This window comes from Pseudoxanthomonas sp. SE1 (assembly GCF_029542205.1).
Taxonomy (GTDB): domain Bacteria; phylum Pseudomonadota; class Gammaproteobacteria; order Xanthomonadales; family Xanthomonadaceae; genus Pseudoxanthomonas_A.
The window spans coordinates 771029-828699 of the sequence record NZ_CP113783.1 but is presented as its reverse complement, the minus strand read 5'-3'; the positions used below and the strand labels follow the sequence as shown (position 1 = coordinate 828699).

47 protein-coding genes and 1 pseudogene (2 of these 48 running past the window's edge) are annotated in these 57671 nt (G+C 66.5%); 20 read left to right on the top strand and 28 right to left on the bottom strand.

Annotated features, from left to right (window positions below; all coding sequences use genetic code 11):
• The 9 genes from gspM to OY559_RS03695 all read right to left on the bottom strand — a co-directional run.
• A protein-coding gene (gspM, locus tag OY559_RS03735) for a type II secretion system protein GspM (RefSeq protein WP_277728770.1) crosses the window boundary here: on the bottom strand, nucleotides 1-506 show its 5' portion. The gene continues 103 nt to the left of window position 1, outside the view; the window shows 506 of its 609 coding nt (coding positions 1-506); its start codon is at nucleotides 504-506; its stop codon lies off the left edge, out of view.
• Nucleotides 499-1641: a PilN domain-containing protein gene (locus OY559_RS03730; protein WP_277728769.1), complete on the bottom strand. Its 1143-nt coding sequence runs from the start codon at nucleotides 1639-1641 to the stop codon at nucleotides 499-501. Before OY559_RS03730 ends, gspM begins: the two co-directional genes overlap by 8 nt.
• A complete protein-coding gene (locus OY559_RS03725; protein WP_277728768.1) occupies nucleotides 1638-2489 on the bottom strand; it encodes a type II secretion system minor pseudopilin in 852 nt (283 codons plus the stop codon). The genes OY559_RS03730 and OY559_RS03725 overlap by 4 nt, the downstream gene beginning before the upstream one ends.
• The gene (locus OY559_RS03720) at nucleotides 2486-3157 is read right to left on the bottom strand and encodes a prepilin-type N-terminal cleavage/methylation domain-containing protein (RefSeq protein WP_277728767.1); all 672 of its coding nucleotides are present in this window, start codon (nucleotides 3155-3157) and stop codon (nucleotides 2486-2488) included. Before OY559_RS03720 ends, OY559_RS03725 begins: the two co-directional genes overlap by 4 nt.
• The gene (locus OY559_RS03715) at nucleotides 3154-3585 is read right to left on the bottom strand and encodes a type II secretion system protein XpsI (RefSeq protein WP_277728766.1); all 432 of its coding nucleotides are present in this window, start codon (nucleotides 3583-3585) and stop codon (nucleotides 3154-3156) included. Before OY559_RS03715 ends, OY559_RS03720 begins: the two co-directional genes overlap by 4 nt.
• On the bottom strand, nucleotides 3582-4028 hold the full coding sequence (locus OY559_RS03710; protein WP_277729908.1) for a type II secretion system protein XpsH: 447 nt from the start codon (nucleotides 4026-4028) through the stop codon (nucleotides 3582-3584). Before OY559_RS03710 ends, OY559_RS03715 begins: the two co-directional genes overlap by 4 nt.
• Before the next feature lie 78 nt (nucleotides 4029-4106).
• On the bottom strand, nucleotides 4107-4532 hold the full coding sequence (gspG, locus tag OY559_RS03705; protein WP_277729907.1) for a type II secretion system major pseudopilin GspG: 426 nt from the start codon (nucleotides 4530-4532) through the stop codon (nucleotides 4107-4109).
• 31 nt (nucleotides 4533-4563) lie between these two features.
• Nucleotides 4564-5778, bottom strand: a complete 1215-nt coding sequence (locus tag OY559_RS03700) for a type II secretion system protein XpsF (protein WP_277728765.1) — start codon at nucleotides 5776-5778, stop codon at nucleotides 4564-4566.
• A gap of 128 nt (nucleotides 5779-5906) precedes the next feature.
• On the bottom strand, nucleotides 5907-7706 hold the full coding sequence (locus tag OY559_RS03695) for a S8 family peptidase (RefSeq protein ID WP_277728764.1): 1800 nt from the start codon (nucleotides 7704-7706) through the stop codon (nucleotides 5907-5909).
• Nucleotides 7707-8305: 599 nt separating this feature from the next.
• On the opposite strand from OY559_RS03695, the gene OY559_RS03690 reads away from it, so the two are divergent.
• A complete protein-coding gene (locus OY559_RS03690; protein WP_277728763.1) occupies nucleotides 8306-15094 on the top strand; it encodes an ESPR-type extended signal peptide-containing protein in 6789 nt (2262 codons plus the stop codon).
• Between the two features lie 67 nt (nucleotides 15095-15161).
• Here the strand turns inward: OY559_RS03690 and OY559_RS03685 are convergent, their stop codons facing one another.
• From OY559_RS03685 to xerD, 5 genes are all read right to left on the bottom strand, one after another.
• A complete protein-coding gene (locus OY559_RS03685) occupies nucleotides 15162-15611 on the bottom strand; it encodes a hypothetical protein (RefSeq protein ID WP_277728762.1) in 450 nt (149 codons plus the stop codon).
• A gap of 4 nt (nucleotides 15612-15615) precedes the next feature.
• On the bottom strand, nucleotides 15616-17328 hold the full coding sequence (gene gspE, locus OY559_RS03680) for a type II secretion system ATPase GspE (RefSeq protein ID WP_277728761.1): 1713 nt from the start codon (nucleotides 17326-17328) through the stop codon (nucleotides 15616-15618).
• 81 nt (nucleotides 17329-17409) lie between these two features.
• Nucleotides 17410-21474 (bottom strand): phosphoribosylformylglycinamidine synthase, encoded by a 4065-nt coding sequence (gene purL, locus OY559_RS03675; protein ID WP_277728760.1) that lies wholly within the window; start codon nucleotides 21472-21474, stop codon nucleotides 17410-17412.
• Between the two features lie 79 nt (nucleotides 21475-21553).
• On the bottom strand, nucleotides 21554-22399 hold the full coding sequence (locus tag OY559_RS03670) for a DsbC family protein (protein ID WP_277728759.1): 846 nt from the start codon (nucleotides 22397-22399) through the stop codon (nucleotides 21554-21556).
• 108 nt (nucleotides 22400-22507) lie between these two features.
• Nucleotides 22508-23461 (bottom strand): site-specific tyrosine recombinase XerD, encoded by a 954-nt coding sequence (gene xerD / locus OY559_RS03665; RefSeq protein ID WP_277728758.1) that lies wholly within the window; start codon nucleotides 23459-23461, stop codon nucleotides 22508-22510.
• Nucleotides 23462-23744: 283 nt separating this feature from the next.
• Between xerD and OY559_RS03660 the strand changes: the two genes are divergently transcribed.
• Complete coding sequence (locus OY559_RS03660) at nucleotides 23745-24215, top strand: RDD family protein (RefSeq protein WP_277728757.1); 471 nt, start codon at nucleotides 23745-23747, stop codon at nucleotides 24213-24215.
• A 7-nt stretch (nucleotides 24216-24222) separates the two neighbouring features.
• Here OY559_RS03660 and lptG read toward each other — a convergent pair whose 3' ends face one another.
• Nucleotides 24223-25326, bottom strand: a complete 1104-nt coding sequence (gene lptG / locus OY559_RS03655) for an LPS export ABC transporter permease LptG (protein ID WP_277728756.1) — start codon at nucleotides 25324-25326, stop codon at nucleotides 24223-24225.
• On the bottom strand, nucleotides 25323-26402 hold the full coding sequence (lptF, locus tag OY559_RS03650) for an LPS export ABC transporter permease LptF (protein WP_277728755.1): 1080 nt from the start codon (nucleotides 26400-26402) through the stop codon (nucleotides 25323-25325). Before lptF ends, lptG begins: the two co-directional genes overlap by 4 nt.
• A gap of 129 nt (nucleotides 26403-26531) precedes the next feature.
• On the opposite strand from lptF, the gene OY559_RS03645 reads away from it, so the two are divergent.
• The 3 genes from OY559_RS03645 to OY559_RS03635 all read left to right on the top strand — a co-directional run bounded on the left by OY559_RS03645 (nucleotide 26532) and on the right by OY559_RS03635 (nucleotide 31478).
• A complete protein-coding gene (locus tag OY559_RS03645) occupies nucleotides 26532-28010 on the top strand; it encodes a leucyl aminopeptidase (protein ID WP_277728754.1) in 1479 nt (492 codons plus the stop codon).
• A gap of 84 nt (nucleotides 28011-28094) precedes the next feature.
• Nucleotides 28095-28517, top strand: coding sequence for a DNA polymerase III subunit chi (locus tag OY559_RS03640; RefSeq protein WP_277728753.1), 423 nt, complete (start codon nucleotides 28095-28097; stop codon nucleotides 28515-28517).
• A gap of 132 nt (nucleotides 28518-28649) precedes the next feature.
• Nucleotides 28650-31478: a valine--tRNA ligase gene (locus OY559_RS03635; protein WP_277728752.1), complete on the top strand. Its 2829-nt coding sequence runs from the start codon at nucleotides 28650-28652 to the stop codon at nucleotides 31476-31478.
• Nucleotides 31479-31633: 155 nt separating this feature from the next.
• Here OY559_RS03635 and rimI read toward each other — a convergent pair whose 3' ends face one another.
• From rimI to pssA, 3 genes are read right to left on the bottom strand one after another with little or no spacing between them, the layout of a single operon-like run.
• Complete coding sequence (gene rimI, locus OY559_RS03630; protein WP_277729906.1) at nucleotides 31634-32089, bottom strand: ribosomal protein S18-alanine N-acetyltransferase; 456 nt, start codon at nucleotides 32087-32089, stop codon at nucleotides 31634-31636.
• A gap of 50 nt (nucleotides 32090-32139) precedes the next feature.
• Nucleotides 32140-32568 (bottom strand): alanine acetyltransferase, encoded by a 429-nt coding sequence (locus tag OY559_RS03625; RefSeq protein WP_277728751.1) that lies wholly within the window; start codon nucleotides 32566-32568, stop codon nucleotides 32140-32142.
• Entirely contained in the window at nucleotides 32565-33344 is a 780-nt protein-coding gene (gene pssA, locus OY559_RS03620) for a CDP-diacylglycerol--serine O-phosphatidyltransferase (protein WP_277728750.1), read from the bottom strand. The genes OY559_RS03625 and pssA overlap by 4 nt, the downstream gene beginning before the upstream one ends.
• A gap of 91 nt (nucleotides 33345-33435) precedes the next feature.
• Here pssA and OY559_RS03615 point away from each other — a divergent pair, with 91 nt between their 5' ends.
• From OY559_RS03615 to OY559_RS03600, 4 genes and pseudogenes are all read left to right on the top strand, one after another.
• On the top strand, nucleotides 33436-33831 hold the full coding sequence (locus OY559_RS03615) for a DUF4124 domain-containing protein (protein ID WP_142123448.1): 396 nt from the start codon (nucleotides 33436-33438) through the stop codon (nucleotides 33829-33831).
• 8 nt (nucleotides 33832-33839) lie between these two features.
• Nucleotides 33840-34127, top strand: a complete 288-nt coding sequence (locus OY559_RS03610; RefSeq protein WP_277728749.1) for a DUF4124 domain-containing protein — start codon at nucleotides 33840-33842, stop codon at nucleotides 34125-34127.
• Between the two features lie 70 nt (nucleotides 34128-34197).
• Nucleotides 34198-35892 carry a proline--tRNA ligase gene (locus tag OY559_RS03605; RefSeq protein ID WP_277729905.1) on the top strand — a complete coding sequence of 565 codons (1695 nt, stop codon included), beginning with the start codon at nucleotides 34198-34200 and terminating at the stop codon, nucleotides 35890-35892.
• Between the two features lie 131 nt (nucleotides 35893-36023).
• Nucleotides 36024-36386, top strand: a pseudogene (locus tag OY559_RS03600) (H-NS histone family protein); the annotation flags it as partial.
• A 66-nt stretch (nucleotides 36387-36452) separates the two neighbouring features.
• Here the strand turns inward: OY559_RS03600 and OY559_RS03595 are convergent.
• On the bottom strand, nucleotides 36453-37700 hold the full coding sequence (locus tag OY559_RS03595) for a threonine/serine exporter family protein (protein WP_277728747.1): 1248 nt from the start codon (nucleotides 37698-37700) through the stop codon (nucleotides 36453-36455).
• Between the two features lie 66 nt (nucleotides 37701-37766).
• Between OY559_RS03595 and OY559_RS03590 the strand changes: the two genes are divergently transcribed.
• Genes OY559_RS03590 through OY559_RS03570 form a run of 5 tightly spaced genes read left to right on the top strand, consistent with a single transcriptional unit; the run spans nucleotide 37767 to nucleotide 42159 of the window.
• On the top strand, nucleotides 37767-38675 hold the full coding sequence (locus OY559_RS03590; protein ID WP_277728746.1) for a DMT family transporter: 909 nt from the start codon (nucleotides 37767-37769) through the stop codon (nucleotides 38673-38675).
• Nucleotides 38672-39787: an ABC transporter permease gene (locus OY559_RS03585; RefSeq protein ID WP_277728745.1), complete on the top strand. Its 1116-nt coding sequence runs from the start codon at nucleotides 38672-38674 to the stop codon at nucleotides 39785-39787. The genes OY559_RS03590 and OY559_RS03585 overlap by 4 nt, the downstream gene beginning before the upstream one ends.
• 6 nt (nucleotides 39788-39793) lie before the next feature.
• On the top strand, nucleotides 39794-40603 hold the full coding sequence (locus OY559_RS03580) for an ABC transporter ATP-binding protein (RefSeq protein WP_277728744.1): 810 nt from the start codon (nucleotides 39794-39796) through the stop codon (nucleotides 40601-40603).
• A gap of 3 nt (nucleotides 40604-40606) precedes the next feature.
• Complete coding sequence (locus OY559_RS03575) at nucleotides 40607-41533, top strand: MlaD family protein (RefSeq protein WP_277728743.1); 927 nt, start codon at nucleotides 40607-40609, stop codon at nucleotides 41531-41533.
• Entirely contained in the window at nucleotides 41530-42159 is a 630-nt protein-coding gene (locus OY559_RS03570; protein WP_277728742.1) for an ABC-type transport auxiliary lipoprotein family protein, read from the top strand. The genes OY559_RS03575 and OY559_RS03570 overlap by 4 nt, the downstream gene beginning before the upstream one ends.
• Nucleotides 42160-42171: 12 nt before the next feature.
• On the opposite strand, the gene OY559_RS03565 is transcribed toward OY559_RS03570, so the two are convergent.
• On the bottom strand, nucleotides 42172-42795 hold the full coding sequence (locus tag OY559_RS03565) for an alpha-ketoglutarate-dependent dioxygenase AlkB family protein (protein ID WP_277728741.1): 624 nt from the start codon (nucleotides 42793-42795) through the stop codon (nucleotides 42172-42174).
• A gap of 65 nt (nucleotides 42796-42860) precedes the next feature.
• Here OY559_RS03565 and OY559_RS03560 point away from each other — a divergent pair, with 65 nt between their 5' ends.
• Nucleotides 42861-44489 (top strand): electron transfer flavoprotein-ubiquinone oxidoreductase, encoded by a 1629-nt coding sequence (locus OY559_RS03560; protein WP_277728740.1) that lies wholly within the window; start codon nucleotides 42861-42863, stop codon nucleotides 44487-44489.
• Between the two features lie 19 nt (nucleotides 44490-44508).
• A complete protein-coding gene (locus OY559_RS03555; protein WP_343228758.1) occupies nucleotides 44509-46569 on the top strand; it encodes a glycoside hydrolase family 99-like domain-containing protein in 2061 nt (686 codons plus the stop codon).
• 64 nt (nucleotides 46570-46633) lie between these two features.
• Here the strand turns inward: OY559_RS03555 and OY559_RS03550 are convergent, their stop codons facing one another.
• From OY559_RS03550 to OY559_RS03540, 3 genes are all read right to left on the bottom strand, one after another.
• Nucleotides 46634-49897, bottom strand: a complete 3264-nt coding sequence (locus OY559_RS03550; protein WP_277728738.1) for an FG-GAP-like repeat-containing protein — start codon at nucleotides 49895-49897, stop codon at nucleotides 46634-46636.
• A gap of 179 nt (nucleotides 49898-50076) precedes the next feature.
• Nucleotides 50077-50712, bottom strand: a complete 636-nt coding sequence (locus OY559_RS03545; RefSeq protein WP_142123436.1) for a CoA transferase subunit B — start codon at nucleotides 50710-50712, stop codon at nucleotides 50077-50079.
• Nucleotides 50712-51443 (bottom strand): CoA transferase subunit A, encoded by a 732-nt coding sequence (locus OY559_RS03540; RefSeq protein ID WP_277728737.1) that lies wholly within the window; start codon nucleotides 51441-51443, stop codon nucleotides 50712-50714. The genes OY559_RS03545 and OY559_RS03540 overlap by 1 nt, the downstream gene beginning before the upstream one ends.
• A 113-nt stretch (nucleotides 51444-51556) precedes the next feature.
• On the opposite strand from OY559_RS03540, the gene OY559_RS03535 reads away from it, so the two are divergent.
• The 4 genes from OY559_RS03535 to OY559_RS03520 all read left to right on the top strand — a co-directional run bounded on the left by OY559_RS03535 (nucleotide 51557) and on the right by OY559_RS03520 (nucleotide 54867).
• On the top strand, nucleotides 51557-52489 hold the full coding sequence (locus OY559_RS03535) for a D-cycloserine synthetase (protein WP_277728736.1): 933 nt from the start codon (nucleotides 51557-51559) through the stop codon (nucleotides 52487-52489).
• A 76-nt stretch (nucleotides 52490-52565) separates the two neighbouring features.
• Complete coding sequence (locus OY559_RS03530; protein WP_277728735.1) at nucleotides 52566-53312, top strand: electron transfer flavoprotein subunit beta/FixA family protein; 747 nt, start codon at nucleotides 52566-52568, stop codon at nucleotides 53310-53312.
• A complete protein-coding gene (locus OY559_RS03525) occupies nucleotides 53312-54250 on the top strand; it encodes an electron transfer flavoprotein subunit alpha/FixB family protein (RefSeq protein ID WP_277728734.1) in 939 nt (312 codons plus the stop codon). The genes OY559_RS03530 and OY559_RS03525 overlap by 1 nt, the downstream gene beginning before the upstream one ends.
• A gap of 62 nt (nucleotides 54251-54312) precedes the next feature.
• Nucleotides 54313-54867 carry a hypothetical protein gene (locus OY559_RS03520; protein WP_277728733.1) on the top strand — a complete coding sequence of 185 codons (555 nt, stop codon included), beginning with the start codon at nucleotides 54313-54315 and terminating at the stop codon, nucleotides 54865-54867.
• Nucleotides 54868-54925: 58 nt separating this feature from the next.
• Here OY559_RS03520 and OY559_RS03515 read toward each other — a convergent pair whose 3' ends face one another.
• The 4 genes in view from OY559_RS03515 to OY559_RS03500 are tightly spaced (each overlapping or abutting the next) and all read right to left on the bottom strand, a layout consistent with a single transcriptional unit that may run on beyond the window.
• Nucleotides 54926-55786: a class I SAM-dependent methyltransferase gene (locus OY559_RS03515; protein ID WP_277728732.1), complete on the bottom strand. Its 861-nt coding sequence runs from the start codon at nucleotides 55784-55786 to the stop codon at nucleotides 54926-54928.
• Nucleotides 55783-56151, bottom strand: coding sequence for an EamA family transporter (locus OY559_RS03510; RefSeq protein WP_277728731.1), 369 nt, complete (start codon nucleotides 56149-56151; stop codon nucleotides 55783-55785). Before OY559_RS03510 ends, OY559_RS03515 begins: the two co-directional genes overlap by 4 nt.
• Nucleotides 56144-57181: a glycosyltransferase family 2 protein gene (locus OY559_RS03505; RefSeq protein WP_277728730.1), complete on the bottom strand. Its 1038-nt coding sequence runs from the start codon at nucleotides 57179-57181 to the stop codon at nucleotides 56144-56146. The genes OY559_RS03510 and OY559_RS03505 overlap by 8 nt, the downstream gene beginning before the upstream one ends.
• On the bottom strand, nucleotides 57178-57671 hold the end of the coding sequence (locus OY559_RS03500; RefSeq protein ID WP_277728729.1) for a hypothetical protein. 931 nt of this gene lie beyond the right edge of the window; 494 of the gene's 1425 nt are visible here — the last part of the coding sequence; the start codon falls outside the window, past its right edge; it ends in the stop codon at nucleotides 57178-57180. Before OY559_RS03500 ends, OY559_RS03505 begins: the two co-directional genes overlap by 4 nt.

Here is a 57671-nt window from a genome sequence, read left to right as displayed (position 1 = left end):
TGGAATGCATACCGCTGCGCGAGGATGTTGAGATTCTCGACGAACAACCGCGGGCTGCCGGACTCGATCTGGTGCAGCACCGACGCCAGTTCCGGCGCACCACAGCGCAGGCGTACCTGCACCACCACGCGCGGATAGACCTCGCGGCCGGCGATCGCCAGCGGCGACTGGTTGGCGATGGCGCAACTGCGGTTGCCCGGACTGGCCTGCCTGACGACGGTTTCCAGCCGCTGCACCAGCCCGGCGGTAGCAAGTTCAACCGTCGCTTCGGGCAGGAAGCCCGGGCGCTGCGCCTGTTGCGCCAGCGCCGCGGCCAGTTCGCGCTGCACCTGCGGTGCCTGCTGGAGCTGGGTGCGGATGCGCAGTTCGCGGTCGCGCAGTTCTGCCACGCGAGCGTTCACGTCCTGCATCGGCACCGTCCACCAGGGATGGACCAGCACCAGATAGCCGAGCAGCAGCGCCACCAGCAGCAGCGCCAGGGCCAGCCAGCGGTCACGCTCAGTCACGGCCAGCGGCATCGGCGCCTCCCTGCGTGCCCGCGCTGGCGGGATCCTGCTTGCCCAGCAATTCGGCGGTGAGGGTGAAGCGGTCCATGCGCGTGCGCGGGTCGGGCTGCAGCGCGCCGCTCAAGGCGGGATTGCGCCACAGCGGCGATTCCTGCAGGCGCGCGACCAACCCGGATGCCTCCGGGCTGAAGCCGATCAGCGTCAGCCGATCACCCTCGATCGCCAGCTTCTCCAGATAGGTGTTGTCAGGCAGGCGCCGGGTCACATCGTCCATCACTTCCAGCGCGGTGGGGCGTTGTGCGCTGGTCCGGTTCAACGTGGCCGTACCGGCGACGAGATCGACGAGTTGCTGCCGTCGCGACGCCACCTGGCGCGCTTCGTCGGCACGGCTTTCCACCTGTGCGGCGAAGACGTCTGCGGCCGCGCGCCGATTGTCGAGCACCGCCCAGGCACCGAACACCAGTGCGATCACCGCGACCGCTGCCAGCGTCAGGTGCAACCCGCGCTGCGGTGCCTGGCGGGCCACGCGCGCCTCCTCGGGCAGCAAGTTCACGCCCAGCGGCGCGCCGCCGGCATCTTCAACGTCGGCCCCCGCCAGTCCGTCCGCCAACGCACCCAGTCGGCCCAGGCCCATGGCGAATGCGGCTTTTGGCACCGCCGCCAGTTCGACATCGAGTTGGCCATCCTCGCGGACGCCCAGCACGCGCGCATCGAAGCAGGCCTCGTTCGCGGTGAAAGGCGTCTGCCGGTCGAGTTCGAACCGCAGCACATCGCGCAGGCGATCCGCTGCCGCCGCCGGCAGCAGCAGGCGTCGCCGCAGCACCATGCCCGGCGGCGCCAACCACCAGCGCGGCAGGTTCGCAAGCCGGCTGCCGAGCAGCGCGCGCAGGTCGTCGGGCGTGGTCGTGGCAGGCAGGCGCGCCAACACATGGCGTTGCGTGCCCTCCCCCCATGTCATCTCGAGTTCGTCACCCTGGTGCTGGAAGAACAGCCGGTCGCGGGTCAGGCCGAGCAGCACGCGCCAGCGCGCCGGCAACCAGGTCGCCAGCGCCTGTCCCCACCACGCCAGGAAACTGCGGGGCCCGGGACCCAGTCGCGCCCGGAACTGCTGCAAGGTGTCGCGTACGCCGCTCATTGTGGTGCCGCTCCCTCCTCCCAGCGCAACAAGGTATAAGCCGAACCCGGTACCGGGCTGGCTCCCGCGCGCACCACTGTCCATAACGACGCCTCGCGGCCATCGGCCAGCCGCGCACGGCTCTCGATACTATACGTGCCGCTGCCGGCACCGACGAGTTGGTTGCTTCCCGTGACACCGGTCGCGTTGCGCTGCGCCAGCCATGCCGTCGCATCCACCCCCATCGCGACCAGCACCGGCCCCTGCGCGTAGGTCGCATCGGGCTGGCCGCGCCCCGAATACAGGGTGAGGAACGGCGCCAACTGTGCGTACAACTCGGGTGTCATGCCCAGGACCTGTTCGACTTCCGCGAGGGTTTCGAACGGCGCGTCCTTGGCGCCGTAGTCGCGCCCCGCCGCTGCATAGTCGCCGTCCTCCGCGCCACCGACGGGCTGGCTGAGGTTGTCGGCATCACGCCAGTCCACGATCGCCGCGGCGATCACGTCGCTCGCATCGGCCGGTTGCCCGAGCGCCTGCATCAGGCGCGACAGCAGCGACATGTCGGCCTGGTTGAGGTCCACCTTGCCCGTCTCATCGATGATGCGCACCTGCACATCATGGCCATCGAACCTCCAGCCATACGCGCGGCCATTGGGTTGCCAGTGCGTCTCCGGGTTGCGGTCCGCCACGCGCACCAGCGCGTATTCCATGCCGGAGCGCGCGATCTCCTGCGCCACCGTGCCGCGACTGCCCACCTTTCCCTGCAACGCTTCCATCCGTGCCGTCAGTGCGAACGCCCCCACCAGCGCGGTGAGCAACGCCACCAGCCACAACACGATCAACAACGCGGCGCCGTGCTGGTATCTCATGGCAGTACCGGACTTCCGCCACCGGGAAGCAGCCCGCCACCCGCGCCGCCCTCGCTGCGCACCAGCGTGACCACCAGGTCGGGCCAGCGCCCGCCGCGCACGGCGTCCATTTCGATTTTCACCTGCAGGGGCAGCATTTCCGAGGTTTCCCAGCGGTCCTGCCATGGGCCCAGCCGGTTGTCGGCATCCAGTCCGCGATAACGGAAACGCACCGCGCGCAGACCGTCAGCCAGGCGCTCGGCGCGCAGTCCGCGTACCCGCAGATCGACATCCTCCAGCGAGGCATCCGGTTGCGCGACGGCGAACAGGACCTGCAAACGCCCGGCGTCATCGACCGACACGTCATGCAGATAGGGGCCGCCGTAACCCAGGTAGTCCGGCAGGTCGGCCACGAAACGCATGCGTTGCGGCGTGCCGATGAAGCGTGCTTCGCGAAGGGTGCCGCGATCGGTCGCGAACACGATGGGTTGCGCCGACGCCAGGCGTGCGCGCAGGTAACCGTGCACGGCGCGCATGCGCTCGCTTGCCTGCGCCATGTCCTCGCCGCGCGTGACGACCGCGGTGGACGACCGCAGGGTGGCGAAGGCCAGCGCCAGCCCGGCGGCCAGCAACACCAGCGCTACCAGCACTTCGATCAGGGTGAAGCCGCGCTGATGCGCCGATCTCATGGCGGCGTGACCTGGTTGATGTCGCGCGGCGCCAGCCGCAACGTCCGCCACTGCAAGGACTGGTCGCGCGCATCGCCCCAGCGCACCAGCAGGCGCACATCCAGCAATTGCGGTGCCCCCGCGTCGCGCTGCGCACGCGCCGCCAGGGGGTCGGCGAATGGCGACACTTCGAGTTGCCAGCGGTAGCGGTCGCCGTCGAAGCTGCCGTCCTGGCGACCGGGCTGCAGGACTTCGCCGGTGCCCAGCTGGGCGAGCAACGACTGCGCATGCAGCGTGGCGCGGCTGCTGTCGGCCGACATACGCACCTGTCGGCTCGCGCCCGAGAGCGCGCCCAGCAGCAACGTCAACGCCAGCGCCAGCAGCGCGAACGCCACGATGACTTCGAGCAGGGTGAAGCCGCGTTGCTGCCGTCGCGCGGGAATGCTCATCGCGCAGCGACCGCATCGCGCACCAGGCGCACTTCACCGGTCAGCCATGCCACGTCGGCACTCCACGCCGCCTGTCCAGCCACAAGGGTGACGCGTCCCCCGGTCGAGCCGCCGTCCGGAAAGAACAGGATCGCGCCTTCGCCCGCGCGCGCCTGCGCCTGCCGTGCGCCGGTGAAGCGCACCGACAACGAAGCATCGATGTCGCCATGGCGATCACCGGCGGCCTCCCATCGGTGCGCGCGCGGATCCACCAGAAAACGCTGCGGTTGTCCCGTGGCGATCGCGCGTGCACGCGTGTAGCGCAGCTGCGCCGCGATCTCCTTGGATTCCGAGCGCAGGCGCATGCCCTCCATGCCGCCGGTGAACATCATCGCCGCCAGCAGGGTGGCGGCCGCCATCAAGGTCATGACGAGCAATGTTTCCAGCAGGGTGAAGCCATCCATGCGCCGGGAGCCCGCGGGCCTGGTGGCGGTCACCGGTGAAGTGGCGCGGCGGAATGCCACAGTCGCGGGCGCAGGTGCTTATTCGTTCTTGATGTCCGCATTGACACTGTCACCGCCCGCCTTGCCATCGGCGCCGAGACTGATCAGGTCGAAGCGCTGTGTTTCGCCGGGGATGCGATATTCAATGGGATTCTTCCACGGATCCTGCAGTTCGCTTTCCTTCGCGTACGGGCCGAGCCAGCCGGCCGCGTTGCCCGGCTGTGTCACCAGGTCCGACAGCTGCGTGGGGTAATGGCCGGTATCCAGTTGGAAGGTCTCGACCTTGCCGGACAGCGTCTGCAGCTGCGACTGCGCCAGCTTCACCTTGCCGCTGTCGGCGCCGCCCATCACGCGGCTGCCCACCAGCACCAGGATGCCGCCGATCAGCACCAGCACGATGATGATTTCCAGCAGGCTGAAGCCCTGCTGCGACCTGGGGGAATGGAACGCGTTCATGGGGCGCATGCGGGACATGGTGGCGGACTCTCCAGTGTTCTCAATTGATGGCGCCGGTCAGATCGTACAGCGGGACCAGCACGGCGACGATGACGATGCCCACGACACCGGCCAGGACCAGCGTGATGGCAGGCACCAGGGCGGCCAGCATACGGTCCAGCACCTGAGCGGTTTCCTGCTCGAAGGTTTCGGCCGTCTTCAGCAGCATGCTGTCCAGGGCACCGGACTCCTCGCCCACCTGGATCATCTGCAGGGCCAGCCGCGGAAAGCGCTTGCCCTTGGCCAGCGACGCGGACAGGCCGTGACCGTTCTTCACATCCTCGGCGGCGGCATCGACATCGGCCGCCAGCGCCCGGTTGCCCAGCACGTTGCGGGCGATGCCCAGCGCCGTCAGCAGTGGCACCCCGTTCTTCAGCAACGTGCCCAGCGTGCGTGCCAGGCGCGCGGTTTCCAGCCGGGCCAGCAACGGCCCCGCCAGCGGCCGGTCCAGCAGCCACGCGTCCAGCCGGCCACGGAATACGGGATCGCGGCGGCGACGGTCGAACCAGAGCACCGCCAGCAATGGCAACGCGACCAGCACGAACCAGAAATCACGCACGAAGCTGCCCAACCACAGCACGCCGCGCGTGAACCACGGCAGCGCGACATCCAGGCTCTCGTACATCACCGCGAACTGCGGGACCACGTAACCCAGCAGGAACAACAGCGCCAGGCCGACCACCACCAGCAGGATGGCCGGATACACCAGCGCGTTGACCACGCGCCCCTTCAGCGCGCGGCTGCGCTCGAGGTAATCGCCCAGCCGCTGCAGCGTATCGTGCAGGCTGCCACCTGCTTCGCCCGCGCGCACCATGTTGATGTACAGGCGGGAAAAGAGGCCATGCTGACGGTCCAGTGCCGTGGACAGCGGCGCACCGCCCCGCACGGCATCGCGAACATCACTGATGACCCGCCGTGCCTTGTCGTCCTCGGGCAGGTCCAGCAGGATGCCCAGCGCACGATCCAGCGGCTGGCCTGCGCCCAGCAACGTCGCCAGTTGCTGGGTGAACTGCACCAGCCGACCGCCCGCAAACGCGTTCGGCCGCCACAACTGGCCCCAGCTGCGTCCACCTCCGGCAACGGCCAGCGCGGCCTCGACCGGCAGATGGCCCTGTTCCTGCAGGCGCGCCACCACCTCGGCGTCGCTGGCAGCCTCCATCTGGCCTTCCAGCATCTCGCCGTGTGCATCAAGTGCCTTGTAGCGGAAAAGCGGCATGCGGGACGCTGGTCGGGGAATGCGCAAAGTTACCGCATTCCGCCGGGCAACGTCATGCAGGGATGCGCGACTGCGACATGAAACGGCCCCGGCATGCCGGGGCCGTCGCATCGCATCCGCGCGTGCCGTCACGGCGCGGTGAAGCTGCCCCTCAGGCTGACGTTGGCGAACTTCGTCTTGCCCACCAGCGACACGTAATACGTGCCCGCCTGCGGCGCGGCGATGTTGATCACCTCATTGTTGCCGGGGCGTGCCGACCGCAGATCGTAGTTGGTCGCCGTGGCCGCGCTGCCGAACTTCACGTAGACATCGGCATTGCCACTGCCCCCATAGCTGATGAACGACAGACTGGTGGCACCGGCAGGCACGACGAGGGCGTACTGGATGACGGCGTCCTTCGCGCCCGTGTTGCCGCCGACGGCCACGTTGTTGGTCAGCAAGGTCGCCGTAGGAGGCTCGCCGCCATTGATGACGGCCTGTACCGCAGCCGCCGCATTGACGATGCCCGCACCGATCGGCCGATTGGCAGGTGGCGCGACCGGGAACGGACGCGCCGTCGACTTCAGCGTGGCCAGTACCTGCGCAGGCGTCAGCGGCGTATCGGCGACGCTCTGCATCAGCGCGACGACCGCCGCCACGTGCGGCGCGGACATGGACGTGCCGCCCAGGCCGAAGTAGGTCTCGGTGGTGGGCACCGTCGCACCAGCGTTGCCGGTGGACCAGACGTAGCCGCCCGGATTGCCGTCCACGCCACCGCCGCCGCCCGGTGCCGAGATGTCGATGCGCGTACCGTAGTTGGAATACGAAGCGATGCCGCCGGTAATGCGCGTCGCGGCCACGGTGATGACGCCGGCGCAGTTGCCTGGCGAGTACCCGCTCACGTTGCCGGCATCGTTGCCGGCCGCCACGACGACCGTGCTGCCGTTCGCGATGGCCAGGTTGAACGCATTCTGTTCGACGGTGCTGCAGGCACCCGATCCGCCCAGGCTCAGGTTGATCACTTCCGCGGGATTGGCGTTGGCCGGCACCCCGGCGACGGTGCCGCCGGACGCCCAGATCACCGCATCGGAAATGTCCGAGGTGTAGCCGCCGCAGCGGCCCAGCACGCGCGCCGGCACCACCTTCGCATCGAACGCGCCGCCCGCCATGCCCTTGGCGTTGTTGGTCACTTCCGCGACCGTTCCCGCCACATGGGTACCGTGCCAGCTGCTGTCCTGCACCGGCGAGCCGGCATAGCATTCGCCCGCCACCGGATTCCAGTCTCCTTCGTCGAGCGGATTCGCATCGCGGAGATCGCCATCGCGCGACACGAAGGTGTCACTGATGAAGTCGTAGCCCGGCAGGATGTTCGCATCGAGGTCGCTGTGCGCGGTGATGCCGGTGTCCAGCACCGCGACCACGACGCCCGCACCGGTCGCGTTGTCCCAGGCAGCCGGCAGGTTGATGCCGCCGACCGGATCCTTGAAGTGCCACTGATACTGGTTGTAGTAGGTGTCATTGGGAACGAGGCGCGCATAGCGGCGCGCATCCACTTCGACGAACTCGACGTCCGGGTCGGTCGCCAGTTGGCGCAGCAGGCTCTCGGCTTCGACGCGGTCCAGCCTGCGCGAGGTCTGCACCAGTTCCGCACCGATGCCCAGGCGGCGCAACTTCGCGGCGCTTACCGCCTTGCCGTTCGCAGGACCCAGCGCGGCACGCGATACCGCACCCACCAGTGAGCGCTGCAGCGTCGCACTGCTGGTACGTGCGCTGCTGCCATCGCGGTACTTCACGATGAACCGGTCGTAGGTTTCGCCGTCGCGGAGACCGGCGGTACTGACATCGCCCGCGGATGCCGCGCCGGCGAAGGCTCCGAATGTGACGATTGCGGCGAGCGCAGCGACGAGAGGACGACGACGCGAACGGTTGAATGAGGAATATGAATTCACTTGACCTGCTCCATGTCTGCAAGGAAGAACGAACTGGGTAACCCGTTTACTACGTGCTTACTCAACGACTTGCGGTTTCCATTTCAAGCGGATCGTGCAGGTACCCCTGTTTACCTGCCACGACACTCTTCACGCGACGGGAACACGTTGTGCACATCGCCTACACATGGCGTTAACGCCTTGTTTTCAGCGGTTTCGTCGCGTTCCGCCGAACGTAGCAAATCTCTCGCAAATTGCACAACGCGGATGTAGTGTTCGATCGCACGGAGTTGTTTTGCATCATCTCGGGATGAGGGGATGGGGAATGCGGGAATCCTGTTTCGACGCGACATCTTGCTTCGCAGATCCGCTTGCACGTCTTTTCCGCGACGTACCCGCGTCGTGTTCCTTGCGCCAACGTCGGTACACCCCGGTGCTGACGTCGGATGTCCGCGCCTCTCTCCTCCCCGCTTCCGCTGCTCCGTGCGACCCGGCCATGCGTCTCCCCTGTCGCATGCCGCGCTGTCTGTTTCCCTGACGTTGTCCGCCTCGAAACCCCGTGCCGCGAGGCCCGGGTGCTGTCGTATTCCCCCGAAAACACAGAATGAAGGACGTGATCCATGAACAGGATTTACAGCAAGGTGTGGAACCCTTCCCTTGGCATGCTGGTGGTGGCCTCGGAGTTCGCGCGGCGCGCACATGGCGTGATGTCGTCAGGTGCGCGCGTGCGTGCGCGCCTTGGCGTGACGCTGCTGGTCTCGGCCCTGCTTGCAGGTGCACCGTTCGGCGCGGCATTGGCGCATGACAAACAGAAAGGCCAGCCCCAGAACGACAAGCCCCAGATCGGAACGGGACCTGCCTACTGCGTGGATGCACGCGGCAATCCGATCAAGGACGGGCGCCCCGGCGAGAACGCGGTCTCGTGCGGCGACGGCGTGGATGCGTCCGGTCGCCATGCGGTCGCGGTCGGCTACAAGAGCATTGCCAACAAGGCGGGAGCGACCGCCGTCGGCGGCTACGCCGAAGCCACGGGCGTGAATGCCACCGCCGTCGGCTACGACAGCAGCGCGACCGCGCAGGGCGCGACGGCGCTGGGTAGCCAGAGCAACGCCGCCGGCGCCAATGCGACCGCCGTCGGCACGCAGGCGAATGCAACGGGTGCAGGCGCCAGCGCGGTCGGCACGGGCAGCAATGCGACGGGCGCGTATGCCGGTGCCTTCGGCAGTGCTTCCACCGCGTCGGGCACGCAGGCGCTGGCGGCCGGCCACACCAGCACCGCCACCGGCATTGCGACCGTCGCGATCGGCGGCTTCGCCAACGCGTCGGGCGATTTCGACACGGCGGTCGGCTACGGCGCCGATGCCAGTGGCGGCGACAGCACGGCACTGGGCTCGGGCTCCATCGCGACGGGCTACAACAGCGTGGCGGTCGGCGGTTCGCTGCTGGGTTTCCTGCCAACCGAGGCGTCGGGCGATTTCTCCACTGCGGTCGGTGGCGGTGCGTGGGCTCCGGGCACCAATGCCACTGCCATCGGCAACCTCGCGTCAGCGACCGCCAACAACAGCGTGGCGCTGGGTGGCGATTCGGTTGCCGATCGCGAAGACACGGTGTCCGTTGGCAGCACAGGTAGCGAGCGGCAGATCGCCAACGTTGCTGCAGGCACCGAGGGCACCGATGCGGTGAATCTGGATCAGTTGAACGAAGTTGCCGACGCCTCCGAAAACGCCACGCGCTACTTCAAGGCGAACGGTGCCAACGACGGTACGGACGACGGCACGGACGACGCCACAGCCAGCGGCGACTACGCCACGGCGTCCGGCTCGGCGGCACTGGCCGAAGGCGTCGGTGCGACCGCGACGGGCTCAGGCGCGTTCGCACTGGCGAACGGGGCGACAGCGACCGGCTTCAACGCGACCGCGACCGGTGAGAACAGCGTCGCCAGCGGTGCGGGGGCACAAGCATCGGGATCCGGCGCGGTCGCGCTCGGTGGACAGCGTCAGCTGTTCGACGAGAACGGCGATCCGCTGCTCGATGAGGACGGCAATCCGGTCTACGCCAGCACCGAGGCGACGGCGGACGATGCGACGGCCCTGGGTGCCGGCGCCGTGGCCAGCGAGGTTGGCGCCAGCGCCGTCGGCGCAGGCGCCAATGCATCCGGTGCGTATGCCTCGGCGCTCGGTACTGAGGCCACTGCATCGGGCATCCAGGCAACGGCCGTCGGCTTCCGCAGCGGTGCATCCGACGATGCCGCCACCGCCATCGGCGGCTACAGCAACGCCTCCAACTTCGGCGCCTCGGCCTTCGGCTACGGGGCCGAGGCCAGCGGCAACAGCGCAACCGCGCTGGGCTTCGGTGCCGTGGCCAGCAACTTCGATTCCACTGCGCTGGGTTCCAACGCGATCGCCAGTGGCGACAACAGCGTGGCCGTCGGTGGTGCGTTCTTCGGCTTCATCCCGACCGAAGCCTCGGGCGACTACTCCGTCGCGGTCGGTGGTGGTGCCTACACGCCCGGCTTCAATTCGGTGGCGCTGGGCAACCTTGCGACGGCCGAAGCCGACAACAGCGTCGCCATCGGTGGCGATTCCGTGGCGGACCGCGAAGACACGGTCTCGGTCGGCAGTGCAGGCAGCGAGCGCCAGATCACCAACGTGGCGGCAGGCACCGAAGGCACCGATGCGGTGAATCTGGACCAGTTGAACGAAGTCGCCGAAGCCTCGGAGAACGCGACGCGCTACTTCAAGGCGAATGGTGCCAACGACGGCACGGACGACGCCACCGCCAACGGTGACTACGCCACGGCCTCCGGCTCGGCGGCTTTCGCCGACGGCATCGGCGCAACGGCAACGGGCTCCGGTGCGTTTGCGCTGGCCGACGGTGCGACGGCCACCGGCTTCAACGCAACGGCGACCGGCAGCAACAGCGTCGCCAACGGCAGCAGTGCGGAAGCCAGCGGCGAATCCAGCATCGCGATCGGCGGACAGGTGGATGCCTTCGATGCCGATGGCAATCCGATCACCGTCAACACGGTGGCGTCCGGCCTGGGCGCCACGGCGGTCGGCTCCGGCAGCCTGGCGTCGGCCCTCGGCAGTTCGTCGTTCGGCGTACTCAGCGAAGCGAGTGGCGAAGCGAGTTCCGCCTTCGGTTACGCCAGCACGGCGACCGGCTCGTATGCGTCCAGCTTTGGCCACGCCAGCGGCGCCACCGGCGACTACAGCGTGGCGGTCGGCGGGCCGGCGGATCTGATTCCCGGCTTTGGTTTCCTCGTCTATACGCAGGCAAGCGGTTTCAGCGCGGCCGCCTTCGGTTCGGGCGCGATCGCGGCGGGCGACTACAGCCTGGCAGCCGGCAGCCTGGCAGAAGCGTCGGGACTGGAGAGCACGGCGGCAGGCTTCTTCTCCTACGCGCCCGGCGATTACGCCACGGCGCTGGGTGCGGAATCGTGGGCCAGCGGCGACAACAGCACAGCGGTCGGCTTCTACAGCACGGCGCTGGGCGACAACAGCGTGGCGCTGGGTGCCAACTCGACGGCGGACCGCGACAACACCGTGTCTGTCGGTGACGTGGGCAGCGAGCGGCAGATCACCAACGTTGCTGCAGGCACCGAGGGCACCGATGCGGTGAACCTGGATCAGTTGAACGAAGTCGCCGAAGCCTCCGAAAATGCCACACGCTACTTCAAGGCGAACGGTGCCAACGACGGCACTGATGACGCCACAGCCAGCGGCGACTACGCCACGGCGTCCGGCTCGGCGGCACTGGCCGAGGGTGTGGGTGCAACGGCAACGGGTTCAGGTGCGTTCGCACTGGCGAATGGCGCGACCGCGACCGGCTTCAACGCCACCGCGACCGGCAGCAACAGCGTGGCCAACGGTGCCGGCGCTCAAGCCTCGGGTGCGGGTTCCATTGCCTTGGGTGGGCAGCGTCAGCTGTTCGACGAGAACGGCGATCCGCTGCTCGATGAGGACGGCAATCCGGTCTATGCCAGCACGGAGGCGACGGCGGACGATGCGACGGCCCTGGGCGCCGGCGCCGTGGCCAGCGAGGTTGGCGCCAGCGCCGTCGGCGCAGGCGCCAATGCATCCGGTGCGTATGCCTCGGCGCTCGGTACTGAGGCCACTGCATCGGGCATCCAGGCAACGGCCGTCGGCTTCCGCAGCGGTGCATCCGACGATGCCGCCACCGCCATCGGCGGCTACAGCAACGCCTCCAACTTCGGCGCCTCGGCCTTCGGCTACGGGGCCGAGGCCAGCGGCAACAGCGCAACCGCGCTGGGCTTCGGTGCCGTGGCCAGCAACTTCGATTCCACTGCGCTGGGTTCCAACGCGATCGCCAGTGGCGACAACAGCGTGGCCGTCGGTGGTGCGTTCTTCGGCTTCATCCCGACCGAAGCCTCGGGCGACTACTCCGTCGCGGTCGGTGGTGGTGCCTACACGCCCGGCTTCAATTCGGTGGCGCTGGGCAACCTTGCGACGGCCGAAGCCGACAACAGCGTCGCCATCGGCGGTGATTCCGTGGCGGACCGCGAAGACACGGTCTCGGTCGGCAGTGCAGGCAGCGAGCGGCAGATCACCAACGTAGCGGCTGGCACCGAGGGCACCGATGCGGTGAACCTGGACCAGTTGAACGAAGTCGCCGAAGCCTCGGAGAACGCGACGCGCTACTTCAAGGCGAATGGTGCCGACGACGGCACGGACGACGCCACCGCCAACGGTGACTACGCCACGGCATCCGGCTCGGCGGCTTTCGCCGAGGGTGTGGGTGCTACGGCAACGGGTTCGGGTGCGTTCGCACTGGCGAATGGCGCGACCGCGACCGGCTTCAACGCCACCGCGACCGGCAGCAACAGCGTGGCCAACGGTGCCGGCGCTCAAGCTTCGGGCGCGGGTTCCATTGCCCTGGGTGGACAGCGTCAGCTGTTCGACGAGAACGGCGATCCGCTGCTCGATGAGGACGGCAATCCCGTCTATGCCGGCACCGAAGCGATGGCGGACGACGCCACTGCGGTGGGTGCCGGTGCTGTCGCGGGCGAGATCGGCGCAAGTGCCGTCGGCGCGGGTGCGAATGCCTCCGGCGCCTACTCCACTGCGCTGGGCACGGAAGCTTCCGCGGCGGAGACGCAGTCCACGGCGGTCGGCTTCCGCAGCAGCGCGGACGGACTGGCCTCCACCACGGTCGGCGGCTACAGCAGCGCAGGCGGCGACTTCGCCTCGGCGTTCGGCTATGGCGCCGACGCGGCGGGCAGCGGCGCGACCGCGGTGGGCGAAGGCGCGAGTGCCGGGGGAGAAGAGAGTACGGCCGTCGGTGGCACCACGTTCTTCGGACTGATCAACACGCGTGCAAGCGGCACCGGCGGTTCTGCCTTCGGCAACGGTGCCTGGGCCACCGGCGAGTACAGCACGGCCATCGGCCACAACAGCTACGCCGATGGTGACGACAGCGTGGCGCTGGGCGTGAACTCGGTGGCGGGCGCGACCAACAGCGTGGCGATCGGCGCCAATTCGTGGAACGACCGCGACGATACGGTGTCGGTAGGCGATGTCGGGGCGGAACGCCAGATCACCAACGTGGCCGCGGGTACCGAAGGCACCGATGCGGTGAACCTGGATCAGCTCAACGCGCTGGCCGAGACATCGGAGAACGCCACGCGCTACTTCAAGGCCAATGGCGCGGGGGACGGCAGCGATGATGCGACCGCGACCGGCGACTACGCGACGGCATCGGGTTCGGCCGCGCTGGCCGAGGGCGTCGGTGCGACGGCCACCGGCTCGGGCGCCTTCGCCCTTGCCAATGGCGCAACGGCCAGCGGCTTCAATGCCACCGCCACCGGCGAGAACAGCGTAGCGAACGGCGCAGGTGCGCAGGCGACCGGCGCGGGATCGGTCGCGGTTGGCGGACAGCGGCCGCTGTTCGATGAGAACGGTGATCCGCTGCTCGATGAAGATGGCAATCCGGTCTACGCCAGCACGGAAGCGACGGCGGACGATGCGACGGCCTTGGGTGCGGGTGCCGTGGCCAGCGACACCGGCGCGACCGCGACCGGTGCGGGTGCGACCGCCTCCGGTGCCTATGCCACCGCGACCGGCACGGAAAGCGCCGCCTCGGGCCTGCAGGCCACCGCGAACGGGTTCCGCAGCGATGCCTCGGGGGATGGTTCGGCTGCCATCGGCAGTTACAGCAGCGCCTCCGCTTTCGCCGCATCGGCCTTCGGCTATGGCGCAGAGGCGTCGCAGGAGAGTGCGACCGCGCTGGGCTTCGGCGCCGTGGCAAGCAACTACGACGCCACGGCGCTGGGCTCGAACGCGATCGCCAGCGGCGACAACAGCGTGGCCGTCGGTGGTGCGTTCTTCGGCTTCCTCCCGACCGAAGCCTCCGGCGACTACTCGGTGGCCGTGGGCGGTGGCGCCTACACGCCGGGCGTCAATGCGGTGGCCGTGGGCAACCTGGCCACGGCCGAAGCCGACAACAGCGTGGCCATCGGCGGCGACTCCGTTGCCGATCGCGAGGACACCGTCTCGGTCGGCAGCGCCGGTAGCGAGCGGCAGATCACCAACGTCGCGGCCGGCACCCAGGCCACCGATGCCGTGAACCTGTCGCAGCTGAGTTTCGTCGCCAGTGCATTGGGCGGCGGCGCCGGCTTCTCCGGCGGCGTGTTCATCGCGCCGAGCTATACGATCCAGGGCACGTCGTACAACAACGTGGGCGCGGCGTTCACCGCCGTCGACGCCAAGCTCAACGAGTTGTACGGGATGTACAGTGGATCGAGCAGCGGCGCCACGGCGTCCGCCAGTGCGGCACCGCCGACGCAGGCCAGCCAGGGCCAGGTTGCCGGCGAGACGGCGTCCGGGCCGGGTACCGGCGGCACCGCGTCGACGCCGACACGCGGCACGGCGACCACCACGGATGTCGCCGGCAGCGGCGCCGTGGCCAGTGGCCAACCTGCGGTCGCGGCACCGACCGACGCCACCGCGGCAGCGGACGTGCCGGCAGCGGCCGCGTCCTACGCCGATGCGGGCGACGCCAACACGCTCAGCAGCGCACAGTCCTATACCGATCAATCCTCGGCGAGCACGTTGGCCAGTGCGAAGGCGTACGCGGACTTCCAGGTCAAGGCGCTGGAGGACGACTTCAATGCCTTCCGCGGTGACGTTGACCGCCGCTTCTCCGAGCAGGATCGCAGGCTCGACAGGATGGGCGCGATGAGCTCGGCGATGTTGAACATGGCGATCAATGCCGCGGGCAGCCGCAGCCCGCGTGGCCGCGTGGCCGTGGGTGCGGGCTGGCAGAACGGCGAGAACGCGCTGTCGGTGGGCTACTCCAAGCCGATCGGCGAGCGCGCGTCGTTCAGTATCGGCGGCGCGTTCAGCGGTGACGAGAAGTCGGCCGGCGTGGGCTTCGGTATCGACCTGTAAGTTCCATCAGCGCGACAGACGAGGGCCCGGCATTGCCGGGCCCTTGTTTTCCGCCTTGCGCCACAACTCAGTCGCAGGCCATGCGGCCGGCAGGCAGCACGCGGGGATTGCCCAGCGCGAAATGCTTCACCGGCTGTTCCCACATCTCGAAGGAAGAAATGCCCGGGGTAACGCCGCAGCTGCTGGCGTAGGTGAACTGCTCACCGTCCATCGAGACGTAAAGATCGAACTTGATCGCCACCGGCAACGTGCTGCTGACCATCAGGGTGGTCTGTGCGGCGTCGCCACTGCGCGCGGCGCGCAGGTTGCCGGGTTCGCCGCTGGCCGGCGCGGACGCCGTGACCTTGCCGTCGACGATCTCGACCTGCAGCGCCAGCGACGGCGATGCCGTGCCGACGGCGAAGCCGGTCGGGAGCTCGCCACGCGCCAGCGTCTTCGGCGCGGCCTTGCCGGCCGACGCGACAACCGGTATCGCGCACATCGCCACCATCAGACAGCCCGCCAGCATCCTGTCCATCGCCTCAGCCCTCCTCGGTCACGCGCAGCACTTCCTCGATGGTCGTCTCGCCGGCAAGCGCCTTGACGATGCCGTCCTCGTACATGGTGCGCATGCCCGAGTCGCGCGCGAGTTGCTCCAGTTCGCCCATGCCGGCATGGCGCATGATGGCGCGACGGATCTCGTCGTTCATCACCAGGAACTCGATGATGGTCGTGCGCCCCAGATAGCCGGTCGGCGCGATGGCCGAACCGCGCGGGCGATAAAGGAATATCTCGCCCTGCGGCTGGAAGCGGCGCAGGGCGAACTTCTCGATCTCCTCCGGCGATGCGGGGTACCGTTCCGCATGCGTGGGCTCAAGCCGCCGCACCAGCCGCTGGGCCAGGATGCCGTTGACCGTGGAGGTCATCAGATAGTCCTCCACGCCCATGTCCAGCATGCGGGTGATGCCACCGGCCGCGTTGTTGGTGTGCAGCGTGCTGAGCACCAGATGGCCGGTCAGCGCGGACTGGATGGCGATGCGCGCGGTTTCCAGGTCGCGCATTTCGCCGATCATGATGATGTCCGGGTCCTGGCGGACGATGCTGCGCAGGGCGTGGGCGAAGTCCAGCCCGATCTGCGGCTTGGCCTGGATCTGGTTGATGCCCTCGATCTGGTATTCGACCGGATCCTCGACGGTGATGATCTTGACGTCCGGCGTGTTGAGCTTGCTCAGTGCGGTGTACAGCGTGGTGGTCTTGCCCGAGCCGGTCGGGCCGGTGACCAGCAGGATGCCGTGCGGCTGCTCCAGCACTTTCTGGAACTGCGGCAGGAACGCATCGGTGAAGCCCAGCTTCTTGAAGTCGAACACCACCGTCTCGCGGTCCAGCAGGCGCATCACCACGCTCTCGCCATGCGCGGTGGGCATGGTGCTGACGCGAAGGTCCAGTTCCTTGCCCTGTACGCGCAGCATGATGCGTCCATCCTGCGGCAGGCGGCGCTCGGCGATGTTGAGCTTGGCCATGATCTTGACGCGGCTGATGACCGCGGCGGTGAGGTTGGCGGGCGGACTTTCGCCTTCCTCCAGCACGCCGTCGATGCGGTAGCGCACCTTCAGGCGGTTCTCGAACGGTTCGATATGGATGTCGGACGCGCGCAGTTCGACCGCACGCTGGATCACCAGGTTGACCAGGCGGATGACCGGCGCCTCGGACGCCAGGTCACGCAGGTGCTCGACATCGTCCAGGTCGGCCGTGGCCTCGCCGTCCGCGTTCTCGACGATGGCGCCCATCGCGCTGCGGCCCTGGCCGTAATAACGCTCGATCAGGTCGCTGATCTCCGAACGCAGCGCGACCTGCGGCCGCACCGCGCGGCCGGTCGCAAGCCGCACGGCCTCAAGCGCGTAATGGTCCTGCGGATCGGCCATCAGCAGATCGACGTGGCCCTCGCCCTCGCCCACCGGGCAGACATGGAACTGCTTGAGGAAGCGCTGCGACAGCACCACCGATTCCGGCGGCGCGTCCGGCGCATCCTTCGCCGCCACCAGGGGAAGCCCAAGCACCTCGGCGGCGGTCTCGGCATGGTCGCGCTCGGACACCAGTCCCAGCCGCGACAGCAGCGCCAGCAAATCGCCGCCGGTCTCGTCCTGCAGCCGGCGGGCACGCGCCAGATCGGCCTCCTTCAAGCGTCCGCGCGCCAGCAGGGCCGCGACGATGCGCTCATCGTCGGAAAGGGGATGGTCGAGCGCGGCAGCGTTCACGGAAGCCTCCTTGAAGGCCCGGACTTTATCAGGTGCCGCGTTGCCAGGGCGTGGCCCGCCGTCGCCGGCGGGCGCACACGATCACCCCACCCACGCCCGCGCGTTGCGGAACATGCGCAGCCACGGCGAATCGTCCGGCCAGCCCGCCGGATGCCAGCTGTGGTTGACGCTGCGCGGGGTGCGCTCCGGATGCGGCATCAGGATCGTCGCGCGGCCATCCTCGCTGGTCAGGCCGGTGATGCCGTCGGGCGAACCATTGGGGTTCTGCGGATACAGGCTGGCGATGGCCCCGTCGCCGTCCACGTAGCGCAATGCCACGCGCGCAGCGGCCTGATCGACCGCACCGGCGAACTGGGCGCGGCCTTCACCATGCGCCACCGCCACCGGAATGCGCGAGCCGGCCATGCCGCGGAAGAACACCGACGGCGACTCCTGCACTTCCAGCAAGGCCACGCGCGCTTCGAACTGCTCGCTCTGGTTGCGCAGGAACACCGGCCAATGCTGCGCGCCGGGGATGATGTCCTTCAGCTGGCTCATCATCTGGCAGCCGTTGCAGACACCGAGCGAGAACGTGTCCTGGCGCGCGAAGAACGCCGCGAATGCATCGCGCAGCGCGCTGCGCTCCAGGATCGAGGTCGCCCAGCCGCGGCCCGCGCCCAGCACGTCGCCGTAGCTGAAACCGCCGCACGCGGCGAGGCCGCTGAAGTCCGAAAGCGCCACGCGACCGCTGATCAGGTCGCTCATGTGCACGTCGAATGCATCGAAGCCGGCACGGGTGAAGGCCGATGCCATCTCGATCTGGCCATTGACGCCCTGCTCGCGCAGGATCGCGATCTTCGGCCGCTTGCCGGTGGCGATGAACGGTGCGGTGATATCGTCGCCGGCATCGAACGAGAGCTTCGGCTTCAGCCCGGTGCGGCCGAACTGGCGCGCTATCTCGCGCTCCTGGTCGGCGGCGTCGGGGTTGTCGCGCAGCTTCTGCATGGCATGCGTCACCGACCACCATGCATCGAACAGCTCTTCCCAGCGCCATTCCGCCAGCACGTCGCCGTCCTGCTGCACGCGCACCACGGATGCAGTGGTCGGGCGTGCGATGCGCTGCGCGCATTCGGTCAGGGCGTGGCGCTCGACCAGGTCGGCGAATGCAGCACGATCTTCATCGGCCACCTGCACTACCGCGCCCAACTCTTCGGCGAACAGCGTGCGGAATGCGTCGTCGCCCCAGCCATCCAGGTTGATATCCAGGCCACGATGCGAAGCGAACGCCATCTCGCACAACGCGGCGAACGCGCCGCCATCGCTGCGGTCGTGATAGGCCAGCAGCAGGCCGGCTTCGCGTGCGTCGGCAATCAGATGGAAGAAGTCGCGCAGACGCTGCGGATCGTCGAGATCCGGCACGCTTTCGTCACGACCGTCGCCGGCGAAGGCCGGCCACGCGCCATCGCCGCCCGATTGCGGATACACCTGCGCCAGCACGGAACCGCCGAGACGCTTCTTGCCTGCACCCAGGCCGATCAGCCACAGCTCGCTGTCGTCTTCGCGCGACAGCAGCGGCGTCAGTTGCTGGCGCACGTCGGTGACCGGCGCGAAGGCGCTGATGATCAGCGAAACCGGCGACACCGATTTCTGCGCCTGGCCGTCGCTGTGCCACTGCGCCTGCATCGACAGCGAGTCCTTGCCCACCGGGATGCTGATGTCCAGGTCCGGGCACAGCTCCATGCCCACGGCCTTCACCGCGTCGAACAACAGCGCGTCCTCACCCGGATGGCCTGCGGCGGCCATCCAGTTGGCCGACAGCTTCACCCGGTGCAGCGACTCGACCGGCGCGGCGCACAGGTTGGTGATGGCCTCGCCCACCGCCATGCGGGCGGCGGCGGCGGCATCGAGCAGCGCCAGTGGCGTGCGCTCGCCGATGGCCATGGCTTCGCCGACGTAGCCTTCATAGCCGCTCAGCGTGATCGCGCAGTCGGCCACCGGCATCTGCCACGGGCCGACCAGCTGGTCGCGCGCGGTCAGGCCGCCGACGCTGCGGTCGCCGATGGTGATCAGGAACTGCTTGGAGGCGACCGTGGGATGCGCAAGCACGCGCAGGCCGGCTTCATGCAGGTCCAGGCTTGCGGTCTGCAGGGCGGGCCATTTCGGTGCGTCCGGGTATCCGGTGTCGCGGTGCATCTTCGGCGCCTTGCCGAACAGCACGTCCATCGGCAGGTCGATCGGATAAGGCCCTCTCCCTTCGGGAGAGGGGTTGGGGTTGGGGTGAGGGTTCGGCGGAGCAGTAGCGCCGAAGGAAACCGCGGACGCGGCAACATCCGCGACGTGCTGTTCTCCCGACTTCGTCGCACCCTCATCCGCCCTTCGGGCACCTTCTCCCGCAGGGAGAAGGGAGGCGTCCGCCAGCGCGCCATAACCGACCACAAGCCGCTCTTCCTTCGTGGCGACACCCACGGCCGCAAACGGACAACGTTCGCGTTCGCAGATCGCCGCGAACTCGGCCAACCGCGCCTGCGGCACACCAAGCACGTAACGTTCCTGCGATTCGTTGCACCACAACTGCATCGGCGACAGCGAGGGATCGTCGCTGGGCACCTTGCCCAGGTCGATCACGCCGCCCACGCCGGAATCGTGCAGCAGTTCGGGAATCGCGTTGGACAGGCCGCCTGCGCCGACGTCGTGGAACCACAGGATCGGATTGTCCGCGCCCATGGCCACGCAGCGGTCGATGACCTCCTGGCAGCGGCGTTCCATCTCCGGGTTGTCGCGCTGCACGCTGGCGAAGTCGAGCGCTTCGGCACTCTCGCCGGAAGCCACCGAACTCGCCGCGCCGCCGCCCAGGCCGATCAGCATCGCTGGACCGCCGAGCACGATCACCGCGTCACCGGCCGACAGCGTCTTCTTTTCCACCTGGATGCGGTCGATGGCACCCAGGCCGCCGGCCAGCATGATCGGCTTGTCGTAGGCACGGGTCAGGCCGGCGCCTTCGGGCAGTTCGAAACTGCGGAAGTAACCCAGCAGGTTCGGGCGGCCGAATTCGTTGTTGAACGCCGCGCCACCGAGCGGGCCGTCCAGCATGATCTCCAGCGCCGGCGCCATGCGCGGATTCAGCGCGCGCGGCGTCTCCCAGGGCTGCTGCAGCGTGGGGATGCGCAGGTGCGACACCGAGAAGCCGGTCAGGCCGGCCTTGGGCTTGCCGCCGCGGCCGGTGGCACCCTCGTCGCGGATCTCGCCGCCAGCACCGGTGCTGGCGCCGGGGAACGGCGCGATCGCGGTCGGGTGGTTGTGGGTTTCGACCTTGATGCAGAACGCCGAGTCGACGCTGGCCTCGATGCGGTATTGGCCGCCGCCGTCGGGGCGGAAGCGCGCGGCCGGATAGCCTTCGAGCACGGCCGCGTTGTCGCTGTACGCACTGAGCGTGTGCTCCGGTGTCTGCGCATGGGTGTGCTTGATCATCCGGAACAGCGAGCGGTCCTGGTCCTTGCCGTCGATGGTCCAGCTGGCGTTGAAGATCTTGTGCCGGCAGTGCTCGGAGTTCGCCTGCGCGAACATCATCAGTTCGACGTCCGACGGATCGCGGCCCAGCTCGGCGTAGCGTGCGCGCAGGTAGTCGATCTCGTCGTCCGCCAGCGCCAGGCCCAGGCGGGTGTTGGCGGCTTCCAGCTCGGCGAGCGGGATGCGTTCCAGTTCGCCGCGGACCGGTTCGGTGAACAGCGCCGACGCCTGCTCGCGCGTGGCGAGCAAGGATTGCGTCATCGGGTCGTGCAGCGCCTTCGCCAGCGCCGGCTGCGCATCGTCCCAGCCGGAAAGGTCAATGCGCATGCCGCGCTCGACGCGCTTCACCGGCTGACCGGCGCCGCGCAGCAGCTCGGTGGCTTTGCTGGCCCATGGCGACAGGGTGCCCAGGCGTGGGGTGACGAAGCGGGAGACCGCACCATCGGCCAGCGCTTCGTCCTGGTCGTCCGCTTGCAGGATGCGGCGCAGCGTGGCCAGGTCCGGGGCGGCACCGGCCTCGGGTTCGATGAAATAGACATGCCAGGCGCCGCGGACACGCACCTTTGGAGCGTGGACATCGGATGCAATCGACTGGAGCTTGGATTCGAGCCGCGCGCGGCGGAAGTGCGACAAGGCCGGTTGGCCTTCAAGGACGATCATGTCCGGAACCGTGGGGGCGTGCCGTCAGGACGGGGCCCGCTATTGTAGCGAAGCCGGCGCAGGGCCGGCTTCGTCGGGATCACGGGGCGGCGCCTGCGGCGGCGGCCGGGGCCTTTTTTGCCGCCAGCTCGTCCAATTTGGCCCGCAGGGCGGCGGGCGGCAGGTAGCCGCCCAGCTGGACACCCTCGGCCGAATAGATCGCGGGGGTGCCACTGACGCCGATGCGCTGGCCCACGTCGAACTCCATGGTCACGGGGTTCTTGCAGTCGCGCTGAGGGATCGGCTTGCCGGCCTTGGCATCGGTCAGCGCGCGCTTCCGGTCGGGTGCGCACCAGACCGAGATCATGTCCTTGTGGTCCTGGCTGCCCAGGCCCATGCGCGGGAATGCCAGGTACTCCACCGCGATCCCGAGACGGTTGAGCTCGCCGACTTCGCCATGCAGCTTGCGGCAATAGCCGCATTCGATGTCGGTGAACACGGTGACGGTGTATTTGGCATTCGGCGGCGCGAACACGATGCGTTCGGCATGCGGGATGGTCGCGATCAGCTTGCTGCGGTAGCCGGCCAGCGCCGGGCTGGTCTGCATCAGGTCCTGCTGCTGGTCCAGGTCCAGAACGGTGCCCTGCATCAGGTAGCGCCCGTCGTCACTGATGTAGAGCAGCTGGCCGCCCGCGATCACCTCGCGGAAACCCGGCAACGGTGCGGCGCCGACGTACTCCACCTTCGCCTGCGGATTGAGTTGGGCGATCGCGGAACGGGCACGCTCATCGGGGGTGGCGCCCACGCCCGCCTTGATCTGGCGCACTGCCGCCTGCGGCGCGGCGGCCGCGGCCGCGGCATCGCCCTGGGCAGGCGGCTGGGGGGCCTGCGCGCAGGCGGTCAGGCTCAGGGCACCCAGGAGGGCGGCAGTCATCAGGCGGGGCATCAAGGGCATCCGGGGCATGCCGCAGCGCGGCTGGGTGGCAGGAACAGACGGCGATTCTGGCACAAGGCGCCGCGCAGGCGGCTTAATCGCCTGCAAGCGTGACTCGCGTCATGCGCGCGGATGGTGCCGGCCGTGCAGTTGCTTGAGGTGCTCGCGCGCGACCAGGGTGTAGATCTGCGTGGTGGACAGGGAACTGTGGCCCAGCAGCATCTGCAGCGCGCGGAGGTCGGCGCCGCGGTTGAGCAGGTGGGTGGCGAAGCTGTGCCGCAGCCCGTGAGGACTGATCCGGACCGGATCGATGCCAGCCAGCGCCGCGTAACGCTTCACCAGCACCCAGAACTGCTGCCGGGTCGGCGGTTCGGCGCTCGCGCCCATGAACAGGAACGGCGTGCTGCGCTTGCCCGCCAGGGCCGGGCGCGCCCGGGCCAGATAGGTTTCCAGCCAGTGCTGCGACTCCTCGCCCAGCGGCACCAGCCGGTCCTTGCTGCCCTTGCCGGTGACCCGCAGCACGCCCTGCCGCAGGTTGACCGCGGTCGCCGGCAGCGTGACCAGCTCACTGACGCGCAGGCCTGCGGCGTACATCAGTTCCAGCATCGCGCGGTCACGCAGGCCGAGCGGCGTGGCGGTGTCGGGCGCGGCCAGCAGCGCGTCGATCTCGGTTTCCGCCAGCGCCTTCGGCAGCGAGCGCGGCAGGCGGGGTGGATCGAGCAGCGCGGTGGGGTCGTCCGCGCGTGCGCCACGGCGCAGCCGATGCGCATAGAACGCACGCAGCGCCGACAGTAGCCGAGCATTGCTGCGCGGCGAATAGCCCTCGCGCGTGCGCCATGCGAGATAGTCGAACAGGGCCGCGCGATCAGCCATCGCCAGCCCGCCGTCACGGCCGTTGCGCCAGCGCGCGAAACCCTCCAGGTCGCGCCGGTAGCTGTCCAGCGAGGGCTTCGCCAGGCCGTTCTCGGCCCAGATCACGTCGAGGAATGCCGCGATGGCATCGGCGTCGGCATCGGGGACGGACGGCAGGGCGTTCGCCTGCTGGCGGCGTTCGGCGGGCGTGCGGGCAGTCATGCGGCAAGCTTAGGCGATGCACTCGCTACTTGTGGGAGCGAGGGCATGGCCTCGCCTGCTTGTGGGAGCGACGTCAGTCGCGAAGGGGCGTACGGGCGAGCACACGATCCCGGGAATGAAAACAGGCAGCTTTTTCCGGCGTAGTCCGCGAGGGAGGGCATCACGCCGTCGAGCGGGCTCACCACGAACGGGATCCTTGATCTGCGGCCTCACCAAGGACTTTGACCTTCGCGACTCACGTCGCTCCCACGGGCATTCGGGCCTTAGCCGGTATCCTGTCGCGATGACGAAATCCGCCCCCGCCACCGACAAACCCCGCGCCCTGATCGGCTGGCGCCTGCTCGCGCTGCTCTACGACTTCTGGCCCGTGCTGGCGCTGTGGATCGCCGTCGCGGTCCCGTTCGTACTGATCGACGTGGTGGCCAGCGGCAATGTCCGTCACAACATCCAACCCTTCAGCCCGTTGTGGTGGCTGCTCTGGATCTGCTGCTGGGCCGTCACCGGCGTGTACGCCACCTGGAGCTGGCAACGCGGCGGGCAGACGCTCGGCATGCGGCCCTGGCGACTGAAAGTGGTCACCGCCGCAGGGGATGCGCCGACACGCGCGGCATTGTGGCGTCGCTACACGCTGGCGACGGTCTCGACGCTGGCGGCGGGATTGGGGTTCTGGTGGGCGTGGCTGGATCGCGAACGCCTGACCTTCCACGACCGCTACAGCGGCACGCGGATGGCGCGATTGCCGAAGCGCGCCTGACGGCGCGTCAGCGGCTTCTCTGCCGGAACATCAGCCAGGAGATGCCCAGCAGGGCGAAGGGTGGAACCGCGTAGGCGATGCGGTAATCCAGGCGGAACGCACCGGCCAGGCGCACGAACATGGTCTGCAGCACCCAGAAGCCGACCGCGAACACGATGCCGAGGAACAGCCGCTTGCCCATGCCGCCGCTGCGCAGGCTGCCGAAGGCGAACGGGATGGCGGCCAGGCACAGCGCCAGCACGTTGAGCGGATAGAACCAGCGCGCCCAGTACTGGTCTTCGTAATCGCGCGCGTCCAGCCCGTTGCGCTTGCGGTAGTCGATGTTCTGGCTCAGCTCATGGCTGGGCATGTTGCGTGCACGCACCAGGCTGGACGACAGCACCGAGGCATCCAGTTCCGATTCCCAGCGTTCGCCCAGCACGGTGACCTGGGTGGCGGACCGCTCGTTGAAGGTCGTACGGCGCACGTTCTTCAGCAGCCAGTAGCCATCCAGGTGTTCGGCGACGGCGGCGTGCGCGATGGAGGCGAGTCGCCCGTCATCGGCCAGTTCGTACATGCGCACATCGCGCAGCTGCAGCGACACCTTGCCGCCGCCCTGATCCTTCTCTTCGCCGCTCTGCGCATACAGGAAGGTATTGCCTTCGCGCGCCCACAGGCCCGAGTAGCGATCCATCGCGACGTTGCCGGTACGCGCGGCCATCTTCAGCACGTCGGCCTGGCGCTGCCCCCACGGGCCCAGCGTTTCGCCACTGAAGATCATCAGCACGGTCAGGATGCCCAATGCCGCGGCGACCGAGACGCTCAGGCGCAGGCGCGACAGGCCGACCGCGCGCAGTGCGGTCAGCTCCGAACTGGCCGCCAACTGCCCCAGTCCCATCAGCGAACCGATCACGGCTGCCGTGGGGAACATCGTGTAGGCCCTCCGCGGCACGGTATACAGCACCCACGCGACCGCATGGCCGAAGGTGTAGTTGCCGGTGCCAAGGTCGCCGATCTCGCCGGACAGCGCCATCACCACGTCCAGCCCCACCAGCACCGCCCAGGTCAGCAGCACGGTGACCAGGACGACCTGGCCCACGTAGGTGTCATGCAGGCGCGGCAACAGTCTCATGCACGCCTCCGCGGCGGCGAAAGACGCCCATCACGCAGATAGAACCAGAACGCCGCGACCAGCAGCGGCACGCTCAGCCACCACAGGCCCGCCACGCCGGGCACCTTGCCGTCGGCCAGCAACTGGGTGCCGTTGATCATCAGGCTGACGCCCACCAGATAGGCCAGGAAGCCCAGCATGACCCGCCCGTAGCGCGTCTGCCGTGGCGAACTGCGGGACAGCGGCAGGGTCAACAGCGCGAAGGCCAGCGCCAGCAGCGGCGGCGTCAGGCGTGCGTGGACCTGGGCGTTGGCCTGCGGCCGGGCGTCGCCCAGCAACTGGGGGGTAGGCAGCAGCGCGGGGTCGTCCTTGTCCAGCGTATCGGCGCGGTCCGGCAGCGCGACCTCGTTGGACTTGTAGCGGATCAGGCGGTAGTCCAGGCCCGCACCATCCGGCCCTTCGACCCGGAAACCATCGTCCAGCCGCAGGTAGCGGTTGCGCTCGCCCTCGAAGAACATCTGCCCGGACTTCGCCGTCACCACGTCGATGCGGCCCTCGCTCGCACGATGCATGAACACCTTGCTCAGCCCCGTGCCATCCGGCGACAGCGCGCTGACGTAGACCACCGCACCGCTGGACAGCACGGTGAACTTGCCGGCATCCAGCCCGGACACCACCAGGCTGCGGTTGGCGTGTTCCAGCATGTCCTGCGCCGTGCGCAGCGCCCACGGGCCCAGCCACAGCGAGCACAAGCCCACCACCACCACCACCGGCACCACCAGCATCAACAGCGGTCGCAGCAGGCGGCGCGGGCCGATGCCCGCCGCCGTCAGCACCGCCATTTCCGAATCCCGGTACAGGCGCGAGAACGCCAGCAGCAGGCCCAGCATCAGCGCCAGCGGGATGATGTAGGGCATGTAGTTGAGGAACTGGAGCCCCAACTGCGACAGCAGCAGGCGCGCCGGCACCTTGCCGTCGGCCACGTCGCCCAGCAGGTCCGCCATCACGCCGCCCACGCTGACCATCAGCAGGATGATCAGGGTGGCCAGGAAGCTCTGGGTGAATTCCCGGAAGAGATAGCGGTCCAGCTTCGGCATCAGGGGGGCTTGATTTACAATCTCGGGCTTGTGCGCCGCCTCGATGGCGGCAGTCTCTGTGGTCCGGGATGGCGTCAGCCACCTTCATCCGGCCTGCGATTGTACGTAACTGAACCGGGAATCTGATCAATGACGCTGGAATTCACCCTGAACCACGAAGCCCCCGCCCAGGCCGGCGTCGATTGCATCGTGGTAGGCGCCTACGCCGACAAGAGCCTGACCGCGGCCGGCCAGGCGCTGGACGCGGCCAGCGGCGGCAAGCTGTCGGCGCTGGTCCAGCGGGGCGACATCGGCGGCAAGACCGGCAAGACCACCCTGCTGCACGACCTGCCCGGCGTAGTCGCGCCGCGGGTGCTGGTGGTAGGGCTGGGTGAGACCGCGAAGTTCGGCGTCGCCCAGTATCTGAAAGCGGTGGGTGATACCGCCCGCACCCTGAAGACCGGCCCGGTGAAGTCAGCGCTGTTCACCCTGTCCGAGGTGGACGTGAAGGACCGCGATGCCGCGTGGAAGATCCGTCAGGCGGTGATCGCGGCCGACCATGCCTGCTACCGCTACACCGCCACGCTGGGCAAGAAGAAGAACGACGATCCGGGCCTGACGCAGTTCGCCGTCACCGGCGACGACGAGCAGGCACTGGCGCAGGGCGTCGCCGTCGCCGCCGGCGTGCAGGTCACCCGCGAGCTGGGCAACCTGCCGCCGAACATCTGCAATCCGGCCTACCTGGCCGAGCAGGCACGGAAGTACGCATCCGAGAACGGCGCCGAGGCCGAGATCCTCGACGAGACGCAGATGGAAGCGCTCGGCATGGGCTCGCTGCTGGCCGTGGCGCGCGGCTCGGCCAACCGTCCGCACCTGATCGTGCTGAAGTGGAACGGCGCGGCGGACGCAGACGCCAAGCCCTACGTGCTGGTCGGCAAGGGCATCACCTTCGATACCGGTGGCGTCAACCTGAAGACGCAGGGCGGCATCGAGGAAATGAAGTACGACATGCTGGGCGCAGGCAGCGTGCTGGGCACCTTCGTGGCCGCCGTGAAGATGAAGCTGCCGCTGAACCTGGTGGTGATCGTGCCGGCGGTGGAGAACGCCATCGACGGCAACGCCTATCGTCCGTCCGACGTCATCACCAGCATGTCCGGCAAGACGATCGAAGTCGGCAACACCGACGCCGAGGGCCGCCTGATCCTGTGCGACGCCCTGACCTACGCCGAGCGCTTCAAGCCCGCCGCGCTGGTCGACGTGGCCACGCTGACCGGCGCCTGCATCGTCGCGCTGGGCCGCTACGCCAGCGGCCTGATGAGCAAGCACGACGACCTCAGCAACGAGCTGCTGGGCGCCGGCGAAACCGTCTTCGACCGCGCCTGGCGCCTGCCGCTGTGGGACGAGTACCAGACCCAGCTCGAATCCAGCTTCGCCGATGTCTACAACATCGGCGGCCGCTGGGCCGGTGCCATCACGGCCGGCTGCTTCCTGGCCCGCTTCACCGAAGGCCAGCGCTGGGCGCACCTGGACATCGCCGGCGTGGCCAACGACGAAGGCAAGCGTGGGATGGCCACCGGTCGCCCGGTCGGCCTGCTGAGCCAGTGGCTGCTGGACCGGACTGCGGGATGATGCCCACGTGTAGGAGCGCCCTGTGGGCGCGACCATCATGGAAAAGCATCGCGGGCATGGCCCGCTCCTACAGAACCCGTCCCCATGCCGAGAGCTGACTTCTACCTGATCGCCAAGCCGCGGTTCCTTGAGGAACCGCTCAAGCTGGTGTGCGAACTGGTCCGCAAGGCCTACGACAGCAACCAGTGGACGCTGATCGTGGCACGCGATGCCGCGCAGGCGGAGGAACTGGACGAACTGCTGTGGGAGTTCGATCCGGACGCCTACATCCCGCACCAGATCGCCGGTGACGAAGAGGACGAGTTGACGCCCGTGCTGATCGCCACGCCGGAGGTCGACGTGCCCGCGCGCGCGCTGGTCATCAACCTGCGCGACGATGCGTTCGCCGGTGCCTGCGAACGCGTACTGGAAGTGGTCCCCGCCGACCCGTCCGCGCGCGAACCGCTGCGCGAGCGCTGGAAGCAGTACAAGGCGCGCGGTTTTGAAGTGAACAAGCACGATATGTAACACCCGTCATTCCAGCGAACGCTGGCATCCAATTTGCCGTTGCGGTGGCCTCGCGCCAGACAACGCAAATGCAAGATCAAGATGGATCCCGACGTTCGCCGGGATGACGACTCAAACATCCGCCGGAACCCCATGACCGACCTCGCCTCCAGCTACGACCCGAAATCCTTCGAATCCCGCCTGTACTCGCAGTGGGAAGCCGCCGGCTACTTCAAGCCCAGTGGCCGGGGCGAACCGTACACCGTGCTGCTGCCACCGCCGAACGTCACCGGCACGCTGCACATGGGCCATGCGTTCCAGCACACGCTGATGGACGCACTGGTGCGCTACCACCGCATGCGCGGCTACGACACGCTGTGGCAGATGGGTACCGACCATGCGGGCATCGCCACGGAGATGGTGGTCAGCCGCAACCTGGCGCTGGAAGGCAAGGGCGAGACGCGCGATTCACTGGGTCGCGACGGCTTCATCGCCAAGGTGTGGGAGTGGAAGGCGCAGTCCGGCGACACCATCGAGCGGCAGATGCGCCGCATGGGTGCGTCGGGCGACTGGTCGCGCAGCACGTTCACGATGGACGAGGACGCATCGAAGGCCGTCATCGAAGCGTTCGTGCGCTGGCACGAGCAGGGCCTGATCTATCGCGGCCAGCGCCTGGTCAACTGGGACCCGGTACTGAAGACCGCGATTTCCGACCTGGAAGTGGAGAACGTCGAGGAAGACGGCTTCCTGTGGTCGATCGAATATCCACTCGCCGACGGCAGCGGTTCGCTGGTCGTCGCCACTACGCGCCCGGAAACCATGCTCGGCGACACCGCGGTGATGGTGCATCCGGAGGATGAGCGCTACGCACATCTGATCGGCAAGACGGTGAAGCTGCCACTGACCGAGCGCGAGATCCCGGTCATCGCCGACGAGTACGTCGACCGCGAGTTCGGCACGGGCGTGGTCAAGGTCACGCCGGCGCATGACTTCAACGATTACCAGGTGGGCCTGCGCCACGACCTGCCGCTGATCAACCTGCTGACGCCGACCGCGGCGATCAACGATAACGCGCCGGAGAAGTACCGCGGTCTCGACCGCTATGAAGCACGCAAGGTCGTGCTCGCGGACCTCGAAGACCTCGGCCTGCTGGTCGAGACCAAGCCCCACAAACTGCAAGTGCCGCGTGGCGACCGCACCAACCAGGTGATCGAGCCCTACCTGACCGACCAGTGGTTCGTGAAGATGGATGGGCTGGCCAAGCGCGGCCTGGAGCTCGTCGAGTCGGGCGAGGTGAAGTTCGTCCCGCCGAACTGGATCAACACCTACCGCCACTGGATGGAGAACATCCAGGACTGGTGCATCAGCCGCCAGCTCTGGTGGGGCCATCGCATCCCGGCCTGGTTCGATGACTCGGGCAACTGCTACGTCGGCCGCGACGAAGCGGAGGCGCGCGCGAAGGCCGGCCTGTCCGCCGACATCGCGCTGACGCAGGACAGCGACGTGCTGGAAACCTGGTTCTCCTCGCAGCTGTGGCCGTTCAGCACGATGGGCTGGCCGGACGAACAGGCGATGGCCGCGCGCGGCTTCGACCGCTACCTGCCGTCGTCGGTGCTGGTCACCGGTTTCGACATCATCTTCTTCTGGGTGGCGCGCATGGTGATGGCCACCGACAGCTTCGTCGGCCAGGTGCCGTTCCGCGACGTCTACATGACCGGCCTGATCCGCGACAAGGACGGCCAGAAGATGTCCAAGTCGAAGGGCAACGTGCTCGACCCGCTCGACATCATCGATGGCATCTCGCTGGAAGACCTGGTGGCCAAGCGCACCGGCGGCCTGATGCAGCCGAAGATGGCCGAGAAGATCGAGAAGGCCACGCGCAAGGAGTTCCCGGACGGCATCGTTCCGCACGGCGCCGACGCGCTGCGCTTCACCATCGCCGCCTTGGCGACCCATGGCCGCGACATCAAGTTCGACATGGGCCGCGCCGAGGGCTACAAGAACTTCTGCAACAAGCTGTGGAACGCCACCCGCTTCGTGCTGATGAACACCGACGGCTTCGTTGTAGGAGGGGCTTCAGCCCCGACCGCATCGGCCTCGGACACAGTCGGGGCTGAAGCCCCTCCTACACTCACGCCCGTCACCGACGCCGAGAAGTGGATCCTCTCGCGCCTGGCCAAGGTCACCGCCGAGGTCGAAACCCAGTTCGCCGCCTACCGCTTCGACCTGCTGTCGCAGGCGCTGTACGAATTCGCCTGGAACGAGTTCTGCGACTGGTTTGTCGAACTGGCCAAGCCTGCATTGAACGGCGACGACGACGCAGCCGCCGACAGCACCCGCCGCACACTGCTGTATGTGCTGGAAGCGCTGCTGCGCCTGCTGCATCCGCTGACGCCATTCGTCACCGAGGAACTGTGGCAGCAGGTCGCGCCGAAGCTCGGCATTGAAGGCGGCACGGTCTCGCTGCGCCCCTACCCGACCGCCGCCGATTTCGCCGGCCAGGAGTACGCGCAGGCCGATGCCGACGTGGAGTGGCTGAAGACCATGGTCTCCACGCTCCGCCGCGTGCGCAGCGAATTGAACGTCTCGCCGGCAAAGACCATCCGCTTGCTGCTGCAGGACGGCCATGACAACGACCGCGTGCGCATCACGCGCTTCGCTTCGTCGCTCGCGTTCCTGCTGAAGCTGGACGACATCGCATGGCTCGAGGCCGGCGCGGATGCACCGGCGTCCGCAGCCGCCGTGGTCGGAGAACTGAAGCTGCTGGTCCCGCTGGAAGGACTGGTCGACCTGGATGCCGAGCGCACCCGTCTGGACAAAGACATCGCCCGCGTCGCCGCCGAGAAGGACAAGAGCGAGGCCAAGCTGGCCAAGTTCACCGACAAGGTGCCGGCGGCGGTAGTGGAGCAGGAGCGGCAGCGCCTGGCCGACTGGAGCAACCAGCTGGTCGCCCTGCACGGACAGCGCGCGAAGCTGGGCTGACGGCATCCAGTCGTCATCCCAGCGAACGCTGGGATCCATTTTGACGTTGCCGTTGTCTCTTCAGCGCAGCCAGAAGCAGGGGGGATTCCCGCCTGACCAGCCATCCGGCTGTTGAAAGCCGCAGGAATTACAGAACAGCCTGACGGACAGACTCCCTACAGCGGCGGCATCGTGGCGATGTCATCGGCGACCAGTTCGATCGCCATCACCAGCGCATCCTCGCGTCCATCGCGGGCCGGGTAGTAGCGCGGGCGGCGGCCGATCTCGTTGAAGCCTTCGCTGTGGTACAGCGTGATGGCACCGGGATTGGACGGTCGGACTTCCAGGAACACGCGCTGCACGCGCAGGTCGCGGGCGATCTTCACCAGCGCCCGCAACAGGTAGCGGCCCAGGCCGCGGCCCTGGCGTTCGGGGGCGATGCAGATGTTCAGCACATGCGCCTCGTCGGCGGCGATGCTGAGCAATCCGTAGCCGATCACCATGCCGTGTTCCGTCATCACCCACGAGGGGTAACCCGCCTTCAGGCAGTCGCGGAAGATGCCGCGCGTCCACGGAAAGGGATAGGCGCGCTGCTCGATCGCCATCACGGCGTCAAGGTCGCCCTCGCGCATCGGGCGCAGGCTGGAGACGGACGCCGGCGACGCTTCGGCGCCCCGCGCACTCACGTGGATGCCCCGCGCCGCAGCCGCCTCAGCACGGGCCACAACGCACGCTTGGCAGCCGGGTTGCCACGCAGTTCCGCGGAACTGGGCCACTGGGCGAACAGCTCGGCTGCGCCGGGCGCATTCGGGTTGCAGCCGGAGGCGCGGATCAACGCGAAGTGCAGCCGGTCCGGCAACCGTGATCCAGGCGGGCGGGACGCGGGCGCCTGACGCGCAGGCCGCGGCACATCGATGACCTCACGCGCGGGAGGACGCGCGCGCGCGACCGGCGGAGCAAGATCGGTCGCGACGCGGGCAGGCGCCGCCTCCATGGCCGGCGGCGCGCCAGCTTCGGTCGGCCAGTCAGCCGGCAGGTACACCGTATGGCCCAGCGCGCGCAGCCACCCTTGCTGCTCGGCCGACCACAGACGGTCCGACGCGAATGTCATGCCGCGCCGTCCTTGTTGCGGCGCATCCGCTGCCACAGCCAGAAACCCGGACCGGACAGGGCGTAGACGACGCCCACGGCCAGCAACGTGCGCGGCAGGTCGATGAACAGGATCGCCAGCACCAGCGGCACCAGCGCCAGCACCACGAACGGGATGCGGTCGGCCTTCGCACCGCCTTCGCCCGTGCCCTTGAAGCTCCAGAAGCGGATACGGCTGACCATCAGCAGCGCGGCAACCAGCGTGACCGCAAGCGCGACATAGCGCAGCTCCTCACCGGTCCAGCCCAGCTCGCCGTCCGCGAACGCCCAAACGAAAGACATCATCAACCCCGCCGCGGCCGGACTGGCCAGGCCGACGAACCAGCGCTTGTCCACCGTGCCGACCTGCGTATTGAAGCGGGCCAGCCGCAGCGCCGCGCACGCCGCATAAAGGAACGCCACCACCCAGCCCACGCGCCCCATCACGCCGCCGTCGAACTTCAGCGCCGACAGCGACCAGTGGTACATCACCAGCGACGGCGCCAGGCCGAAGCTGACCAGGTCGGCCAGCGAGTCGTACTGCACGCCGAACTCGCTGCTAGTGCCGGTCAGGCGCGCCACGCGCCCGTCGATGCCGTCCATCAGGCCCGCGACGAACACCGCGATGGCGGCGTTCACGAACTGTCCGTTGGCCGCGGCGATGATCGCGAAGAACCCGGCAAACAGGCCCGCAGTGGTGAACAGGTTGGGCAGCAGGTAAATCCCGCGGGAGCGCGGGGGCGGCGTGATTTCGTTCATGGGTCGCAGTTTAGCCCAGCACCCCGCCAACCGGCTTGCCTGCGCGCCCCGGGGGTGCTGCAATCAGGGCCCCCGTGATCCGGAGCTTCCCATGCGCCTCCTGCCCTGCCTGTCCGTGCTGGCGCTCTGCCTGGCAACCGCCTCCACCGCGCAGGCCCAGCAGGTCTACCAGTGGAAGGACAAGAACGGCGTGACCCACTACGCGGACAGCCCGCCGCCGAACCAGACCGTGCAGAACCGGCGCATCAACCAGTACGGCGCCCCGGCGGCAGAGGTGCAGCCCGCCGGCAAGTCGGTCGAGAACCCGCAATGCATCACCGCGCGCATGAACCTGCAGATCCTGGCCACCAACAAGGGGGCCGTGCAGCAGGACACCGACGGCGACGGCAAGCCGGACACCACGCTTGACGACGCCGGGCGCGCCAGCCAGCAGAGCCTGGCCGAAGCCGCCGTGAAGGCGTACTGCAAGCCCGCAGCCGGCGCCTGACCCTCTCCGTGCGCGCCTGGCTGGCCATCGTGGCGGGCGTGGCGCTGGGCGCCGGCGTGGCCTGGTGGCTGGCCCGCGAATCGCCGGATGCCGGGGCACGCAAGCAGGCCCGCGCGGACCAGGCGGCCGATGCCCAGGCTCGCGACGCCCGCCCTTCGCTATACCGCTGGCGCGACGACGCCGGCGTACTGCAGATCACCGAACAGCCCCCGAAGGACCGCCACTTCGAGCGCATCGACCGCGACGCCCCGGCCGGCATCCGCGTGAGCGGGGACGCGGCCACCGACGCGGATTGACCCGCCGCCGCCCCGGGTGCGGCCAACGCTGGCAAAATAGGCGGTTCGTCCCTCCCGGATCCCCATGCCGATGCGTCTGTCGCAGTTCCACCTCCGCACCACCAAGGAAACCCCGGCCGACGCCGAACTGGTCAGCCACCAGCTGATGCTGCGCGCCGGCATGATCCGCAAGCTGGCCGCCGGCCTGTACACCTGGTCGCCGCTGGGCCTGCGCGTGCTGCGCAAGGTGGAGACCGTGGTGCGCGAGGAAATGAACCATGCCGGCGCGATCGAGATGATCATGCCGACCATCCAGCCGCGCGAGCTGTGGGAAGAGACGGGCCGGTGGGAGAAGTTCGGCGGCCAGCTGCTGAAGATCACCGACCGCAAGGAACAGGCGTTCTGCTACAGCCCCACCGCGGAAGAAGCCGTCACCGACTTCGCGCGCCAGGAACTGTCCAGCTACAAGCAGCTGCCGGTCAACTTCTACCAGATCCAGACCAAGTTCCGCGACGAGATCCGCCCGCGCTTCGGCGTGATGCGCGCGCGCGAGTTCGTGATGAAGGATGCCTACTCCTTCCACATCACCGACGAGGACCTGGTGCGCGAATACCGCAACATGCATGCGGCGTACACGCGCATCTTCACGCGGCTGGGCCTGGACTTCCGTGCCGTGCAGGCCGACAGCGGCGCCATCGGCGGCGACGCCTCGCAGGAGTTCCACGTGCTGGCGGATTCTGGCGAGGACGCCATCGCGTTCTCCACCGGTTCCGACTATGCCGCGAATGTCGAAACCGCGCAGGCGGCCGCACCGGGCCCGCGCGCCGCCGCTTCGGAAGCGATGAACAAGATCGCCACGCCCACGCAGAAGACCTGCGAGGACGTCGCCGCACTGCTCGGCATTCCGCTGCAGCGCACGGTGAAGTCGGTGGCCGTCATGACCGACGGCGGCTTCGTGCTGGCCCTGGTGCGCGGCGACCATGCCGTCAACGAGATCAAGCTGGGCAAGGTCGCCGGCTTGGCCGAGTACCGACTGGCGACGGAATCGGAGATCCTCGCCCACCTGGGCAGCGAGCCGGGCTTCCTCGGTCCGATCGGCGCGAAGCAGGCGATCCGCGTGGTCGCCGACCGCGACGTGGCGGCGATGGCGGATTTCGTCGTCGGCGCCAACGAAGCCGGCTTCCACCTGACGGGCGTCAACTGGGGCCGCGACCTGCCGGAACCGGAGACCGTGGCCGACATCCGCAACGTGGTGGAAGGCGACAGGGCCGCCGATGGCGGCGAAATCCGCATCGTCCGCGGCATCGAGGTGGGCCATGTGTTCCAGCTCGGCCGCAAGTACAGCGAAGCGATGAAGTTCACCGTGCTGGACGAGACCGGCAAGGCCGCCACGCCCGCGATGGGCTGCTATGGCATCGGCGTGTCGCGCATCGTGGCCGCGGCCATCGAGCAGAACCATGACGCCAACGGCATCATCTGGCCCGTGCCGATGGCGCCGTGGACGGTGGCCGTGTGCATGATCAATCCGAAGAACGACGCCGCAGTGAACAGTGCTGCCGAAGCGCTGCTCGACGAGCTGCAGGCCGCTGGCATCGAAGCGGTGCTGGACGACCGCGGCCTGCGTCCCGGCGCAATGTTCGCCGACATCGAACTGATCGGCATTCCCCACCGTGTGGTGGTGTCCGAGCGCGGGCTGGCGGCGGGCACGTTCGAATATCGCGCGCGCCGGGCGGCGGAGGCCGAGAACGTTAGTCGCGACGAACTGCTGGCGCGCCTGCACGGTTGATCGCGCGCTGCATGCGTGGGCGCTAACGGGCGGCGCCCACGCCTGGTGTGATTTGTGCCGCCATTAACTCGTCCATTATCATCGGGACACCGCCAAGGATGGGCTTTCCCCTTCCTGACTGGAGATAGTTGATGTCGATCGACCTGCGTAACCTGTCCGCCAAGGAACTTGGCGCCCTGATCGCCAAGGCCAAGGAACAGCAGACCAAGCTGGCCAAGCGCACACCCATTGCCACCATCCGCAGCAAGATCACCAAGTTCGCCAAGGCCGAGGGCTATACGCTTGAGGAACTGTTCGGCATGGGGGGCACGCGTCCCGCCAAGGCGGCGACGAAACCCGGCCCACGCGCCGGCAAGAAGCTGGGCAAGGTCGCCCCGAAGTACCGCAATCCGGCCAACCCGAAGGAAACCTGGACCGGCCGCGGCAAGCATCCGCGCTGGATGGCCGCACTGATCGCCAAGGGCAAGAAGGCCGACGACTTCCTGATCAAGAAGAAGTAATCGCCATCGTGGCAATCAAGAAAACGGGAGGCAATGGCCTCCCGTTTTCTTTTGCGCCCTTCAGAGATTCTTGCGCGAGGAGATCAGCAGGTTGCCGAACAGCAGGCCCGCGATCAGCGCCATCACCACGTTGGTGACCGCCAGCAACGCGGACTGCCCCACGCCCACGTCCTGCTGCTGCACCAGCGTCAGCAGCCCGCGCAAGCTGGTGCTGCCCGGCACCAGCATCAGGATGCCCGGCACGCGGATCAGCGCGCCCGGCCGGTTGGCCCAGCGCGCGAACGCGTTGCCGGCCGCCGTGAGCGTCAGCGCCGACAGGAAGATACCGACCGGGCTGCCCCATGCCTGACCGGCGTAGCGCGAGATGCTGTAACCGGCGATGGCCGCGGCCATCACCCAGAAATAGTCGCGCTTGTGCGCCTTGAACAGCACGGCAAAGGCATAGGCGGCGAACACCATCGCGCCCCACTCGACCCATTCCGGCTGCGGCCGCGAGGCACGCACCTCCGGGTACATCCCCAGCAGCTGCGCCAGTGTCACCGCGATCATGCTGCCAACGGTCAGCTTGAGTACCGTCGCCAGCGCGCCCGCAAAACGCGCCACGCCGGACACCAGGTGCTGGCTGGTCAGCTCGTTCACCGCATTGGTCAACGCCATGCCGGGCAGCAGCACGATCAGCGAAGCGATGATCACCGTGTTGAGGTTCAGTGGTGCGATGAAGTTCGCCACCAGGATCGCCACGAAGCCGGCGACCAGTGCCGAGATCGCATCGCTGGCCTCCTTCATCTGCGGCCGCCGGGCGATCAGTTCGCCGAGTACGCCGATGATCACGCCGATCAGGCCTGCGGTGGCGATATCCAGCCACGGCAGCCGCCACAGACCCGCCACGGCGGCGGCCGCCAGGCCCGATGCGAATATCTGCATCGCGCGCCAGCGCCGGCTCGGCGTGCGGTCCAGCGCGCGCAGCGCGGTGTGGCCCTGGGCGATGCTCATCTGGCCGGACGACACCGCATCGGCGATGCGGTCGGCTTCGCTGAGCTTGTGCAGGTCTGTTTCGCCCGGCGCCAGGCGGATGACCCGGGTGCTGTCGCTGGCCCCCAGTGGGCGCGCGGGATCGCTGAAACTCAGGATCAGGCCCGTCGGATTCGACCACGGCTCGCAATCCAGGCCGAGGCGCTGTGACAGGCCCACTACGGTTCCCTCCAGCCGCTGCGCGGTGGTGCCATAGCTGTGCAGGCGCCCGGCGATCTCGCACACGAAGGCGATGCGTTGGGCGTAGGTGGCGGAAATAAGCATGTCGTCGGCCATCGGCACAGTATCGCCCAAGTCCCATCCGGTGACTTCACGCATCCCTGCTTACACTACGCATCGACGATGACGTCAGGGGGCAAGGTGGGAATCGGCGAAGCGATGGCGCTGGGCAGTGCCGCCGCGTGGGCGGTGGGCGTGATCCTGGCGAGACAACTGGGCGCGCACCTGCCTCCGCTCACCCTCAACCTGCTCAAGAACGGACTGGTGCTGTGCCTGCTGGCGCCGGTGGCGCTGCTGCTGTACGCGGGCGCCTGGCCCTCGATGCCGGTGCGCGAACTGCTCCTCGTACTGGCCAGCGGCGTGATCGGCATCGCGTTGGCGGACACGCTGTACTTCCGCGCCCTCAACGAACTGGGTGCCGGTCGCATGGGCGTCATCGGCAATCTCTACAGCCCGCTCGTGCTGCTGCTGGGCTTCGTGTTCCTGGACGAACGCCTCGGCGGCCTGCAATGGCTGGGCTTCCTGTTGGTGGCCGGGGGCGTGCTGCTGGTCAGCATGCCCGCGCGCGTGCGGGCGGTGCGCCCCGCACACACGCTGCGCGGCATCCTGCTCGGCGTGCTGGCGATCGCACTGATGGCGATCGCCATCGTGATGGTGAAGCGCACGCTGGAGACGCAGCCCTTGTTGTGGGTGACGCTGCTGCGCCTGTGTGGCGCGGTGGCCGGCCTGCTGTGCCTTGCATCGCTGCCCTCCATGCGCCAGCGCATGCACTTCGTGCCAGGCGATGTCGCCTGGCATCGGCTGGTGCTGGCGGCCCTGGTGGGCCAGGGTCTGTCGATGGTGTTGTGGCTGGGCGGCTACAAGTTCACCTCGGCCTCCGTGGCCGCCATCCTCAATGAGTCCGCCTCGGTCTTCCTCGTCGTGCTCGCCGCCCTGTGGCTACGTGAACCCATGGGCCGTCGTGCGTTTGCAGGCGTGCTGCTCACGTTCAGCGGGATAGCCTGTATGCTCCTTGGCCGAGCGACGCCATGACCCCCACCCTTGCCCGCCCGCAGTACGAAGCCGATCCCGGAGACCTCCAGCGCGTGAAGCTGGCGGGCGACTGGACGCTCGCCAGTGCGCTGACGGTGGCGGAACAGTTGAAGTCACTGCCCGATGCCGTCAACCGGCTCGACGCCACCGCGATCAACCGCATCGATTCGGCGGGCGTGCTGCAACTGCTGCGCTTCGCCAAGCGCCGCGGCATGGATCCGGCGGACATCGCGTTCCGCCAGGATCACCAGGCGCTGGTCAGCACTATCGAGGACGTCGCCGACGACCGCCCGCCGCGCAAGCGCGACTACGGCGTGCTCGCCGCGCTGTCGCGCCTGGGCTACCGCGTGCACGAGAACAAGCAGGAGATCGTCGCCCTGCTCAGCTTCACCGGCGAGAACCTGGTCAAGCTGGTGCGCATGGTGAAGGAGCCGCGCCGCTTCCGCCCCACGGCCACGGTGGCGCACATGGAAGCCGTCGGCCTGGATGCGGTGCCGCTGGTGATCCTGCTCTCGTACATGGTGGGCGCGGTGATCGCGTTCCTCGGCTCCACCGTGCTGCGCGACTTCGGCGCGGAGATCTACGTGGTGGAACTGGTGAGCATCGCGTTCCTGCGCGAGTTCGCCGTGCTGATGACCGCCATCGTGCTGGCCGGCCGCACCGCCTCGGCGTTCACCGCGCAGATCGGCGCGATGAAGAGCCGCGAGGAGATCGATGCGATCCGCACGCTGGGCCTGGACCCGATCGACCTGCTGGTGATCCCCCGCCTGATCGCCCTGCTGGTGATGCTGCCGCTGTTGACCTTCATCTCGATGATGGCCGGCCTGGCCGGCGGCGTCACCGTCGGCGCGTTCGACCTCGGCATTCCACCGCAGATGTACATCGCGCGCATGCACGACACCATCGACGTGACGCATTTCCTCGTCGGTCTGTCGAAGGCGCCGGTATTCGCGCTGGTGATCGGCCTGATCGGCTGCCTGGAAGGACTGCGCGTGGAAGGCACCGCGCAGTCGGTCGGCGAGCGCACCACGTCCAGCGTGGTGCAGACGATTTCGCTGGTCATCATCATCGACGCGCTGGCCGCGTTGTGGTTCATGCACATGGATTGGTGACGGCGCATGACCGACGAATCCCCCATCATCCAGGTGCGCGGGCTGGTCAACCGCTTCGGCGAACAGACCGTGCACGAAGACCTCGACCTGGACGTGCGGCGCGGCGAGATCCTCGGCGTCGTGGGTGGCTCGGGCACCGGCAAGTCGGTCCTGATGCGCTCGATCCTGGGCCTGCGCCAACCCGACGACGGGCAGATCACCGTGCTCGGCGAGGATGCCCGCTCGGAAGACCCCGCCGCGCGCCAGCACATCGAGCGCAACACCGGCGTGCTGTTCCAGGATGGCGCCCTGTTCTCGTCGCTGACCGTGGGCGAGAACGTACAGGTGCCGCTGAAGGAACATCATCCGGAGCTGCCCGACAGCTGGCGCTACGAACTCGCGTTGCTGAAGGTCAAGCTGGCCGGCCTGCCTGCGGATGCGCTCAACAAGCTGCCATCGCAGCTGTCGGGCGGCATGCGCAAGCGCGCGGGCCTGGCGCGTGCGCTCGCACTGGATCCGCCGCTGCTGTTCCTCGACGAACCCACCGCCGGCCTGGACCCCATCGGTGCCGCCGCGTTCGACCGGCTGATCAAGACGTTGCAGGAAGCGCTCGGCCTGACCGTCTTCCTGATCACCCACGACCTGGACACCCTGTACGCGATCTGCGACCGCGTGGCGGTGCTCGCGGATCAGCGGGTGATCACGGTGGCGCCGCTGCCGGAGGTGGAGCGCTTCGACCATCCCTGGGTGCAGGAATATTTCCACGGTCCCCGCGCGCGCGCTGCGCGCGACGGACAGCAGGCCTCCGGGCCCCTTCAATCGCAAACGGCGGTCTGATCCATGGAAACACGCGCCAACTACGTCCTCATCGGGGCCTTCACCCTCATCATCGCGGCTGCGCTTCTGCTGTTCGGCCTGTGGGCGGCGAAATACTCTTCCGAGCGCACCTGGCAGGAGTACCAGGTGGTGTTCCGCGAGGCGGTGACCGGCCTCACTGTCGGCAGCCCGGTGCAGTACAACGGCATCGCGGTCGGTTCCATCACCAAATTGTCGCTGGCGCCGAACGACCCGCGCCAGGTGATCGCGCGCATCCGCGTGGAGTCGTATACCCCCGTGAAGACCGACACCCGCGCCAAGCTGGCGATCACCAGCCTGACCGGCCCGACCATCATCCAACTCAGCGGCGGCACCCCGCAGGCGCCGACGCTGACCAGCGTGGACACGCGCGAAGCGCCCGTCATCCAGACCGCGCCGTCCGCACTGCAGAACATCACCGACACCGCCAACCGCATCGTCGAACGCCTGGACCAGGCACTGAGCGACAAGAACGTCGCCAGCATCACCACCACGCTCGCCAACCTGGAGGCGATGAGCAACTCGCTGGCCAGCCGCGAGGACGGACTGGAGTCGCTGATCACCAGTGCGCGTGATGCCGCACAGAACCTGGACAAGACGCTCACCACCACCAACGGCACCATCGAGCGGCTCGACCAGAACCTGGTGCGCGAGCTGCCCGGCATCCTCGACAAGCTGGACAAGACGCTGGCAAAACTGGATTCCGCGGCCGGCAACGCCGATGCGATCCTCGGCGAGAACCGCGCCGCCATCAGCAGCTTCGCCAACGACGGCCTGGGCCAGTTGGGCCCCACGCTGACCGAACTGCGCGGCCTCGTACGCGACCTGCGCCGCGTCAGCGATCGTCTCGAAGGCAACCCCGCGCGCTACCTGCTCGGCCGCGACGCACCCAAGGAGTTCGACCCGAAATGAAGCTGCTGCGCCTCGTCATCGCCCTTCCCATCGCCATTGCGCTCGCAGGCTGTTCGATCCTGGGCAGCGAACAGCGTGATCCGGTCACCATCTACGCGCCCGACGTCCGCGTGCCCGCGCGCCCCGATTGGCCCACCGTGGCGTGGACGCTGGTGATCGCCAAACCCACCGCCGCGCGCGTGATCGACAGCCCCCGCATCAGCGTGCGACCGACGCCCGGCGAATTGCAGGTCTACCGCGGCGTGTCCTGGGCGCTGCCCGCGACCGACATGCTGCAGGACGCAGTGCAACGCACGCTGGAGGATTCAGGGCGGATCCCCGCCGTGGCCAGCGCCGACGCCGGCATCCTGGGCGACTACAAGCTGGTCATGGACCTGCGGCGCTTCGAGGCCGACTATGCCGGTGGCACACAGCCCTCTGCGGTCGTCGAGGTGAACGCGAAGCTGGTCAACAACCGCGATCAGCGCGTGGTCGCCTCGCGCACGTTCCTTCAGCAGAAGCCCGCGACCAGCATCGAGGTCGCCCAGGTGGCGACGGCGTTCGACCAGGCGCTGGAAGCGGTGACTGCCGGCATCGTCGGCTGGGTGTTGGAGTCGGGCAACGGCGATCCGAAGGCCGCCCGCTGATCCCGCGGCACGTCAGCGACGGCGCGCCTGATCGATCCAGCGGAACGTCAGGTTGATGCGCGGCGCCACCGGTTTCGCCGTACGCGGCAGCGCATGCCGGTAGTGGCGTTGCGTATCGCCCGCCATCACCAGCAGGCTGCCATGGGGCAACGCGATCGCCGACCGGATCGAGGGTTCGTTGCGGTGCTTGAGCAGGAACCGACGCACGCCTCCCAGGCTGACGGACGCGATGACAGGCTGCGGACCCAGTTCCGGCTCGTCGTCACTGTGCCACCCCATCGCATCGCGGCCGTCGCGGTAGAGATTGGCCAGCACGCTGTTGAACGGCGTGCCCAGTTCGTCCTGCAGACGCTGCCGTAGCCCAACCAGGGCGGGAATCCACGGATGCGGCTCGAAATCGCTGCCGGAATAGCGGTAGACGGCATCCGCATCGCCGATCCATGCGCTCAACCTCGGCGAATCGACGCTGCGGCCGAACACACGAATGCGGTGCACGCTCCACGGGAGAGAGCGCTGCAGTTCGCCGAAAAGCGCATCCGCCTCCGCCAGGGGTAGCCAAGCTGGCTGGTAGGCGAGACGTGCGCCCGGCAGCATCACTTCGCTTCCATGCGCATCGAGCGGCAGGGGTATGGTCATGCCGACGATGCTCGCGGATTTGCCCCTTCCGGCGCAAACGCCGAAAATGCGGGGAGCCTAACGCCATGCTGGAGCCGAGCCCGATGTCCGATGTCGAACGCGATGTGATGGAGTACGACGTCGTGACCGTCGGCGCGGGGCCGGCCGGCCTCGCGTTCGCCATCCGGCTCAAGCAGCTGAACCCCGACATCTCGGTCTGCGTGATCGAGAAGGCCAGCACCATCGGCGCGCATATCCTGTCCGGCGCGGTGATCGAGCCCCAACCGCTCGACGCGCTGCTGCCGGGCTGGCGCGACAATCCGCCGCCGGTCTGCGTGCCGGCCACGGACGACGAGTTCTGGTACTTCAGCAAGGACGGCGGCCGCAAGTTCCCGATCGTGCCGCCGGGCATGCGCAACCACGGCAACTTCATCGTCTCGCTCGGCGCCATGTGCGCCTGGATGGCGCCGCGGGCCGAAGCGCTGGGCGTCGAGATCTACCCGGGCTTCGCCGCCGCCGAGACGCTGCATGACGACGATGGCAAGGTCGTCGGCGTGCGCATCGGCGACATGGGCATCGCGAAGGACGGCAGCCACAAGCCTGGCTACACGCAGGGCATCGACATCCGCGCCAAGGTCACCGTGCTCGCCGAAGGCGCGCGCGGGCACCTGACCAAGCGGCTGGTGAAGCGCTTCGCCCTGGACAAGGACAGCGACCCGCAGGCGTATTCGATCGGCATCAAGGAACTGTGGCAGGTGCCGGAAGGCCGCGTCACGCCCGGCAAGATCGTGCATACCCTCGGTTGGCCCGCCAGCAACGACATCTACGGCGGCAGCTTCCTGTATCACTTGGAAAACAACCAGATCGCGCTGGGCTACGTCAGCGGCCTGGACTACAAGGATCCAGAGTACAAGCCGTGGGAAGCCTTCCAGCAGTGGAAGAACCACCCACTGATCAAGCCGATCCTGGAGGGTGGCAACATCCTGTCCGCCGGCGCACGCGCCATCGTCACCGGCGGCTGGCAGTCACTGCCGAAGGTCGAGATGCCCGGCGCACTGCTGATCGGCGATACCGCCGGCCTGCTCAACGTGCCGAAGATCAAGGGCACGCACCAGGCGATCCGCAGCGGCATGCTGGCGGCCGAGCACCTGGTGTCGTCGCAACTCGCGCCGGAGGGTTTCGATGCGAAGCTGCGCGGGTCGGATGCGATGGCGGAACTGAAGTCCGTGCGCAACATCAAGCCGGGTTTCAAGAAGGGCCTGTGGTTCGGCATGGCGAACGCGGCATGGGAAACCGCCGTGGGCGGTTTGTCGCCATGGACGCTGAAGGTGAAACCCGACTGGTCGTCACTCGACAAGGTCGGCGAGCACGAGGAACCGAAGCGCGATTACGTCGACCGCACTCTGGCCCCGCGCGACCGCCTGCAGGGTGTCTACTTCGCCGCCACCGAACACGACGAAGACCAACCCGTCCATCTACGCGTGCACGACACCTCCGTCTGCATCACCCGCTGCACCGCCGAATACGACAACCCCTGCACACGCTTCTGCCCGGCAGGGGTGTATGAAATCGTCGACGACGGCACCGGCAAGCGCCTGCAGATCAACGCCGCCAACTGCGTCCACTGCAAGACCTGCGACATCAAGGACCCCTACCAGATCATCGACTGGGTAACGCCGGAAGGCGGCTCGGGGCCGAATTACCAGAACCTCTAGGACGCTTGTGGCGACTCCATTGTCACGCCGCCTTCGCACCGGCCTTTTCTACGCGCTGCGAACGGCATTCCGGCTGACGCCGATGCCGCAGGGCACGCGCGACAAATTGCGCGAGCGCTTTCTGGACACGAAAGGCCATTGGGTGCCGGAAGGCCCCAAAGGCAAGGCACCGACCGGCGACCTGCCGCGCAGACCGTACGTCCGCTCCGATGAGCGCGCCATCGGCTATGTGCCCTATAAAAAAGGCGAACTGCCCGATCCACTGCCTGCCACGCTCGTCGCGTTCTACCTGCCGCAGTTCCACACCATTCCCGAGAATGACGAGTGGTGGGGCAAGGGCTTCACCGAATGGCGCAACGTCACACGTGCCCTGCCCCAGTTCGAAGGCCACTACCAACCCAAGCTACCGGGCGACCTCGGCTTCTACGATCTGCGCAACGTCGAGGTCATGCACGAGCAGGCACGCCTTGCCCGCGAGTACGGCATCAGCGCGTTCTGCTTCTACTTCTACTGGTTCGGCGGCAAGACCCTGCTCGAAACCCCGCTACGCAACTGGCTCAACGACAAGACCATCGATCTGAAGTTCTGCCTGTGCTGGGCTAACGAAAAATGGACCCGCACTTGGGATGGCCGCGGCGATGAGATCCTGATTGGCCAACAGCATTCGCTTGAAGACGATATCGCGTTCATCGAGCATGTCGCGGAGTACATGCGAGACCCGCGATATCTGCGGGTTGATGGCAAGCCTGTTCTTCTGGTTTATCGTCCCGCACTACTCCCGGACGCTGCCGCCACTGCGGAACGTTGGCGTCACTCGTGCCGTGATAATGGCGTAGGTGAAGTTCATCTCGCATACGTCCAAAGCTTTGAGCTTCCGGCTCCCGCTTCACTCGGCTTCGATAGCGCGATTCAGTTCCCTCCGAATATGTCATCTGCTGCATTGGTTGGTGATGACGTTCATCTAATCAATCCACACTATGCGGGTACGATCCGTGATTGGCACAAACTCAGTAAGAATTTCGAGAAGTCTTTACGCGCATCCAGGAGCTATAGACTGTTTCCCGGCGTCAATACCGGCTGGGACAATGAGGCGCGCCGTCCAGGACGCGGAACAACGTATGTATGCTCCGCGCCTTTCCGCTACGAGCGCTGGCTCCGTCGTAGCATAGAGTGGGCAACGCAGCAGCGAGAGCAAGCCCCGATATTCATCAACGCTTGGAATGAATGGGCGGAAGGCGCGGTGCTAGAACCCGACGCTCGATCTGGATACTCCCATTTATCAAGTACCCGCTTAGCGCTCTTCGAACAAGGGCCACACCGGATCAGGCCGATCGTTGTGCTCCATGCATGGCACTTGGATGTGCTGGCGGAGATATTGGCTCAACTCCGAAATTGCGAGATTCCTTGGCAACTAGAAGTCTCCACCACGCCCGAAAAAGCCAAGCCTACCGAAGACATGCTACGTCAGTGTGATCTGCAACATCGTATTCACGTTATCGAGAATAGAGGCCGGGATATTCTGCCGTTCCTTGAGATTGCCGCGCGCCTAATCCAGGAAGGAGAGCAGTTGATTCTGAAGCTCCACACTAAACGATCCCCCCATAGAAACGATGGCGACCAGTGGAGGCGCGAGCTAGTTTCCAGTCTTGTTTCCGGAGTCCGCGCACAAACGGTCCTCGATGCGTTTTCTAAGGATCCCGACTTGGGACTCGTGGCGCCCGAGGGGCATGTCCAACCCATGAGCTACTATTGGGGAGCAAATGCACCTGCGGTGTCGCGACTAGCAGGGCGTTTGGGCCTATCACTCACGGACCTCAGCGAATCTAGGTTCGTGTCCGGCAGCATGTTTTGGGCTCGCTTGCAGGCGATTCGCCCACTGATTGAAATCGGCCTTAGCCGCTCGGATTTTGAACAGGAGAAATCGCAAGTCGACGGCACCATGGCGCATGCAATCGAACGCATCATAGCTCCGTGCATCGCTTCCGAAGGCTGGAAGTGGACTACCGTTGCCGACATCATGGGTCAGCCTGCGCCTAGTCGTGCGACTCCTTATCCGTATGCCGAACGCAGTCGACAATAGCCCAGTTAAAGAAAAAGGGTCCGTTTGAACGGACCCTTTTTACGTCTAGCTTTGGCAGCTGAGATCAGAAGCTTGAAAGCACGTTCCAACCCGTGCCATATGCCCTGTTCAAGCTCTGTCCATTGAAGGAGGTGCCCGTACTGAACCACATGGCAATCTGGCGGGACGCATTACCAATCAGTATATCGGCGTTCCCGTCGCCATTGAAATCGCCCGTCCCCAAAATGCCATAGCCCGCAGGCAGGGTATATCCAGCCGCCCGCGTCAACTCGGCACCGTTCATCTGCCAAGTCTCGAATCGCCCGGAGGCGGTATCGCGCCAAATCAGATCCGACTTCCCGTCGCCGTTTATGTCCACCTGACCAACAGCCACCCAGCCCGCACCGTACTGCCTGTTCAGCGCCTGCCCGTTGAAGCCACCGTTGCCAGTACCAAACCACATCACAAGCTCCCGTGAGGGGCTGCCGATTAAGAGGTCGCTGAAACCATCCCCATTGAAATCACCTGTCGTCAGAATGGTGTAGCCGGCCGGCAGACTGTAACCTCGAGCCTGAACTAGCGTAACCCCATTCATTACCCAAGTTTCAAACTGTCCACTTGAACTATTGGACCATAGCAGGTCGGATCTGCCGTCGCCATTGACTTCAAAGTTGCCAACAGCACTCCAACCGGAGCCGTAAACGCGTGCGAGCGATTGGCCACGGAAGCCAATTCCGTTGCCGAACCACATCACCGTATCGCGCGCAGCACTCGTCAATAGTAGATCAGCGTGACCGTCACCATTGAAGTCACCTGTCGTCAGGATTCGGTAACCCGTTGGCAGCGTGAAGCCGCTGGCTCTTTGCAATGCGGCCCCACCCATCATCCAAGTTTCGAACTGACCCGCGGCATCACTCTTCCACAAGATATCGGAAGCGCCGCTGGCGTTGAAGTCCGTCGTTACCTTCTGTGCAAAGAACGGGCGCACATCAAGGTCGGCCACCCATCCAGCGCCATAAACGCGGTTGAGCGCTTGACCATTGAATGAGGTGCCGGTGCCGAACCACATGAACAATTCGCGCTGACTGTTGGACAACAACAGATCCAACTTACCGTCGCCGTTGTAATCGCCAGAACCAAAGATTTCATAACCCGCCGGCAACGAGTAGCCAGTGGCGGCGGAGAGCGTGTAGCCGTCCATGACCCAAGTTTCGAATTGCCCGGTGCTGTCGTTACGCCAGAGCAAATCCGACTTGCCGTCGGCGTTGATATCCACTGCCCCCGTAACTGCCCATCCCAGGCCATAGACCTTATCTAGGCTTTGACCATTGAACGAGGTACCCGTGCCGAACCACATCACCAGTTCACGGGATGGCCCCCCGAGCAACAGATCGCCAAAGCCATCGCCATTGAAGTCACCCGTAGTCAACACAGAGTAGCCGGAGGGCAGATTGAAGCCCGCAGCACGAGTGAGCGTCGCTCCATTCATAATCCAGGTTTCAACAGCGCCTGTGACGTTATTTCTCCAGAGCAAATCAGATTGGCCATCTCCATCAAAGTCGATCTGGCCGACTGCCGACCATTCAACTCCATAGGTGCGATTTAGGGACTGTGAGCTGAATGTAGTCCCAGTACCCGTCCAAAGAATCAGATCGCGGGCGGCGCTCGTAAGCAGCAAATCGTTGAAACCATCGCCGTTGAAATCGCCAGAGGTCATGACCCGATAACCTGCAGGAAGCTGAAAACCCCTAGCCGATGACAGAGTCGCACCATTCAAGACCCACGTTTCAATCTGGCGCGAATCGGAGCGCCAAAGAAGGTCCGAGTATCCATCATTGTTGAAGTCGTTGCGCCCCTTCCCGGTGAATGGCACAACCGTCGCTCGGAAATTCGCCACCACGGGAATTGTCTGATTCAGACTACGCGCATTGTCTTCGCTGTTCGCAACACCGCAGGCTAAGTTACTCGCCGCACCGCACGTACTCTTCAGAGGCGTGGAGAAAATGCGATGAGCGATCTGACCTGTATCGCCATATGCCATCACGGTATAAAAATTACCGGCTGCTGTGCCCGTCTTGTAGCCAAAGGAGTAGGGGTAACGGCCGTACTGCAGAGCCCCTCCCGTGGTAGTGGAGTTTGCGCGATCATGCGCCGAACCCATCAGATGGGCCGCTTCATGCACCAGCGTCTCGTCGGCGCAATAGTACGTCTTGCCGTCGGTGCCTGTGTCGTAACCGTCACTGATCACAGCATAGCCCCAAGAAGCGTCGGCAGAAGTAATAGGGGTCTGATTCGCGCCGTTCAACCACGCGATACCACAACCTTCGTTCTCTGGAGTATTGAACTTACGCACCAGAACCGCGATGTCCGCGCCGTACTGGTCGCGCGCAGTTCGCAGTGTTGCCAGACTAGCAGGGACAGTCACGGGGGAGTTGCCCGTGTTGCCTGTCAGCTCCTGAAGTGCCGTCTGATTGGTATTGGTATTGGTGTAGCTGACCTGCACGGCATTAACAATGCGCAGGTAGCCATTGACGTCACTGTTCGTGAATGCCTGGTTGCCGACTTGTACCAGATAGACCAGACGCGTGGTAGCACCCGAGGCACCGCCGTTTGCAGTGGCGAACTCAGGCGTGTAACCCACGGCGACATCGATCGTGTTGGCGGAAGTCGGCGGTGCGGCTTGCGCGACGGCCGTCGCCCCCTGGCTCACCTGCGCGGACTGGCTGACTGCTGCTGCCATCGACGAACGCAGCGTCGCGGCCTCGGGAATCATTACATCTTCGTGGCCCTTCGTAGCGGATACAACTTTCGATGGATCGGTCTGCACGGCGAACACGCGACCGTTGCTGGTCTGTAGGCTCAGTGCCGGCTTGCCGTTGGCTTGCGGAATCGAACCAAACACCGCCTTCTCGCCGAAAGTGATGATGGCCTCCTGCATCGGGTCGCCGCCGACGACGCGGCCGATCCATGTCCAGTTGCCGTCGATCTCTTCGACGTGGCGCTCGTAGCGCAGCTTGACCTGGCTGCCATCAGGCGAAGGCACGGTCATTTCACCCGTGGCGATACCCTTGAAGGCATGCGCTTCGCTGATCGCGGTTGGGAACCAGGTGTAGGCACCTTCCTGCTTGGCGGGCGTCGCCTTGTTGGGGAAGGACAGCAACGCGCCGCGATCGGGCGCGTTGGCGATGGACGCGCCGATTGCGCGTGCCAGCGGGAGCGCCGTCGGCAGGCTGCCGGCCGTCTTGCTCGCGGCCACACCACGCATCCCTGCGATGCCCGATTCGGGGCTTTCTCCACTGCACCCGGCCAAGACCAACATCAAGGCGCAAGCGCCGACCCGGAGTTTCATACGTACGCCTCTGAGAAAAACGGATAGAGCCCCTGAACCGACACTATAGCCCAGCTCCCGGGCCACAAAACAGCCAACAGGTTCGCCTCTCCGCGTTATCGGCCGGAAAACGTACAGCTGAAAGTCAGGCGTGCGCCATCGCGCACGACAACCGGACTTGCATCACGACTTAAAGTGATTCATGCGGCGGATCGGAAGGGCACGCCGGTCTTCGTCGCCAGTTCCGCTTCGGTAACGCCCTCGGCCTTTTCCACCAGCACCAGTCCCTCGGGCGTCACGTCAAAAACCGCCAGGTCCGTGATGATCCTGTCCACCACACCAACACCCGTCAGCGGCAGGTCGCATTGCGGCAGGATCTTGTGGCTTCCGTCCTTGGCCACGTGCTCCATCAGCACGACGATGCGCTTGACGCCCGCCACCAGGTCCATGGCGCCGCCCATGCCCTTGACCATCTTGCCCGGGACCATCCAGTTGGCCAGGTCGCCTTTGTCGGTGACCTGCATGGCGCCCAGCACCGCCAAGTCGATGTGGCCGCCACGGATCATCGCGAAGGAGTCGTGGCTGCCGAAGTAGCTGGCTCCCGCTCGGGCGGTGACAGTCTGCTTGCCGGCATTGATCAGGTCGGCATCCACCTCGTCCTCGGTCGGGAAAGGGCCGATGCCGAGCAGGCCGTTCTCGGACTGCAGCCAGACGTCCATGCCGGCGGGGATGTGGTTGGCGACCAGGGTCGGCAGGCCGATGCCCAGGTTCACGTAGGCGCCATCGGTCAGTTCGCGGGCGGCGCGCTGTGCCATTTCATCGCGGGTCCAGGGCATCACTTGTCTCCTTGGCGGACGGTGCGCTGCTCGATGCGCTTCTCGGGGGTCGGGTTGTGGACGATGCGGTCCACGTAGATGCCTGGCAGGTGGACGTGGTCGGGATCGATGGCGCCGATCTCCACCACTTCCTCGACCTCCGCGATGCAGACCTTTCCAGCCATGGCGCAGGCCGGGTTGAAGTTGCGCGCGGTCTTGCGGAACACGAGGTTGCCGGACTTGTCGGCCTTCCACGCCTTGACCAGCGCCACGTCGGCCATCAGGGCGGTCTCCATCACGTACCAGTGCTCGCCGAACTGGCGGGTTTCCTTGCCCTCGGCGACGACCGTGCCGTAGCCCGTCCGGGTGAAGAAGGCCGGGATGCCCGCGCCGCCGGCACGCAGGCGCTCGGCCAGCGTGCCCTGCGGGTTGAACTCCAGCTCCAACTCGCCCGAGAGGAACTGGCGCTCGAACTCCTTGTTCTCGCCCACGTACGAGGAAATCATCTTCTTGATCTGCCGGGTCTCCAGCAGCAGGCCCAAGCCGAAGCCGTCCACACCCGCATTGTTGGAGATGGCCGTCAGCCCCTTCACGCCACTGTCTCGCAGAGCGCCGATCAGCGCCTCCGGGATGCCACACAGGCCGAACCCGCCGACCGCCAGTGTCTGACCATCCGCCACGACGCCGTCCAGCGCGGCCGCTGCACTGGGATAGAGCTTCTGCTTGCCTCCGGAGCCGGGGTTACCCGCCATGGCGCGATCCATTCGATGAGGAAAGCCCGCATTCTACCCAGCCCCTCATCCCGGACACAGGTACTTTCGGGCAATGGGAATCCCGTACGGGGCGTGCGCGTACACTGGTGCGCATGATGAACCTCGCTCTCGTCACGGCCGTGGCCGCCACCGGCCACGACGACGATCTGATGCCATTGCTCGATGCCTGCGCAGACGCCGGCGTGCATGCCCGTGCCGTGGCCTGGGACGACCCGACCGTTAGCTGGGGTCGCTTCGACGCGGCCCTGCTGCGTTCGCCATGGGATTACACCGAGCGACTGTCCGACTTCCTGGCCTGGTGCGAGCACACGGATCGGGTGACGCGCCTACTCAACCCGCTGAACGTCGTGCGCTGGAATACCGACAAACACTATCTTGCGGATCTGGCCACCATCGGCATACCCGTCGTCCCGACCCGGTTCGTCGAGCCCGATGCCGAGCCCATGGAGGCGCTGGCGGGGTTCCTGGACGAATTCGACGCGCAGGAGTTTGTCGTCAAGCCAACGGTAAGTGCTGGCGCCCGAGACACCCAGCGGTACGCCCGTGACCAGCAGTTCGTGGCCGGCAACCACATCGGCCGCTTGCTGGAGCAAGAGCGCAGCGTGATGCTGCAGCCCTATCTGGCTTCGGTCGACCAACATGGCGAAACCGCGCTGCTGTACTTCGATGGCCGGTTCAGCCACGCCGCCCGGAAAAGCGCCCAGCTGCCTCCCGGCGAAGCGGCGAGGCAAGCGCCGATGGCTCTCGGCGAGATCGTGGCGACCACGGCCACCCCCGCCGAGCAGGCACTGGCCGAGCGGGTCCTCAGCGCCACCGCGCGCCTGAGGCAGCTCGAGACGCCCCTTCCCTACGCGCGCATCGACCTGTTGACCGGCACCGACGGGCAACCGCAGCTGCTGGAACTGGAGCTCACGGAACCATCTCTGTTTTTCGCCCAAGCCCCCGGCAGCGCGGCACGTTTTGCAGGTGTTCTGGCGGAACAGCTGGCGGATGGCACCGTACGGGCTCGCATGGCCCCCGCCTGACCGCTAAAATCCCACGTCTGCCCTCGGCCAGCCGCCGCGGCCGGGCCTCACCGTCGCATACAGGAATTCCCGCAGGATGAAGATTCTCGTCGCCTACAAGCGCGTGGTGGACTACAACGTCCGCATCCAGGTCAAGCCGGACGGCTCCGGCGTGGTCACCGACGGCGTCAAGCTGTCCCCCAATCCCTTCGACGAGATCGCGCTGGAAGAAGCCCTCCGCTTGCGCGACAAGGGCATCGCCACCGAAGTCGTGGTCGCCACCATCGCCCCCGCAGACGCCCAGGCCCACCTGCGCAACGGCCTGGCCATGGGCGCCAACCGCGCCATCCACGTGGTCACCGATCAGGCCATCCAGCCGCTGACCGCCGCCCGTACCCTGCTGAAGCTGGTCGAGAAGGAGTCGCCGGACCTGGTGATCCTTGGCAAGCAGGCCATCGACGACGACGCCAACCAGGCCGGCCAGATGCTGGCCACGCTGTGGGGCCGCCCGCAGGCGACGTTCGCGGGCAAGCTCGACATCGCCGACGGCAAGGCCACGGTGGTGCGCGAAGTCGACGCCGGCCTGGAAACGCTGGAGGTCGACCTGCCTGCGGTCGTCACCACCGACCTGCGCCTCAACGAGCCGCGCTTCATCAAGCTGCCCGACATCATGAAGGCCAAGAGCAAGCCGCTGGAAACGCTTCAGCTTGCCGACCTCGGGGTGGAAGCCGCCGACACCCACAAGACCACGCACTACGCCCCGCCAGCCAAGCGCAGCAAGGGCGTCATGGTGAAGGACGCGGCCGAACTGGTCGCCGCACTCAAGCAGAAGGGGTTGCTGTAATGGCCAAGGTTCTTGTCATCGCCGAACACCTGGACGGCAAGCTCAACGCCTCCACCGCCAAGACCGTCAGCGCCGCCGCGGCGGTGAAGGCCGACGCCATCGACGTCGTCGTGCTGGCCGCCGACCCGACGGCCGTCGCCGCCGACGCCGCGCAGATCGCCGGCGTCGCCAAGGTGCTGACCGTCGCCCATGCCGCCAACGCGAATGCCATCGCGCAGGTACTGGCACCGCAGATCGCCAAGCTCGCCGCCGGCTACACGCACGTGTTCGCGCCGTCGACCACGTTCGGCAAGGACCTGCTGCCCTGCGTGGCCGCCCTGCTCGGCGTCAACCAGGTCTCCGACCTGATGGCCGTGGAAAGCCCGCACACCTTCAAGCGTCCCATCTACGCCGGCAACGCGATCATCACCGTCGAAACCCCGGCCGACCAGACCGTCGTCGCCACCGTACGCACCGCGTCCTGGCCGGAAGCCGCCAAGGGCGGCAGCGCGACGATCAAAGCGGCCAGCGTGGATGCCACCCTGCCGACGCACACCCGCTATGTCGGCTTGGCCGCCGGCAAGTCCGACCGCCCCGACCTGCAGAGCGCCAAGCGCGTCGTCTCCGGCGGCCGCGGCGTAGGCTCGGCCGAGAACTTCAAGGTGATCTACGCCCTGGCCGACAAACTGGGCGCCGCCGTCGGTGCTTCGCGCGCCGCCGTGGACGCCGGCTACGTGCCGAACGAACTGCAGGTCGGCCAGACCGGCAAGATCATCGCCCCCGAGCTGTACGTGGCCGTCGGCATCTCCGGCGCCATCCAGCACCTGACCGGCATCAAGGACGCAGGCACGATCGTCGCCATCAATAAGGACGGCGAAGCGCCGATCTTCGAGATTGCGGATATCGGGTTGGTGGGGGATCTGTTCCAGTTGTTGCCTGAACTTGAGTCACAGCTCTGAACTCAACCGCCACGAGCTTCGCGAGCGTCGTCGTGGCCCAACTTATCGAGGACACCTCACCTATGAGTCGAAAACTATTCCCCGCCGTCACGCTCATCGCGATCGCGCTCAGCGGTTGCAACGACAAAACACCCGAGTACCAAGAACCCATGGCTGCCACCCCGACGGTGCCTGCCGACGCCTCGACTGGAACCGAACAGCCGCCTACGACTCAGTTCTCCGAGTTCACGGCCGATCTCGAGTCGCTTGGGAAAGTTGAGCTTTGCGCGCTGGATGCAATCAACGGAAACTCGCCACAGGAAGGCGTGTTCAAGGTGGCTGGCGCGGGCGCGGTCGCATTTGAGGGGTGGGCAGCCACGACCAGCCTCACGAATCCTGGCAACGTGACCGTTGTTCTTTCCAAGCCTGGAAATGCCTTCTCGATCTCGGGCCCGGCGGGCATCAAACGGGATGACGTTGCGACCGCATACAAAGCTGAGGCACTGACCAATGCAGGCTTCAAGCTGGAGCTCGCCACGCTGCAGGTTCCGGCAGGCGAATATACGGTGTCCATTCTCCACGATGAATCGGGCGCGCAAGTTTCATGTGCGAGCCCACTCAAGATGATCGTCGAGTAATAGACCATCCAACAGTTCGCCGGCGAGCATGCTGCGCCGGCGGACCCGCATACCCGGCTCAGTCCTTGCGCAGGATCCAGACCCGGATGTCAGCCGGCAGTATCGCTAGCGCCGGTATGAGTGCGCCAAGAATGGCAGTGAGCAATCCTGCCTTCACTGCCGACACGGACTTGTCGTACCTGACACGCGAATAAAGGCCATCATGGCTTGCGGTGGGAAGGGCGAACGTGTCGGCCACGGAAAAACCTGCATTGCGTGCCAAACGCTGCATGGCCGGAGTATCGAAGTAGTGCAGGTGCGGCGATGGGAAACCAACCTGCCACATGCGGTCGAACGACCTGCTCAAGCCGACACGAGCCATCGCCTTCGACAGGCGATAGAGGAATCCCGTGCGGTCAGGCGCATTGACGATGACGTGCCCGCCGGCATTGAGGTGCGCATGGCACGCGGCCAAGGTGCCAGCGACGTCGGGGATGTGCTCCAGCACGTCGTTGAACGCAATGAGGTCATACGTTTCCGCCCCTACAACGTCTGGGAAGAAACCACTCTTCACATCGAAGCCACGGCTACGTGCGACGTCGGCAATCAACGGATCCGGTTCGATCCCCGCGACATCATACTCGCCGCTCATGCGCTGGAGAAACCAACCGTGCGCGCAACCGACATCCAGCAAGCGCGGGGACCCTTGGGAACCGGCCGGGAGCAACAGGGCGACGCGCTTCGCGAGGAGGTCGAAATTGGCGATGCGTAGCGTCCGCAGCGCATCCTCGCGCGCATGCTCGTCCAAGTCGTTGCCGGCCTTCTGATCGAGAATCCTCGGCTTCAGACTGCTACCTTCGTAGGAGCACTCGGTGCACTTGAGATGCCAGGGCGCAACTCCCAGGGTGAGCGTTGCCCCACATGCCGGACACTCACTCATGCAATCTTCCCCCAACTCGTTACGAAAACCCCGAACATGATGATGCCACCTCCAAGCAAGGTCTGGTAGCCGATCTTCTCGCCAATCAGGAAGTGGGCGAGCAATGGCACCAGCAAGAACGTCAGCCCATAGAACGGAAAGGCAAGCGACAAAGGCAGCCTCTTGAGCACCAGAATCCACATTATCGTGGCCAAGCCGTAAACGAACAGGCCGGACAATAGGCTCGGGGACAACAGGCTGCGGGGATCTCCGAACGAGACGCCCTTCGATGCCCACTTGAACAGGATCTGCCCTAGGCTAAGCAGCAGGAGCGTCGCCGCGAGCAGAAGCGCGGTCCCCCACCCCATCCGGATCGGATCATTCATCCGAAGACCTCACCGCGAGCGCTGCCAAACGTTGCTCCAGAAGGGTGTGCATGACGCGCCGGGGCACGTTCGCGATATCGTACGAAAGGAACGCCAGGACGAGTTGTATGCCCACCAACAGGGACATCGTAGGAATCATCACAGTCCCGGTGCTAGCACCCACATTGGTGGACGCTGATATCCACCAATGCCAGCACCCGAAGATCAGGCCGAATGCCAGGAGGCCCAGCCCCACGAACAACTGGAGCGAAGCGAGGGGCAAGTCCCGCAACATGTAATTGTACGCGATCCGCTTGAAGAGATTCCGCGCGTGCTTGGCCGCGAATTCGCCGACGATCCGCTTGATCTTCAAGCCGCTTTCTTCATCGCCATAACTGGCATCCATCGGGACGTCCACCACCACGGCGCGCAATATGCTCAGTCTGAAAAGCATGTCGGTCTCGAAGAAGTAACGCTTGCTGATCTTCTCCCGCGGCACGAACCTCGCCGCATTCGCATGGATCGCTGTGTATCCGTTGGTCGGATCGAAAAGATCCCAGTACCCGGTCGAGAGTTTAGTAAACAGGGAGAGGATCGCATTGCCGAAGATACGGACCTTTGGCATCTCGTGGATACGCTTGAGGTCAAAGAAGCGATTGCCCTTGGTGTAGTCAGCCTCACCACGCAGGATGGGGTTAACGAACGCCATCAGCAGTCGCGGATCCATTTGCCCATCGCCATCGATCTTGACTATCACGGAAGCTCCGTCGGCCACCGCCTGGTCATACCCTGTCAGGACCGCGCCTCCGACGCCCTGGTTCTCTGCGTGCCTGAGGATGCGTAGACGCCGGTCGACGCAATGCCGCTCTATGAAGTCCGCACTACCGTCCGGGCAAGCATCATCGACGCAGTAGATTAGGTCAACCTCAGCCCCAATCTTGGAAAGGACGCCCATGATGTGCCGCGTGACCCGGTAGCATGGGATGACGACGGCGATGCAAGAAGTCCCCGGCCGGCTCTCAACAGCATCCGGAACAGCAGGCTCATTCATGGTTCCATCCTCGCCTCGGACTCACGGGCCAGCACCTTCGCTGCCAAGTGGAGCGCTGGTGGCGCAAAGACGACAGCGAAGGGGAACAAGAAGTAGTAGTAGCGGAAATCGTTGGCCATCGCCGTCATGAACGGAAGCGCGATCTGTGCGATGAAGAACACCGCCACCAGCCAGAGGGGGGAGAACGCCCGTCCAAACGAGAGCATGGCGGCCAGCAAGAATAGGGCTGGCAGAAGATTCCAGAAAACGGCGCGAACCAGTGGATTCCGTGTCTCCACCAAACCCGACTGAACTTTCCTCTGGACATCCAACGCCCAGGCTGGCTTCTCGGAGGTCTCAAATCGGTCGAGGACTTTGCATTGCGCCTCGACCATCCCGAAAACTTGCCCGCAGTCCTCGAACGTCCCCAGGTCGTAGAACGTCATGCCACCGAACGAAGTCGACGGCTGGAGTGTGCCCAGGAACATCTGGACTCTCGATGAGACGCATA

Bases quoted from the DNA above. Each gene is read 5' to 3' on its own strand.
- OY559_RS03595 (WP_277728747.1), bottom strand. From the start codon at position 37,700: ATGGCCGACGACATGCTTATTTCCGCCACCTACGCCCAACGCATCGCC.
- OY559_RS03715 (WP_277728766.1), bottom strand. From the start codon at position 3,585: ATGAGCATTCCCGCGCGACGGCAGCAACGCGGCTTCACCCTGCTCGAA.
- OY559_RS03515 (WP_277728732.1), bottom strand. From the start codon at position 55,786: ATGAGTGAGTGTCCGGCATGTGGGGCAACGCTCACCCTGGGAGTTGCG.
- OY559_RS03645 (WP_277728754.1), top strand. From the start codon at position 26,532: ATGACGCTGGAATTCACCCTGAACCACGAAGCCCCCGCCCAGGCCGGC.
- OY559_RS03540 (WP_277728737.1), bottom strand. From the start codon at position 51,443: ATGGCGGGTAACCCCGGCTCCGGAGGCAAGCAGAAGCTCTATCCCAGT.
- gspG (WP_277729907.1), bottom strand. From the start codon at position 4,532: ATGCGCCCCATGAACGCGTTCCATTCCCCCAGGTCGCAGCAGGGCTTC.
- OY559_RS03575 (WP_277728743.1), top strand. From the start codon at position 40,607: ATGGAAACACGCGCCAACTACGTCCTCATCGGGGCCTTCACCCTCATC.
- pssA (WP_277728750.1), bottom strand. From the start codon at position 33,344: ATGAACGAAATCACGCCGCCCCCGCGCTCCCGCGGGATTTACCTGCTG.
- OY559_RS03550 (WP_277728738.1), bottom strand. From the start codon at position 49,897: ATGAAACTCCGGGTCGGCGCTTGCGCCTTGATGTTGGTCTTGGCCGGG.
- xerD (WP_277728758.1), bottom strand. From the start codon at position 23,461: ATGACTGCCCGCACGCCCGCCGAACGCCGCCAGCAGGCGAACGCCCTG.
- OY559_RS03585 (WP_277728745.1), top strand. From the start codon at position 38,672: ATGACCCCCACCCTTGCCCGCCCGCAGTACGAAGCCGATCCCGGAGAC.
- OY559_RS03535 (WP_277728736.1), top strand. From the start codon at position 51,557: ATGATGAACCTCGCTCTCGTCACGGCCGTGGCCGCCACCGGCCACGAC.
- OY559_RS03580 (WP_277728744.1), top strand. From the start codon at position 39,794: ATGACCGACGAATCCCCCATCATCCAGGTGCGCGGGCTGGTCAACCGC.
- OY559_RS03510 (WP_277728731.1), bottom strand. From the start codon at position 56,151: ATGAATGATCCGATCCGGATGGGGTGGGGGACCGCGCTTCTGCTCGCG.
- OY559_RS03525 (WP_277728734.1), top strand. From the start codon at position 53,312: ATGGCCAAGGTTCTTGTCATCGCCGAACACCTGGACGGCAAGCTCAAC.
- rimI (WP_277729906.1), bottom strand. From the start codon at position 32,089: ATGCGCGAGGGCGACCTTGACGCCGTGATGGCGATCGAGCAGCGCGCC.
- OY559_RS03730 (WP_277728769.1), bottom strand. From the start codon at position 1,641: ATGAGCGGCGTACGCGACACCTTGCAGCAGTTCCGGGCGCGACTGGGT.
- lptG (WP_277728756.1), bottom strand. From the start codon at position 25,326: ATGAGACTGTTGCCGCGCCTGCATGACACCTACGTGGGCCAGGTCGTC.
- OY559_RS03560 (WP_277728740.1), top strand. From the start codon at position 42,861: ATGCTGGAGCCGAGCCCGATGTCCGATGTCGAACGCGATGTGATGGAG.
- OY559_RS03640 (WP_277728753.1), top strand. From the start codon at position 28,095: ATGCCGAGAGCTGACTTCTACCTGATCGCCAAGCCGCGGTTCCTTGAG.
- OY559_RS03570 (WP_277728742.1), top strand. From the start codon at position 41,530: ATGAAGCTGCTGCGCCTCGTCATCGCCCTTCCCATCGCCATTGCGCTC.
- OY559_RS03605 (WP_277729905.1), top strand. From the start codon at position 34,198: ATGCGTCTGTCGCAGTTCCACCTCCGCACCACCAAGGAAACCCCGGCC.
- OY559_RS03670 (WP_277728759.1), bottom strand. From the start codon at position 22,399: ATGCCCCGCCTGATGACTGCCGCCCTCCTGGGTGCCCTGAGCCTGACC.
- OY559_RS03635 (WP_277728752.1), top strand. From the start codon at position 28,650: ATGACCGACCTCGCCTCCAGCTACGACCCGAAATCCTTCGAATCCCGC.
- OY559_RS03685 (WP_277728762.1), bottom strand. From the start codon at position 15,611: ATGGACAGGATGCTGGCGGGCTGTCTGATGGTGGCGATGTGCGCGATA.
- OY559_RS03565 (WP_277728741.1), bottom strand. From the start codon at position 42,795: ATGACCATACCCCTGCCGCTCGATGCGCATGGAAGCGAAGTGATGCTG.
- OY559_RS03625 (WP_277728751.1), bottom strand. From the start codon at position 32,568: ATGACATTCGCGTCGGACCGTCTGTGGTCGGCCGAGCAGCAAGGGTGG.
- OY559_RS03710 (WP_277729908.1), bottom strand. From the start codon at position 4,028: ATGGATGGCTTCACCCTGCTGGAAACATTGCTCGTCATGACCTTGATG.
- OY559_RS03720 (WP_277728767.1), bottom strand. From the start codon at position 3,157: ATGAGATCGGCGCATCAGCGCGGCTTCACCCTGATCGAAGTGCTGGTA.
- OY559_RS03725 (WP_277728768.1), bottom strand. From the start codon at position 2,489: ATGAGATACCAGCACGGCGCCGCGTTGTTGATCGTGTTGTGGCTGGTG.
- OY559_RS03520 (WP_277728733.1), top strand. From the start codon at position 54,313: ATGAGTCGAAAACTATTCCCCGCCGTCACGCTCATCGCGATCGCGCTC.
- lptF (WP_277728755.1), bottom strand. From the start codon at position 26,402: ATGCCGAAGCTGGACCGCTATCTCTTCCGGGAATTCACCCAGAGCTTC.
- OY559_RS03700 (WP_277728765.1), bottom strand. From the start codon at position 5,778: ATGCCGCTTTTCCGCTACAAGGCACTTGATGCACACGGCGAGATGCTG.
- OY559_RS03660 (WP_277728757.1), top strand. From the start codon at position 23,745: ATGACGAAATCCGCCCCCGCCACCGACAAACCCCGCGCCCTGATCGGC.
- OY559_RS03590 (WP_277728746.1), top strand. From the start codon at position 37,767: ATGACGTCAGGGGGCAAGGTGGGAATCGGCGAAGCGATGGCGCTGGGC.
- OY559_RS03615 (WP_142123448.1), top strand. From the start codon at position 33,436: ATGCGCCTCCTGCCCTGCCTGTCCGTGCTGGCGCTCTGCCTGGCAACC.
- OY559_RS03530 (WP_277728735.1), top strand. From the start codon at position 52,566: ATGAAGATTCTCGTCGCCTACAAGCGCGTGGTGGACTACAACGTCCGC.
- OY559_RS03505 (WP_277728730.1), bottom strand. From the start codon at position 57,181: ATGAATGAGCCTGCTGTTCCGGATGCTGTTGAGAGCCGGCCGGGGACT.
- OY559_RS03690 (WP_277728763.1), top strand. From the start codon at position 8,306: ATGAACAGGATTTACAGCAAGGTGTGGAACCCTTCCCTTGGCATGCTG.
- purL (WP_277728760.1), bottom strand. From the start codon at position 21,474: ATGATCGTCCTTGAAGGCCAACCGGCCTTGTCGCACTTCCGCCGCGCG.
- OY559_RS03545 (WP_142123436.1), bottom strand. From the start codon at position 50,712: ATGCCCTGGACCCGCGATGAAATGGCACAGCGCGCCGCCCGCGAACTG.